The following is a 57,671-nucleotide window of genomic DNA, read 5'->3' on the forward strand; positions in this document are numbered from 1 at the left end:
TTGGGATGGAATTCGAGCAAGTATGACGGAGAAGACGAAGGTTATAGGCATTCAGAGGTCCAGAGGATATGATTGGCGCCCGTCATTCACAATCGCACAGATCGCTGAGATGACTGTCTTCGTCAAGGCAATCAACCCTGAAGTAATTGTTTTCGTGGATAATTGTTATGGGGAGTTTACAGAAGAGCAAGAACCGAATGAGGTTGGTGTTGATCTAATTGCCGGCTCCTTGATTAAGAATCCTGGCGGAGGGTTAGCTCCAACGGGCGGATATATTGCAGGGAAAAAAGAATTGGTAGAGCTAGCGGCTTATCGGCTTACTGCACCTGGTATTGGCGGTGAGGTCGGAGCGATGCTCGGGACTCTGAGAAGTATATATCAAGGATTATTCCTTGCTCCTCATCTGGTTGGACAAGCGCTGAAGGGAGCAGTGTTCGCTGCTGCTTTGTTCGAATTGCTTGGTTTCGAAAGTCATCCCAAGTGGAATGATCCACGAACGGATCTTATCCAAGCGATCAGGTTCCCCGATGAACGGCATCTCATCTCCTTCGTGCAGGGCATTCAGAAAGCCTCAGCGATTGATGCTCATGTTGTGCCTGAGCCTTGGGATATGCCAGGTTATGAACATCCTGTCATAATGGCAGCCGGCACATTTATTCAAGGGGGAAGCCTGGAGCTCTCTGCAGATGCGCCGATTCGCGAACCTTACATTGCCTATATGCAGGGAGGTCTCACCTATTCCCATGTCAAATTAGGGGTTTTAACGGCTATCAGGAATATGATGGAGGCCAGGTTACTGTAACGAAACCTTACATGCCTTGACATGTATTAGGTTCGAATGTACAATTCTAGTAACCCCTAAATTGTGGAGTGATACGTAATGAGTGATAATATTCGTAGAAATATGGCTTTGTTCCCGATTGGAATTGTAATGAAGCTTACAGACCTCACCGCACGTCAAATCCGATACTACGAACAACATGAATTAATCATACCGGCCAGAACGGCAGGTAATCAGAGACTGTTCTCATTCAACGATGTAGAAAGATTGCTGCAAATTAAAGCCCTGATCGAGAAAGGCGTTAATATTGCGGGGATTAAGCAGGTGTTATACCCTGTAAGTAAAGAGTCCGATGAAGCAACCGTGTTGAATGATCAGACTGAAGTGAAACGCCGTGAGATGAGTGACTCCCAATTGCACAAGATGTTAAAGCAACAATTAATATCCGGGAAGCGTCCAGGGCAAGTTTCTTTAATTCAAGGAGAGCTCACTCGTTTCAATCCCAAATAATCGATTTTTAGGAGGAATGGCTTTATGAAAACCCCGCACTACTCGAAGCAAGACATAACACGTATCGCGAAGGAACAAAATGTAAGGTTTATTCGTCTGCAATTCACAGATTTGTTAGGCACGATTAAGAATGTTGAGATTCCGGTGAGTCAACTGGAGAAAGCACTCGACAACAAAATGATGTTCGATGGATCTTCAATTGAAGGTTATGTTCGTATTGAAGAATCTGACATGTACTTATACCCTGATCTAGACACGTGGGTTGTATTCCCTTGGGTAACTGAGAATCGTGTAGCTAGATTAATTTGTGATATATATTTGCCTGATGGCAGACCGTTCCCCGGTGACCCACGAGGTATTCTTAAGAGGGCATTGAAGGAAGCCGAAGAGATGGGTTACACTGCGATGAACGTTGGTCCGGAACCGGAGTTCTTCTTGTTCAAGACGGACGAGAAGGGCAATCCTTCGATGGAACTCAATGATCAAGGCGGCTACTTTGATCTAGCTCCAATGGATCTGGGGGAGAATTGCCGACGTGAGATTGTGTTGACATTGGAAGAGATGGGTTTCGAGATCGAAGCGTCTCATCATGAGGTTGCACCTGGACAACATGAGATCGACTTCAAATATACCCATGCCATTCATGCGGCAGATCAGATTCAGACGTTCAAACTTGTAGTGAAGACAGTAGCCCGTCAACATGGACTTCATGCTACTTTCATGCCCAAACCTTTATTCGGAGTGAACGGCTCCGGGATGCACTGTCACCAGTCATTGTTCAAAGGCTCGGAGAACGCGTTCTATGATGAGAAGGACCGCTTAGGCTTAAGCGAAACCGCTCGTTATTATATGGCTGGAATTTTGAAGCACGCTCGCGCATTCGCCGCTATTACGAATCCGACCGTTAACTCTTACAAGAGACTAGTTCCTGGCTACGAAGCACCATGTTATGTAGCTTGGTCAGCGAGTAACCGCAGTCCTATGATCCGCATACCTGCTTCACGCGGTCTTAGCACTCGGATTGAAGTGCGTAACCCTGACCCTGCGGCTAATCCCTATCTGGCGCTTGCTGTTATGTTGAAAGCAGGTCTGAACGGGATTGCGCACAAGATGGAGCTTCCACCACCAGTGGATCGGAACATCTATATCATGTCTGAAGAAGAGCGGGAAGAGCAAGGAATCCCTAGCTTACCAGCAGACTTGAAAGAAGCATTGCTTGAGATGCTGAACGACGAAGTGATCTTCGAAGCACTCGGTGAGCATGCATTGACCCACTTCTTTGAGCTCAAAGAGATCGAGTGGGATATGTACCGGACTCAAGTCCATGCATGGGAACGCGATCAGTATATGACCTTGTATTAATTTGGAGAATCCCTTGGCGCAGTGAGCGTCGGGGGATTTTCTTTTTGTGGGAAGTTGAGTGGTTTTGGTCTCAGAAAAGCAGTGAGAGGCGGTATTTCCACATCTCGTAATCTTTTTGAACATACATCGCACTCTTGGCATAAGTTATTTTAGCCTATAATTCAGAAGGAGTGATACGAATGGGTTTTATTCCGTTCGAACCATCAACACCACAGCAAGGAACTCAAGCTTTTCAACCGCCTTCTTCGCCACCTCCTCAATTTATCCCGCAGCAAGCTACCACATTTGCCGTTGATCCTGGTGCGATGCAAGGCTGTCTATTCAGATTCACCTATATATGGCAAAGAAATGGGGAGCAATATTGGTTCGTTCCAGTTTTCGTGGGGAGTAGATCAGTGTCCGGCTTCCGGTGGACCGGCCGGCAGTGGATTTTCTTCGGTTTGGATACAAGGCAAATCATATCTTTCAGCTGTTTTTAAGGAGAGCGTCGTGGGATTTTCTGTTTCGAATACTAAAAAAATCAAAAAGCAGCCCTGCAACTGTTAAGTCTGCAGGGCTGAAAGTTAATACTGGGTCTCTTCTAGAATAATCGTTTAATATTAAGTTAACCTTAAAAATCAATTAGAATATAATTAATAATTAGAGAAACTATCTACTGATCAGATTCGGATTTAAGCACTAGGCCCAGTTTGCGCGCCACTAATGCTGTCGTACTTGCTTGGAAAACGATCGTAAGCAAAACGGCCATAAATGTAACCGAAGCAATAATCTCAACATGCTCAATACCGGCAGCAGCCACCATCCCGGCCAGAGCAGCTGGGATGACGCCAGTTTCCCGCACCCAAAACATGAACAGAATCTCATTGGGTTCCCATTTGGCACGTCGATCTGGAAGTGTGCATGCAAGTACGGTCAAGGGGCGAGCGATAAACATGAAGATAGCAATAACCGCCAGACTTGGCCAGAGATACTGAAGGATGGCTCCAATATCAACTTGGCTGCCGAGTAAAATGAATATGAGCATTCTCATCATCAATGTAATGTTTTCTGAGAAATGATTCATTTCCAGTTCTTTTTCCCTCATACTTAATTTGTACATTGGAGCATTTCCCCATATAAGACCAGCTACGAATGTGGCCATAAAACCGCTCACGTGTAGCATTTCCCCAAGCAAAAACGCCCCAATTGCCGCCACAACCATTGTAATCGTCGTAAAATCGCGCACCAAACCTATTGTTCTATGCGCTGCCAAATAAGCAGCAAGGAAGCCAACGATAATTCCGACCACGATTCCACCTAATGCAACGACTAAGAAATCCGTGATTCCGGATGAGATCGTGATTTCACTTGTTCCCATGATAATTGCTAAGATCGAAAACGTCAGTATGGAACCAGTCGCATCGTTGAAAGCAGATTCGCTTTCCACGGTTTCTCTGACCTTAGGTCGAATTTTCACTTGTTTGAACACAGGAATGAGCGTGGCAGGATCAGTGGATGATATTATAGCACCCAACAGAAAAGAATAGATCCAATCAAGTCCAAGCAAATAATGCACAGCTGCAGCCACCACGCCGCATGTAATCAGTACACCAGGTACACTCAAGAGGGATACCGTTATCCAGACTTTAGCAAGCCCCCGCAAACGAATATTTCTTCCGCCGTCAAACAGGATGAGGGTAGAGCCGGTTATAAGGATAAACTGATTCGTAAAAGAGATGCTTGGTTCGTGGATCAAATGCAATCCCTGACCTAGCACCATACCCGAAATCAAAAACACGGCTACGTCCGGAAACTTCAGCATCTTGGCGATTATTCCGGATAACATGCCTACTGCGTATATTAAAATAATTAGAAACAAAACATGATGAATCATAACAGATGTCTCATTAACCATGGAACCCGGCCTCCTCTCAGGTGTTTATCACACTTGCTCTTTACCCAATTATAACTTTGCCTTCCGGATATTTGTACAGTTCCTTTTCTGTTTTCGGCGTTAGTGCATAAGCAAGGGTAAGAGGTCCTAACCTTCCGATAAACATCATAAAAGAAATTAGAATTTTCCCTATGACGGATAGTTCAGGGCTTACACCCAAACTGAGACCGACAGTGCCAAAAGCTGATGTTACCTCAAACAATATTTTAAGAAACGGAGCATCTTCTGTGGTAGTAAGAACCATCGTAACAAAAATGACCACGAATAAAGCAAAAATTGTTAGTGTAATGGCTTTATAAACGCGGTCTTGTGCTAACCGATACCGGTAAAGTGTAATATTATCTTTCCCACGAACCATTGCTATCATTGCACCGATTAGGATTGTAAAAGTCGTTGTTTTGATCCCACCGCCAGTTGAACCTGGTGATGCACCAATAAACATCAGGATGATGATAAAAAACTGTGTGGCTTGGCGAAGAACCGTGAGATCCAAAGAATTTGGACCAGCGGTACGCGGGACCACAGACTGAAAATAGGAGGCTAGTATTTTAGTACCCCAGTCAAGCGGCTTCAAGGTGTTTGGGTTGTTAAATTCAAAAATAAAGATTACGATCGTACCAATTATGATTAATGAAGCTGACATAATAAGTACGACTTTGGAATGCAATGTAAGCTTTCTACGCTCTCGGTAATCAAGAATATCCGCAAGAACAATAAAGCCGATTCCACCAAGAATAATTAAACTCGTTACTACCAGATTTACAAGAGGGTCAGAGACGTAACTAGTGAAGCTGCTAAAGCGACCGGTGATGGGTCCAAACAGGTCAAATCCGGCATTGTTAAACATCGATATGGCATGCCATATGCCATAATAGATCGCTTGACCTAATGGCATATCGAATGCAAATCGGATCGCTAGCAGTAAGGCACCGATGCTTTCGATTACCAAAGCATAGAGCAACACCTTGCGGATAAGACGAATAATGCCTTCCATGCTTGTCAGATTTAGTGCTTCTTGAAGGATCAATCGTTCTTTAAGTGAGATTCTTCTTCGGAAAACTAGTGCAATAAGAGTTCCCATCGTCATAAACCCAAGACCGCCTATCTGGATTAGAGAAATGATGACGATCTCTCCGAACTTGGACCAATGAGTACCTGTATCGACTGTGACGAGCCCGGTTACGCAGGTTGCAGAGGTCGCAGTGAATAGCGCATCAATAAATGGTGTGGGTACACCGCCTTCAGAGGACACTGGAAATGTCAATAAAAATGCACCAAAAAAAATAATACATGCAAACCCAAATGCCAATATTTGCGGCGGGGTAAAACGACGTAGTAGAGAATTCTCAAACTTGGTCATGACTGTTTGCTCCTTTGACAATGTGTAACACTTTGAAAGTTAGCTTGCATGATTTTAAATAGGGTTCCCTTCAGTCTTTACTTAATACCCTAACTATAGACAAGCAACCCCCTATCTTATTAGATTAACAATGAAAATAGATAAATATCGGAAGATTAAAGGGCCATCTTGATTGGCCTCTTTTTGTTTAGTTCACCAATAAGATGGTTTTGCGAACAGTATAGGGGCGCTAATAACAGGCGTCGTGGCATGGGCAGCAGCACTGACCTGGAAAGTACTTGCCTCATAAACTATTAAAAATGGAGCGTGAATGAAATGGAATGGTCTGCTATTTTTCAACTAATTGATCCTAAGCTGCTAATCGTGGTCGCCGCTTGCTGGGTGCTCGGGTTTATCCTTAAAAATACACCACGAGTACCTGACTGGAGCATTGTATACCTGGTTACACTGTTTGCTGTGGTGGTTACGATTTGGCTGCTTGGTTTCCAACCAGAGTCGATCCTGCAAGGGATATTGTGCGGTGCATTTGCGGTATATGGGCATCAGCTCTATAAACAGGCCAAACAAGCAGTAGAAAAAGGAGAGGGATGACAATGCAAAGTAGAAGCGATAACAATTTATGGGGGATCGATGTATCACATTACCAGGGGGATATTGATTGGACTCAAGTCGCTCAAGCCGGTGTTCAATTCGCATTTGTCAAAGCGACAGAAGGCGTGGGTATAACAGATGGGAAGTTCCTTCAGAACGTAGAAGGGGCCAACACTGCCGGTGTTGCAGTCGGATGTTACCATTATGCGCACCCGGAAATAAACTCTGTCGAAGCTGAGATAGAATCTTTCCTTGGGATCATTCAGGGACAGCCGTTACAAATGCCGCATGTATTAGACTTGGAGGGTAAGGCAAGTACCCTTGATCGTGATGAGTTAACTCAGTGGGCCTTGATGTGGTTGCGTGAAGTCAATAGTAGAACGGGGCATTCAGTCATGCTTTACACGGGAGCTTATTTTGCCCGGGATGAGGTTGGTCCGGAGCTGGGAGCGTTTCCTTTGTGGATCGCTCATTACGGCACAGATACACCACTTGCGAATAGCACGTGGGACCGTTGGGCGGTTTTCCAAGTTTCGGATTCTGGATCCTGCCCAGGTATCGACGGCCTTGTCGATATGAACTTAATGGAGCCTGATTTCTATTATTCCGTCATGAATCCTCCGCCCCCTGTAGAACCTCCTGCTGATCCGCCCTCTACGGTCGCCATGAGTGCAGAATATGCGAATTACATTATCGACCGATGGATCTCGCACGATTATGAATTTGCGTCTCAGGAAGATAAGGATCGTAGGCATTTCCTTGCCAATCAACTTCGTAGAGTGTCCGGACAAAAGGAGGAGTAATCGCGATACTCTCTAGTAAGAGCCTATTGCTGACATGCGTTGCAAATTGAATTTCTATTAACATAAAAAGAGCCGTATTCCTACGGCTCTTTCTCTCATGGATTAACGAATATCGCGGAACAGTCCGATAACCTTACCGAGAATGGTGACATTCTTCAAACGAATCGGTTCCATGGAAGAATTCTCGGGTTGAAGGCGAATATGATCGCGCTCCTTGTAGAATGTCTTCACAGTCGCTTCATCATCCTCTGTCATAGCCACAACAACATCTCCATTGTTCGCGGATTGCTGCTGCTTCACGATAACACAGTCGTTGTTGTGAATGCCTACTTCGATCATGCTCTCACCCACAATACGAAGCATGAACACATTATCATCCTTCACATAATGAGCAGGAAGCGGGAAGTACTCTTCGATATTCTCAGTTGCTGTAATAGGTGTACCTGCCGTAACTCGTCCGATTAAAGGGATGCGAGAGACACTTAATGAGAAAGGAGAGGACAATTCGCCATCTAGAATCTCAATTGCTCTAGGCTTCGTGGGATCCCGACGAATCAGACCTTTCTTCTCAAGGCGGTCCAAGTGTCCATGCACGGTAGAGCTAGAAGCAAGATGAACCGCTTCGCCGATTTCACGGACAGAAGGCGGGTACCCTTTCTCGCGTACTTCACTCTTAATGAAATCTAATATAGCTTGTTGCCGGTTCGATACTTTGCTCACATCGCTCACTCCAATGGGATATCAATTGTGTAAATTATACCATAGAACCCGAGTTCGCACAAACATAAGTTCTCCTATTCAAATAAGATTTATTCAGAGACTTTCTGGGGTTTCATTCTGCAGCCTTAATTCCCGCCTCGACCTAAGTCTAGGTCAAAACCATCCTCGGGGCGCTTCAACACCTCTCTTCTAGAAGGTAATCTAAGACATGAGAAATCTTATGGCTGGAGAGGGGAAAGTTGAAGATGAAAGGTTTAACGGAATGGGCATTTCGGAATAAAGCAGCTATGAAAATCGGGGTAGTGATGGCTATGCTGGTAGGGGTTTTAAGCTATTTGACCTTACCCATGGAATTCCTGCCTTCAGCAGACAATCCGGCAGTTACAATTACAGCTGTTGGTGAAGGCTATGATGCCAAGACTATGGAATCGAGCGTAACAGTACCGCTTGAGAAAGCCGTATCCCTGGTCAAAGGGAAAAGCAGTATGATCTCGAATACAGGTAACGGATTCACAAAAATTGATCTAACATTTGATTCCAAAACAAAGATGAAGGATGCGAAAGCCGAGGTTCAAGAAGCGGTGAATTCCGTTAGATTGCCTGCGAATGTCTCTCCTCCGTATGTTGTGCAGTATAATACTTCCATGATTCCGGTATCGTGGTTGTCGATTACTTTTAATGATGGATTAACTTCTGATAATATCAAGCTCGCTGAAGAGAGGATCGTACCGGAGTTTCAGAAGATTAAAGGTGTCGGTACCGTGTCCTTTTATGGAAAGTCTACACCAAGTGTAGCCATCACAGCAGATCCAGCGAAATTAGCGCAACGCAATGTACCTTATCAAGCGCTATTGGGCGTGTTACAGGGTAGAGATTACTCCACCTCCATAGGGGAAAGAACGATTGGCGGATCACCGGGTAATCTGAAGGTTACCGGTCAAGTTCGGGATCTGGACACTTTGAGAAAGATGCAGGTTGCGCCAGGTGTCACACTGGGTGATGTAGCAGAAGTGAAGAACAATACGAATCAAGAAAGTGTCAGCCGTGTAGGCGGCAAAGATACATTAATGATTACGGTGACCAAAGCATCGGGTGCGAATACGGTTGATGTAGGTAACGGTGTACAAGAAGTATCAGAAAAAATGCGCACTGAATTTCCAAATGCTGAGGTGTCTGTCTTATCCAGTACTTCTGAGATGGTCGTGGATTCAGTTAACAGCATGCTGCAAGAAGTGTTACTGGGGGCTTTATTCGCAACAATAGTAATCCTTCTGTTCCTGCGGAATATCAGAACGACACTTATCACAATTGTGTCCATTCCATTGTCACTTGCCATTACCTTGTATTTGTTAAAGCTTTCTGGTGTTACGCTTAATGTAATCACGCTTGGAGGAGTTGCAGTAGCGGTTGGTCGTCTGGTAGATGATAGTATCGTTGTCATTGAGAATATTTACCGTCGTCTACAGAAGGAATCTTTCTCTGTTCAGCTAATTACAGATGCGACTCGTGAAGTGGCTTCTGCGATCACAGCATCTACTATAACAACGGTTGCCGTATTTTTGCCAATGGGTTTATTGAGAGGGTCTCTACAAGCATTCCTGCTTCCATTCGCATTGACAGTTGCTTACTCCTTGCTAACTTCACTTATAGTTGCATTGACAGTTGTGCCTCTGTTAAGCGCAGTATTATTGAAAAATTCCAAGCCGAAAGAGCATGAACCTTCACGTCGTTTTACGAACTTCTTACGTTGGAACTTAAGTCACAAATGGTTGCCGCTTCTGATATCTGGCTTGCTGTTCGCAGGTTCAATCGGATTGTACGTATCCATGCCTAAGGGAGCAATTGATTCGTCAGATGCAGCTTCACTTACCGTGACATTGGATTACCCAAGTCAGACATTGCCTGAAAAAGTACTTGAAGAAGGAAAGAAGCTGGAAAAGTTCCTGAATGAGCAAACGGGTCCAAAATGGGTAATGATGCAGTTCGGAAATAGCTCAGAAGCAGTGAAGGAAGGAAGTGTCGTTTCTCCGACTCAGGTTTCATTCATGATTGAGATGACGAAAGGCGCAGACTCCGAGAAGCTTATCGAGAGTGTAAAAGGACAACGCAGCAATTTCCCTGGCGCTGAGCTGAATGCTGGAGCATTAGACTATGCCACCAATGCAAGCTCTACCCAAATCTTCGTCGATATTACTGGAGATGATCCGGTCAAGCTAAGTGATGCAGCCGCACTTGTGATGGAGCAAATCCGAACAGTTGACGGGGTTCTGAAAGTTAGCAGCAATCAGGAACAGAAAAAGGCCGTTTATGCATTCGAAGTAAATGCAGCATTAGCCAATACGCAAGAAATTGCTCAGCAATTGCAAGGGATGTTAAGCCCGATTCCTATTGGAACGATGCAGCTTAATAATGAGCAAGCATCTGTGTTCCTGAATCCTATTGTGAACCCGACTACAATGCAAGATCTTTCTGGTCTTACCGTACAGACTGCTGGAGGAGCTGTGCCCGTATCCTCCATTGCCAAGCTGACAAAGACGGATGAAGCAACCACGATTTATCACAAAGAGGGTAAAAGCTTCGTTCGCGTTACGGCAACCGTAGAGCCGAGTCAGCTCTCCCTGGCTGGTGATGCTATTACTGAACGCACGAAGACAATAACACTGCCGGCTCAGACCGAGCTCCATGTTGGAGGTGCATCGGCAGATCAATCCGATGACTTCGCCGACTTGGGTATTACGGCACTGATCTCCATTGGAATTGTATACATGATCATGGTTATTGCATTCAAGACATTACGTGCGCCGCTCGCGATCATGTTCTCCTTGCCGCTTGCTGCCATTGGTGCCGTATTAGGCTTGTTGGTAACAGGTGTCACCCCGGACTTCACAGTTATGTTCGGTGCGTTGATGCTGATCGGAATCGTGGTGACGAATGCAATCGTGCTTATTGATCGAGTGAAGCAGAACGAAGAGCAGATGTCCATTCGTGAAGCTCTGCTAGAAGCAGCGGCATCACGTATGCGTCCTATCCTGATGACTGCCATTGCAACGATCTGTGCCATGCTCCCGCTAGTATTCGGCTCACACGAATCAGGCAGCATAGTCTCCCAGAGCTTGGCGATTGTAGTTATCGGTGGTCTTGCTGTTGCGACATTGCTAACATTAGTGGTGGTCCCATGTGTGTATGAATTGTTGTTCTTCCGCAAGTCCAAACGCCAACGCAAGGCAGCATTTGCTGCAACTATTTAACGGTATTAATGAAATACGCAAAAATCCGTTACCTTTTTATAAGGTGAACGGATTTTTTGTATACAAAACACTTCTCATGGTCAGGAATCCATTATATAGTAAGGGTTGTACACAGGAAGTTGAGGGGAGCAACCAGACTTGTTCGTTGGTATCGCATTAGGTTTATTCGTAGTAACAATGACGGTTGTAATATGGCAGCCCAAAGGTCTAAGTATAGGTTGGCCAGCAGCTATTGGAGCGATACTTGCGCTGATGTTAGGGGTGGTTGGGTGGTCTGATGTATGGACGGTGACTGGGATTGTATGGAATGCCACATTAACCTTCGTTGCGCTGATAGTGATCTCTGTCATTCTGGATGAGATCGGATTCTTCGAGTGGGCAGCTTTACATATGACTCATTTGGCTCGCGGCAATGGCAGATTAATGTTCCTCTTTATGATTCTATTGGGGTCCGCCGTATCAGCATACTTCGCTAACGATGGTGCAGCGCTCATCTTGACGCCTATAGTGCTTGCTCAAGTTAGAACTTTGCAATTGGATGAGAAGCGTGTATTTGCCTTCGTTATGGCTGGGGGTTTTATTGCAGACACGACTTCGCTGCCGCTAGTAATAAGTAACCTGACAAACATTATTTCCGCTGATTTTTTTGGGATCGGGTTTGTGGAATATGCAAGCCGGATGATGATTGTGAATATGTTTTCCCTTGCAGCAAGTATAGGGATGTTATATGTTGTTTTCCACAAATGGATCCCGAATAAATATGATTACAAGGATTTACAAGCACCTGCTACCGCTATTCGCGATATGAGGTTGTTCCTATGGTCGTGGGTTATTATTGCGATCCTGTTCTTATCCTATTTGAGCAGCGAGTGGTTGCCTATTCCGGTATCCGCCATAGCCGGTGCAGTTGCAATCCTTTTCTTATTGGCCGCTAGGAATAGCAAGGCTGTACAGACACGAAAGGTAATGAAGGAAGCACCCTGGACCATTGTGGTGTTCTCCATCGGGATGTATATCGTCGTGTACGGATTACATAATGCCGGATTGACAGAGCATCTAGGTGGGATCCTGGAACAGCTTGCACACAATGGATTGTTCGCCGCAACAATAGGAATGGGATTCTTGTCAGCCGGGTTATCGAGCATAATGAATAACTTGCCGACCGTATTGATAGGTGCTCTTGCGATTGATGAGACGATGACAGACGGTACGATCCGCGAGGCTCTTATATATGCGAATATTGTTGGCACTAATTTAGGACCGAAAATAACACCGATTGGCTCGCTCGCGACTTTAATCTGGTTACATGTTCTGGCGCGTAAAGGTGTACGGATCACATGGGGGTATTATTTCAAAATCGGGTTCCTGCTTACCGTCCCCACACTATTTATTACTTTGGTTGGACTGTATTTGTGGTTGTTATGGATCTAACATGAATCAATCTCACAACTTATTCCGGAGGGATGAACTTGATTACGCAGACAAGCACCACTTTGTATCCTGTACTAGTCGCCTATGCAGAAGCCAGTAAGTCAGTTCCGCATACCCAATTCACCATAGGTCATACATTAGCAGCTGCTTCTCTATTCACAGCCATCCGTGCGTACACGGTTGGGAATCGAATCGTGCTTGAGGCGGAATGTAAAGGAATCCATAAAGGGGGCACGGAACAGGTCGTTTTCTTGTTCGATCCTAAGCATCACGGAAGACGCCCTCATAACTTTCTCAAGATTCGTTGGACCGAGACTGACGGATTTATGTTCGAACGATTTCTGTATGAGTATTTGAGCGAACCTCTGCCTGATGGAGTTCATGGAACGGCCAACATGGCGGAAGGGACACTCAAGCTGCGTCTGGAGCTGCCGCTTGAGCTGATTGGTCTGCCGACAGAGGCTTCACCGCAAGGAAGACGTTGGATTGGTTTTAATATGTATAGGGAAGCAATGGGCGGGGGGGATGCCGGAATAGTAAAGTGGTCTGGCTTACCTTGTGATTCCATTATTCATGGTCAAGGACTTGGGGATTTGCTGATTGCAAGGGGGCTGGATGCAGACGAGGTTGAAGCTGCTGTTCAAGCGGCGGACGTAGACAGCAGAGGGCTTCCTACCCGTTGGGTTAAACGAGAGATCCCTGCTGAATTATTCGATTATATAACTCGCAAACGCCATGGAATGACGATTCGTATAAAAGCTGCTGACGCGGAACGAGCCCGTTTGAAAGCGGATACGACAAAATGGGGACAGACGTTGAAGGCGAATATTGTGGAAGTCGCTGACTATTGGGCAGCCAAAAGCGATGACGAGCTGTTCGATGTAGTCCCAGTTGGCAATCCGAGAGCGTTGACCGTTGCTCAATATTATGGAGACCCAGCGAGTCCTGGCAATTATCGAACCTTGCAGACCTGCCTGGAAAGGCCTTATGAATTCTATAATCCGGCGGCTGGGATGTGGTGGCGACCAGGGATGCAATTGCACAATCCAGGGACAGGAGAGGAAGTGACCCTGCATGATCATGGGGACGGGTTCCTCGCTCCTCCAGGATTTCCATTTCCTCAAGTTCGATATATGTTTCTGGGAGCTTACAGACTATTCATCCTCGGAGTATTAATGGGCATCCCGTACCATCAGGTTATTGAGGATACAGCTGTTTGTCCAGAAACAAGCGGTAAGAAATATTTTGGCGCCATCAATAATCTGGCCAGCGCTTTTATACTTACCGGTGATCGCCGTTATGCACGCAAAGCTCTAATTCTAATTGGCAGAATTGCCGAATTAGTCCCTTATATGAACGGGAACTTCGCGGACGGTACGATCAGTGACAGTGTACATATTGCAGAGCCTACTACAACGGAAACATATTGGTATGATAATTTCTTTGAGGCGCTTGATCTGTTGTACGATGAGATTGATGCTTGTGCTCCCGAGCTCGCTGAATTATTCGGACGAAAGCTTGACGCAGAGGGGCGAGCGAGGACGAAGTCTTTCTGTGTTAAAGATACGGTGCATGAATTAATTCCTTATTTGATCTATAGCTGCGAGGTCGAGATTCGGAGAACCGCAGATTGGTCGCTCCGCTACATCTACAAATATTTGACGCTCGCAAGCTTTATGCAGAGCGGGAAGCTCATGCATCGTATTTTGTCGGAAGGGCCGCATAGTTTGCAGGGAAAGCTGCGTAATTTATTTTATAGGGATGGCCGATATGCCTATGATTCTTATGGATATTTGGGGATTATTGGCGACCAGCTGATTCTGATGGCGAATACGAACTACTTGTTCACGGATGAACAGTATTATCCTGAGCCGATTGATATGTTCACAGACAAGCAATATGGGATACAAGCTATAATCGATCTTACCTTCCGAACCAAAACAGGAGGAATAATCCCAGCCTTCGGTGACTGGCAGCTGGATAATAAGGAACCTATCAACGAGTACAGACGTCGAGGGCTGCCGAAATATGCAGCAGGTTATGAAATTGCATTCTCTCGAATGGACGAGGATCGCGGCTTGCTTGGCTCCTTGTTGGCACTGTATACCGAAGAGGAATTGTCAGCGTTTCGTCTGGAAAGCGTGAATGCAGCCTCCATTGATAGTTCCTTGCTGCTGCTAGGTACGGCTGCAGACTTTGCTGATTATCAGAGTTATGCCAGTGTGAATCCCGAGATAAAAGAAGAGAAGTCCCGTTCATCATTTGCTCCTTTCCTGCTTCAGAACTCGGAGACGAGCCTGCTCAGACATGGGCGGACGGCGGCCGATTGCAAGCATGTTGTGTTATACGGACAACCCACAGCCGGTCACGCGCACGGAGATAAGCTTGGATTGTGGATTGGAGCGTTTGGCTATCATCTGTTGGCGGGTGTTGGAGCATACCCGTTCACATGGATAAGTCCCAAATTAAGAGGCTGGGAAACTCACTCAGCCGCCTGTATGGTCACTCTTATCGATGGACGCAATCAGAATGCTTCGTATTCGAAACAGCTTGCTCATTATGAAGGACACCACATCCAACTTGCAGGATTAGAGAACGATGTGATTTACCCAGGCTCGCATGCGGAGCGTTGGAGCTGGCTGATTCCGGCCCCAACCCAAGCGAACGGAGACGATTCGGCTGCATATGTTTTGGACATCAACTATGTCCGGAGAGGACGAACCTTCGACTATAATACGGCAGGGATGCTTTCGCCGGATCGGCTTTCTTTTCAGGGAATTGAGGCAGAGGATTGGGTTCCGCTAGAGGGTACATTACAGCGCACTTTAGATGGCACAGACTCTCCACTTTATGAAAAGCCTGGTTATGGCTGGATGAAGGCGCAACGTAAGGCTAAGACTGGCGCGACATCCGTTTCCTGGACGTATCGATATGATCATGCTGCGCTCAAGGTTCATACCGTTCCTGATGTTAGCCATGCGGCGCGTGAGGTTGTGTTTAGCCTAGGCGAGATGGGCTTTCAGCATATGGGAGAATCGGATTGGCTGCCATTCGTAATGTGGCGGGATCAGGAGGATCCAATACGTGAATCCGAGGGGATAAGGACGTTCGAGAATCGTGCTGCTACGTTCTGCACCGTATTGGAGCCCTATGATCAGAAGCCGTTCCTTGAGGCCATTGGAGGGTTGACATTGATTACAGCTAATCAATCGACACACTTTCAACCAGTTGGAGTGGAAGTCTTCCATGGTGACAATTATCGTGATATTCTGATCAGCAATTATGCTGTTGGAGACTCGGTATCTTTTCAGGATCGTACAGGTCAAATAATCACAACAGATGCGAAAGCTCTTATGCTGCGTTATTGCGGGGGTGAGCTTGTGTCAGCGGAGGCAATTGCTTATACACACATTGAAGCGGCAGGATTGGCGGAGCAGCGCGTGTCTGCGTATTTGAAAGGTAAAGTAGAATTAGCAGAAGAAGAATCAGGGACGGGGGCGATTTCGGTAAAGTTAGATTCAGGACTGGAGGAAGCATTCGGACCTGTGGCTGACATCAAAGAGCTTGAAGGACGTGTCGCTTTGATCCATTCATCTGACTATCCTAAGCCTTCCGCCTATTATATCCGCAATCCGAAGCTTGTGGGGGATTTACTGTCCTTCGATACTAGCATTTCGCTGATTAGTCTGAATGCAGATTCCCCATTCGAAACCAAGAAACGAGAACTAGGGAAAAAGGCACAGATCCTGGTTGATGGAGTCGAGATACTGATTGATGTGAAACCAGGCGATTCCTTTACACTTAGTAATCATTTTATTTCACAATAATGGATGGAAATGTCGGAAGGAGGAGTGCAAGTTTGAATATACGAACGGAAACCATGCAGGATTACGAGAAAGTTTTCCAACTGAATGTTCAAGCATTCGGTAATAGGGATGAGGAATCGCGGTTAATTGAAAGAATCCGTGTGTCGCCTCAGTTTGTCCCGGCATTATCGCTTGTAGCGGAAGAGGATGGGGAGATAGTTGGTCATTTGCTGCTAAGTAAAGCAGAAGTGGTCGGTGATGAAAGAACGCATGAAGTTATCGTGTTAGCTCCAATAGCGGTTCATCCCCAATTTCAGAAGAGCGGAATCGGAAGCAAGCTTATTCTGGAAGGATTCAAACGATGCGTGGAGCTTGGATTTCATCTGGTGTTCTTGATCGGGCATCCATCCTATTACCCACGTTTTGGGTTTAAGCCTGCGGGCGAAGCTGGATTTGAGTTGAAGCAATTTCAGGTTTCGGCAGATGTGTTCATGGTGTGTGAATTGGTAAAAGGCGCAACCGAAGGAGTTAGTGGGGAACTGAGATATCCTGGGTCATTTTTCTAAGTCAAGAAAGGATCGAATGAATGGAGCTGCGCGACTTGTTAGATAAGAAAACCGTTTGGATGAAGCTTCTTATAGGTTCTTTCTTGTTTACTTGTTCTTTCTATATTTCAATGAGTGGTGTCTTTAGACTGCTGATTGCCATCCTTATTAGTTATTTGATAACCATTTCAATAGCTGATCCTGGAAAGGGATTTATAAGACAGCTTTTTGGAGTTTCGCTGCTTATTGTATTGTTGGGATTTGGTATGTTTATCTTGTTTGTACTTCTAAGAATGCTAGTTAATTGGTTGTAAATACTTTATGCCATTAATAAATCGAAGATGATTCGGACCGAGTGTTACGACACTTGGTTTTTCTTATTTCAGAAGGACTTAACAATTACATAAAAAGGAAAGCTGCATCCTATCTCGAATTCTTTTAATATGTCCGTCCAGAGGTGAGGAAATGAAAGAATGGCGAGTTTTATTTGTTCTCATGTCTTTGTTGTTAGTTGGTTGCAAAGAACAGGATGTTACTACAACTCAACCATCTCCAACCCATTCACCACCGTACGTCAAGGAAGTAAAGTTAAGTTTCCAACCGTTGCAGCTTGAAGCAATTCAGCAAGGAATCGTTGCGCCAGAGTCGAAGCTTATTCGAACTATTAACTTTGGTCTATTGGATAACAATCCGATGGTATTAAGTGTTTATGTAGAGTCGTTTTCAACTAGTTCATTTGCCAGAACTGTGCTTCATGGGATTCTGAATGTGAATGAGCAGACCTATCTAATCCGGGATTTATCCTTTTCTTTAAAAGAAACAGACCAGATCAGTTGTGCTCAAGTATGTGTGTTCCAACGTGGTATTTCCCCGCAAGATCTGTATGAAATGATCGGGAGTATAGAACTTTTCGCAAATGGACCCGGACTCCAATTGTTCCTAGTATATGATAAGAAGAAAAAGAGTCTAAATGCTTTTCAACATTGGGGGGAGGCTAGTTTTGTAGATCTGGATCTCGATGGCAAGGAGGAATTCATTATTGAGTTCCCTGGGTTGCATCTAGCACTACCTGACCTTACAGTAATCCGTTCCAAGAGTGGGGAATTAGAGGTAAGCGCAAGCGTGCTTGAAACCATAAGGGATGGGCAAGGTGACTATGTTACTCTGAATAAAAACGGAACCGCTCCGATCATACAACTAAAGAACGATAGGACAGGGACAGAGCAAACAAGAAATTATAGCTATAATCAAGGGATACTGAAAGCTGTTAAATAAACGATTAATTGGAATTGTTCATTTTATCTAATAAGGGGCAAAGCAATGACGAGCCATATGCAAGTAAGTTGGTTCGAGCTTGATGAGATCAACGAGGCAGAGATCAAATACGTGGTTGTGCTTGCGCATTATAACAAGGAAATCATTCTGATCAGGAACAAAGATAACATAGCATGGGAGATGCCAGGAGGTAAGATTGAAGAAGGAGAGTCCATAGTCAAAGCGGCAAGCAGAGAGCTATATGAGGAGACAGGCGCTGTTCGATTTGATCTGATGCCTTTTGGAAATTACTCTTTAAACGGTAGTTATGGAACAGTTTTTTTTGCAGATGTACATGAGTTGGGGGATTTGCCTGACTACGAGATTGAAGAAATACGGTTTGTAGACCATTTACCTGAGGGTTTGCTCTATGGTGACGTATATTACATCTTGTACGACAAATGGAAGGAGAAAAGGGAGGGTTCCAGGAATACATATTCGATTAACTATAACAGGGAGCTGTAAGTCGAGGGAGAGATATAATCGCAATTAACCAAATGAGGATTAACTTAATGAGTGAAACCTAACCAGGAGGCCAGCAAATCCATGATATTTTTTGATCTGGACGGTACGTTGCTTGATCATGATTATGCAGCACAACAAGGAGTGACTACTCTTTATCGCATCTACGGGTCAGATATACAATCCAACGAAGAGGAGTTTCTTGCAAGCTGGGAATCGTTGTTGGAAACGTACTTCAATCAATATTTGGAAGGAAAGCTATCATTCGTAGAGCAGAGAAGAATTCGGATGAAGCAACAGTTTCTCGCCTTTGGTATTACGCTAGAAGACGAACAGGCTGACCAACGTTTTAATCAGTATTTGCAAGGGTATGAGCTGCACTGGCGCTGTTATGAGGATGTTCAGAGCTGTTTAGACCGATTGGGAGCAAATCATCATAGACTTGGAATTATTACAAATGGAGATCACAAGCAGCAAGTGAAGAAATTGAATCATTTAGACATTCAAAGTTACTTTTCCACAGTTATAACCTCGGGTGACGTAGGCTACTCGAAGCCCAGCACAGAGATATTCATAGAAGCTTGTAAACGTGCGGGGGTCGAGGTTAGTGATAGCTATTATGTAGGGGATCGTTTAGACGTGGATGCTAGGGGCAGCAAGGAGGCCGGAATGAAAGGGATCTGGCTCAACCGCGACTACAAAATGGATGAGAATGCAAATGTACTGACCATTCATAGTTTGGATGAACTCCCAGACCTTGTAGGTTTAGCAAGTAGGACTTCGCATGAGTAATCCCTATGTACTCTATCATTACTATGAACAAGAGCTGGGACCTTTTCGGAATTTATCGAGCCTTGAACCCCTAGAGGCCGATCGAATTCTGGGCAAGCTGCGACTTGAACAGCAGGTTTTTGCAGGCCGCAGATCAGAAGAGTATTTGGTCATACGAAAAGAGCTGGAGCGGCAGGCAAGAGATATTTTTATACAAAAAGGCGGTAATCCTAAGAAAAGCTACCCTCATTATATGACAGTAGGAACATGTAATTGGCTTCTAAGCTGGTACAAGCAAGGAAGCATGATAGAGATCGAGTGGGATGAGCTTGACGAAGCCTCAATCAGTTTTACATATGGAGATTTGTTCCCAACGATGAGATATGATGATAATAAGCCTTACAGAAAGCAAGTGTACACGAAAGCCGAGATTCAGGATGTAATTAGTCAATATGGCTTGCCCCAGGAGTGGAATGCGGATGGAAGCAAGGGGCCGGAAAGATATATTGAAGCACAAATATGGGACGATGCTGCTTTGAAGAAGTTCATGTATTAGAGGAGTGTGAGGAAGATGAGTACGGAAAAACTTTCATCGGATGCCTTATATGAAACGGCATTATTGGAACGAATCAGGCAACTATGTCTTTCGTTACCAGGAACATCGGAGCGGATTAGTCACGGTGCGCCTACTTTTTTCATTAATGAGAAGAAATCATTCCTACAGTACCATAACAATCATCACGGGGATGAAAAAGTTGCCTTATGGTGCGCAGCAGAGTCAGGTATACAATCCATATTAGTGGAGTCAAATCCCGAAATCTATTATGTTCCAGCTTATGTAGGATATCTTGGATGGGTCGGATTGCGACTGGATCGTCATGCAGAATGGGAAGAAATTGCTGGTGTCATTGAGGATGCTTATTTGGCAAAAGCCCCTAAGAAGTATAAGGATCTCGTGGCTAGTAATAGAAAGGATTCAGATTAATTTGATTTGGTTAGGAGGACAAGCGTATGTCAAATGAATATTCAATAAGCAGGAGCAGCAAAGAAGAAAGGGATTTGGTTAGAAACGGGTTAATTCAGTTCAATAATGAGCATGTACCCGCTGAGTTGAGGAGAAATTATCAAGAGATTAATCTTTCTATAAAAAATGAAGACGGTGAAGTCATAGGCGGTCTGAACAGTGTTCATTGTTGGAATTGGATAGAAGTTGATATTCTATGGATTAACCCGGATTACAGGGGGAAGGATTATGGATCGAAATTACTAAATGAAATTGAAGAAATAGCCAGACAAAAGAATTGCACGTTCATAAAGCTGAATACTTTTAGTTTTCAAGCGCCTAAGTTCTACTTGAAACATGGCTACGAGGTAATAGCTGTTATAGAAAATGCTCCTACAGGATTCCAACATTATTATTTACAAAAGGTTTTGGAAGGAAATGAAATCGTACATTAAATAGAGTCACAAGGTGTATAATTAGAGTCTATAGATAGAAAGGAGGGGAATTTTGCCAATTATTAGAACCTCCATCTTTGTTGAAGCACCTTTGCAAGACTGTTTTGATTGTTCGCGAAACATTGATATCCACATGGAGTCGACCTCTCAGACTAATGAAAGAGCAATAGCAGGACGGACAAGCGGGCTAATTGAATTAGGAGAAACTGTGACGTGGGAGGCGACACATTTCGGTATTCGGCAAAGGTTGACCTCGGTTATTACGGAATTCGAAGCTCCTTATCGTTTTGTGGATGAAATGGTGAGCGGTGCTTTCAAAAGATTCAGACATGAGCATACGTTTATAGAAAGAGGAAGCGGGACTTGGATGACGGATACGTTCGATTACACTTCACCCTTGGGTCCGCTTGGCAAGTTAGCCGATGTAATGATCCTGAGATCCTACATGGAGCGACTGCTAGTTAAACGAAATGAATATATTAAACATTGTGCTGAGGCAACTACCAATCCTAAATGAATAGAGGAGATGCAGCAATGACGGCCATAATTAGACCTTCGACGGATGAATACGCACATTATTATGATGACTATGTGAGATTGGTACAGGAAGACAATATTGTGGAACTTCTGGAATCACAGCTTGAGATTGTTGTGAATTTACTTCGCGACCTGCCGGAAGAAAAAGGCTTATACCGATATGCGGATGGAAAGTGGAGTCTGAAGGAGGTAATCGGCCACATTACGGATACGGAGCGGATTATGAGTTACAGATTGCTTCGTGTGGCAAGAGGAGATGCGACACCGCTCGCTGGTTTTGACGAGAATGATTATGTTCAAGGCGCATCTTTTGACTCATCGAGGCTTGAAGACTTATTGGAGGATTTCTCAAATGTGCGTCGTTCTACGATTTCATTACTGAGAGGTTTATCGGAAGAAGCCTTGTCAAGAAAAGGCATTGCTAATAACAGTGTGATTTCCGCAAGGGCATTGGCTTATATTCTTGTTGGTCACCAGTTGCACCATTTATCTGTTATTCAGGAGAGATATTTATCCGATTCGTCGAAATAACCAAATGTAAATTTAATGACACCGTGTTACGTTATGAGCGCCTTTTACTTTCACTACAACATTCTATACTATAGAGAGTAACCAACTTGTGAAGGATGATCCGATGTTTGCCATAACAGCGTATACCGTAGAACTGATTAAAGACCAATTCGGGATTTTGACTGGAAGGCGTTATGAATTTATGCTCGAGCTTGAGGTGCCGGAAGAGGACGAGCTTTACTCCGAGAACGGGATTTCATTGCGAGTCATTTATAAGGAAGATGATGGCCAGACAGCGATTGTGAAGTATGAATTTATTGAAAGCAGTTTGAATAAGTATCTGGATTTCGAGTTGGAGGATGAAGAGGCGCTGCTAATTGATGCTTTTTGTAAGGAGCATTATACGGAGGCTGAATAGGATTATGAAAACTGCCGAAAGAATCGGGGTTTGCGAAGTCATCAGTGACTTTGCAAGCCTTTTTTTGATTTCCAGTATTTACAATCGCTGATATAATTGGGAGGTGGACTTTAATGGGATACGTTTATATATTCGAGATGAAACTACACCAGAAACAAAAACTGAATGATGAATTACTGCTTTGGGGCTATAGTTTTGAAAACGATTAAGGCTTACTGTGGTCATGTCGAACGCTTCTCTCAATATTGTGATGAGAAGTCCATTAATAGAGATCATCAAACTAATTCTAAATATTCCCTATTTTTATTAAAAAGAGGTTGCCTTCATGCCCATGTGAATAAAGCTATCAGCGCAGTAAAGTTTTATTCTCAGAAAGTTCTAAATCTAATGGAAACTGTTCCTTACATTAGACCTAAGAAAGAGAATAAGCTACTGAATGTCTTATCCAAAAATGAAGTCATGCTTAACTTGAAAGCGTTAGTTAATTTGAATCATAAAGCAATTTTGTACTTAACTTATTCATCAGGTCTTCGAGTTAGCGAAGTAGTCCGTCTGAAGATTCAGGATTTTGATCACGTTCGCAAAACACTTCGTATTCGTCAAGGAAAAGGCAGAAAAGATCGAATAACACTTCTATCCGATGCTGCATTAGAAATTGTTATATGCTACGTTGAACATGATAAACCTGTGTTATGGTTGTTTCCTGGACAAACCGAGGGAAAGCATCTCACGGAACGTTCGGTGCAGAAAATATTTGATCATGCTTTATCTTTGTCTGGAGTAATGAAAACTTTTAGAGAATCTTAATGAGATTAGAAATAACAAATCATTTTCACATCCTAATGAAGAACTTATTGGAGAGGAAGAAGCTAAACTTGTAATAAATCTTTTTAGAAGTATCCTTCAATATATAGATTCAAAGGTTTAAGAGAAATTTGTAAGCAGATCTACGAAGTGCCGAACTTCAGCTAACACCATATTCACGCTTTGGGGCATTCGCCCCTCGGTCCGCACGAGGCATATCGGAGAAGTTAATTCAGCGGACACATCCCTCCACCTAACCGCATCGCGGCCGCCGCTTCGGGGCTTAAGGTGGAGAGACGTCGTGAATACAAGCACGTTAGGTGAAATGGCCGAAAAGACAATAAAAAGAGGAATAATTAATGACAATCGATTACTTTAAAGATGGAATAACAGGATTCAGTAATTATAATGCTGTTGAAATTATTCAACAGAACACAAAGGATTATCTAAAGCATGTATACAACTTTCTTATTAAGAATAATGGTAAGCTAATTCAGCAAGAATTTGGAATTATTGAAAAGAACTTTTATTTTGTGAAGGTTAATGTTGTGGGGAAGAACTATTATATTTTGTTGAATGCGTTTAAACCAGTGCTCGCATTTGCGAATAAGGTGGAACCATTTAACATTGACTTTATTGATATTGATAATACATGTGATTTAAGAAACTACTATAATATTTTGTCCAAGAAGGAGTTGGAAAGCGCTATTCATTCAGATTTTATTAAAGAACTAAATGACATTGAAAGAATTATGATTACTAAATGGAAACCTGAGAGATTAGGAGATCTTATATATAATTTCTGGGATTGAATGCTGATTCGAAGAAGTCGGCCACATCACCTAACAATACATTCCCACTGCGGTCGGCTGCGCCGACCTTGGTCCACCCGAGGCATTTCGTGGAAGTGATTCAGGTGGACACACCTGTACCGACTAAGCGCGGTCGCGCCCGCCACTTCGTGGCTTAAGTCGGTAAGGCGTCGGGAATGCGGAAACGTTATGGGAAATTGCTGTAAACATTTATTTGGAGGTCCACTATGGGACAAAAAAAATCTGATTACTTTGAATATCGTTATGAATGTATCATAAAACTTGCTGACTTTGGATGGACTTTGCCAATTCAAGTATCTCTAGCAGAAATTAATAACTTAATTTCTTTTTCAGCAAATCAGTTTGATGTAGATAATTTCTTTATTAAACATTACGCAGATGAGAGGAATTTTTTTGGGCTGACTAAATATGTTTGTTCAGCAGATATTTACAGAAAATGGTATGAATTAATTGAACAATGTATAAAGTCGTACAAAAATCAGTTGTATTTAGTTACTGTGCCTGCATTAATTACAATTATCGAGGGTGTAATTGTAAGTATTAATGAAAATAGTAAAATGAACGTCATTAATTTATGCAGACAAGTAGAAGAATATGCAAAAGACGATCTTGATAAACAAGCTTTTTGGAAATCTATTGGTTTGATTATTGATAAATTATTTGCAAATATACCATTTGATAAAGATAGACCAGAAATTATAAATAGACATTGGATTCTTCATGGTAGAGATAATAATGAATGGAACCAAGCCGATTGTTTAAGGTTATTTCAAGCTTTAGAAACGATTGCGTTTGCGCAAAGAAGAAAAAATTAAAGAACATTTTTTTGGAAGAATCTCGAAGGAGACAGCAACATCCCATAACACCATATTCACGCTTCGGGCCATTCGGCCCTCGGTCCGGTAGAAGCATTTCAATGAAGCGTAGGCAGCCGGACACATCCATTCCACTAAGATAAGAGCTATCTAAGTGGAATGGACGTCGTGAATACAACAACGTTATGTGAAACCTCCGAAACCTTTAATAAACCTTAAAAAGAGAGGACTAATGACATGAAAAACGCTAATATATACAATGCAATTTTATTAACTATATTATGTTTCTTAATATATCAAATCATTGACTTGAAACAGGAAATAAGAACAATAACGAATGCACAGCCGCAACCTCAAATCAGTATCCCCAATGGGTTTACTTTATATGGACAAGCGACAAGCGGAACAAGTAATGATGGTTTCTGGTTATACAAAGATGATCAAAAAATATTGTATCTATTCAAATATAATTCAAGTACTAATGAAATCACTAAAATACAGAAGAACATATTTGAAAAATAACGATTAAACACCTCTAGAGACTTATAGGAATAATAAATAATATTTAATGAATATAGAGATTTTGTATGTTAATCAAGAAGTCGGAGGCATCACATAACACCATGTTCCCACTGCGGCCGGCTGTGCCGACCTTGGTCTGCAGATGCATTTCGAGGAAGTGGATTCAGCAGACACACCTGCACCGACTAACCGCGTCGCGGCCGCCCTTCGGGCTTAAGTCGGTGAGGCGTCGGGAACACAAGAACGTTAAGTGAAATCGGGGCAAAACAATCAAGTTCAAGGAGTAAATTATTATGACCAATGTAGCAAATGATGAAAGATATATACAAATGAGAAACGAACATTTTAAATATCTTCAAGAGAAATATAAATTAAATAAACTAGATACTCATATTTCTCCCTCCAATAAGTACAAACTGGAAATAATATATTTTAATTACACAGAAGGATACTACAGTTATAGTTGTACACTTGGATCACTAACCAATCTCAAAACTAATGAATCGATAGAGATTAGAAGGAATATGGGTCATTTTTTATTTGAATGGATTACAAAAGACAATAAGGAATATTTGATCTGTGGCCAAGACTATCAAGGGTATTCAATAGTGGATTTAGAGAACTTAGAATTGTTTGATTTCGTGCCGGAAGAAGTTTATAAAGGGCTTGGTTTCTGTTGGGCGAGTGTAGAACATGAAGGGGAGAAACTTATTGTCGAAGGCTGCGTCTGGGCACATCAATATGAGAGAATTATTTATGATTTCTCTAATCCCTTAAAATTGCCTTATCCAGAATTACATAGAACTTCTATTGATGAAGAATAAATTAAGAAAGTATGAAAGATAGTCAAGAAGGCCCCGACATCACTTAACACCGTATTCACGCTGCGGGGCATCCGCCCCTTGGTCCGCCCGAGGCAATTCGGGGAGCTGAATCAGGCGGACAACCCTGCGAACCTAACCGCGCAGCGGCCGGCGCTAAAGCGCCTTAAGGTTCTCGGGTTCGTGAATACAAGAGACGTTATCCGAAAACCTCGATGTAAAAACATAACAATAATAAATATTACACTTACTTTAATAGAATTAGACGCAGAAGGGAGTGTTAGAATGCAGAGGTGCTTACATTGTGGAGATAATTTTAAATACAAAAAATTGTTACGATCGAATGCGGTTACATATAAACCAATTAGGTGTGACAACTGTGGTCAAGTACATAAAATTACTTCAGGATCAAGGATAATAGCATCACTAGCAGTTGTTGCTTTTCCAATAGGAACAAGAATAGTGTTTTTTGATAACGCAACTTTTCTAAACTCAATTCTCATTTACCTTATGATAGCTATTCCGATGGTGTTCTTATTTCCTTATATTCTGAGATATAAAACAATTTAATAAAAACTGTATTAAAACCTAAAAGTATCAAGAATTTGTTTAGAATATTCGAAGAGGTCGAGGTCATCGGATAACAACGTGTTCCCACTGTGGTCGGCTACGCCGACCTTGGTCTGCAGATGATTTTCGAGGAAGCGGATTTACAGACAACCCTGCACTGGCTAACCGCGTCGCGGCCGGCCTTCGGCCTTAAGCCAGTGAGGGTTCGGGAACACAACAACGTTATCCGAAACCTCCGAGTCCAAGAAGAGCAGAGGGAAGAGCATTGAATATTGAGTAAGTGAAAAGGATCGTTTAACAGAAACGGCTGCCAATATTATAGTTGGCAGCCGTTAAGTATTGGCAGAAAATGATGTGAGATGATCTTAGCATCTTGTCCATCATCCCCTCACGTATAGCATATTTGAGATAAATTCTAAATGCTTGGACTAGTATAGTGCTTTTGTTATTGATTTGGGATACAATCCCAATTAAGGGCTTGATTTAAGGGATCTGATAATGGACTTTCTATAGATAATGATTTTAGAGATCTGATTTTAAGGGCAGCTTTAAGGGCGATTTGAAAGTAACTCGGGAAGTCGGAGGCATCGGATAACACCATATTCACGCTTCGGGCCATTTGGCCCTCGGTCCGCCCGAAGCATCTCGGAGAGGTGGAATCAGGCGGACACACCCGCACCACCTAACCGCATCGCGGCCGTCCCTTCGGGACTTAAGGTGGTGGGGCGTCGTGAATACAACAACGTTATGTGAAATCCATGAAAGATGATTATGACCGATTAAAACCAAACCGAAAGGATTTATTACATGACAAATGAAGATTTTCAAGAACTGAAAGAAAGAGTTAGTTGGGGAGAAGAGTTCTTGATTTATCATAATAATATTGGATAATGGATTAGCAGAAATAGAAATGGATTTTATTTTACAAGAAATACCGATAGTTATACTCAAGAATTTAGAAACTCAGAAGAATTATTTGATACTGCGACAATAGAGAATAGATATATTAAAGATTTATATAAAGAAATTGAATGGTAAGAACTTACTAATAATTACGAATTTTGATAGTAACTCAGGATGTCATGGACTTCACATAACAATACATTCCCGCTGCGGCCGGCTACGCCGACCTTGGTCCACCCGAAGCTTTTCGTGGAAGGTATTCAGGTGGACACACCAGTACCGACTAAGCGCGATTGCGCTCGCCACTTCGTGGCTTAAGTCGGTAAGGCGTCGGGAATGCGGTAACGTTATATGCAATTGGGGCAAAAATCTATCTAGGGGTTGAACACATGAAGAAGGAAGAATATAAAACAAAATTATATGACCCAAATCTGTGGATGATGTACTGTGAACATCAATCGTTGATTGCTGAATCAATTAAAACTCATACCATTAAGAACATCAGAGAATTACTTGAAGATGGAGATACGTATATACAATTTTGGACTAACGCTTTATATCACTGGGGGATTGCAATCGAGAATGGATTGAAGGCAATACTAGTAAAAGAAAACCCAGAATTAATTGAAGTCGAAGAACATGGCGAGGATATTATTCTCAAAAAAATAGGAAGAAGTGTTGGAAAGACCCATGGTTTATTTGAGATGGCACAGACAGTGGAGATTTTTTCGGGTACAGAATTAGCAAAACACAAAATGGATCCAATGTTACTTGAAGAAGTATTAAAATTCTTGACAGATATCATAATGTGGGGAGCTAGATATCCTGTGCCTAGACATACAGCAAAGATTTATACAATGAAAAGGAATATTCCGATGCATGTAATTACAGGTTTTCATATACTCGACACAATCGAGCCATTAAAAAAATACATAAGTGAAAGAGTAAAGAGAATCTAAATAGTATTTCGAAGAGGGCCCCAACTGCACATAACACCGTATCTACGCTGCGGGGCTAACGCCCCTTGGTCTGCCCGAAGAATTTCGAGGAAGCGAAGTCAGGCAGACAACCCTGCACCACCTAACCGCACCGCGGCCAGTCGCTAACGCTCCTTTAAGGTGGTGAGTGTTCGTAGATACAACAACGTTAGATGAAATCGGCGAGGGGTAGTATCTTAACTTCATTTTTCTGACAGGGGTTGTAGAACATAAAAGCAATAAAGATGATTTCGAGAACTTTATTATTCTTATTTTTTTTCTTAATTTATTGGTTAAGTACATACATATTCTCGCCATTCATCTAAGCCCTAAGTTGAAAGATGTTGATATTGTAGCTAACCATTTATTAAGATATATTGCTTTAATTATTGGACTAGGATTTTTTATATCAATAGGAGTTTGTTGGATAATAAAAATTATTGAAAGGAAAAGCAAACTCACATATTATCTTTTATTTATTTTACATATAAGCTTATTTATTTATTTGATGGGCTTATTTTCAAATCTGGGTGGGCCAGTAAGACTTATTGAATAATTACTATTGGAAGCATAAAGAATATAGTGAATTTATTGATAGCTTACTCAAGAAGTCGCCGACATCATCTAACACCGTATTCACGCTGCGGTCGGCTGCGCCGACCTTGGTCTGCCCGAGGCATTTCGGGGAAGTGGATCAGTCAGACAGCCCTGCACCGACTAACCGCATCGCGGGCCCTGGCGGGCCTTAAGTCGGTGAGGGCTCGTGAATACAACAACGTTAGGAGAAATCAACTAAAAATCATAAATTAAAGAGGTAAGTACGTTGTTCAATCCAAGAGAACAAGCTTTAATTATTTGGCTTATCATATTTATTATTTTTGCCCTATCTATTAAGGGAGTAAGATCGTCAATTCCCAACATTATTAAGTCACTTTTTGGCTTAATTAAGCATCCTATATTTATTATTACGAATTCATATATTGTACTTGTGTTTTTCGTAATGTACTTCTTTAAAATACTTGAAGTTGGAGTAATTAAGGACTATATTTTGTGGATATTTATGGCTTTGTATCCATTGATATCTCGAGTCTCTTCAAGATATGTTGATGTGAGCATTAAAAAACTTATAGTAGAATCTTTTAAATTAAGTATTATTCCTCTATTTATAATAAATGAATATACCTTATCTATCTGGTCTGAATTAGTAATTATACCTACACTTGCTCTTATTGGTGGGCTTATGGCTGTTGCAGAAAGAGACGAGAAATATATGCAAGTTAAGAAGTTACTTAATTTTATGCTAATGATTTTTGGATTCATCTTTATTTTAGCAGCTTTTAAAGGATTCATTTTTAGTCTTCATGATGCAACTAAAATAGATTTTTGGGAAAAAATGTTTATTGACATTATTGGAATATTATTGCATACTCCTCTTTTATTTTTGCTTCAGTATATGTGTTTATATGAGCATATTATTTTGAGAACAAATATTAATAAGCGATCAATGAAGCTATTAGCAATATTAATAATTTTTCTTAAATGTAGATTTAATAAAAAGACTTTGCAGAGCAACGTAAAGAACTACAAGCTTAGGAATGTGGTAACAATGAAAGAATTAAGAAACATATTGAAAGCTGAATCAGAGAAGAGTTGACTTCGCCTAACACCGTATTCACGCGGCGGGCCTGACGGCCCTTGGTCTGCAAGAGGATTTTCGGGGAAGCGGAATCAGCAGACAACCCTGCACTGGCTAAATCCGTTGGACCCGGGGCTTGTACCCCTTAAGCCAGTGAGGGTTCGTGAATACAACAACGTTAGCTGAAATTCTTGCAATACCTATTATGAATAAGGTTGGTGTACCATGACTTGGGACAACATAATGGATCAAGTAAAAGAATTCAAAAAAAATAATAGAAATACTTGGTTTAGAGGACAAGGGGATGCAAGTTGGGAGTTAAAATCATCTCTATTTAGACAAAAACATACTAAACTTGAAGACTTCAAAGGTAATGAAAGAACTAGGTATAATCTATTCAAAAACTTAGGTCATATTTATCATAATGAGGACGACTGGAATTTAGTTTATATTATGCAACATCATGGTGTAAAGACTAGATTACTAGATTGGACAGAATCATTTGCTACTGCACTATTTTTCGCAGCAAACAACTGGGATAAAAATACCCCAATAACTATTTGGATGTTAAACCCTATTAGCTTAAATCAAAAGACTTTAGGTACCCCAACCTTTTATACAACACATAATGATTTATTTAGAGACAAATTAAAAAAAGATGGTAATAAAGACTTCCCCAATAACTCAATTGCGCTTCATCCATTAAGAAATAACCAAAGAATTGTTGCACAACAAGGGGTATTTACAATACAGGGAAATACTTTAGAACCTCTTGATAAAGAATTTGATGGAGCTTTAGTAAGCGAAGGTATTTTAAAGAGAATCGATATTGAAGTCAAATATAGGGAGGATGTAATCACTTTTTTAGAGCTCTCGGGAATACATCCATTTTCTATTTTTCCTGACTTAGAAGGGCTTGCAAGATATATAAACAAAAAGACTGACATTTTTTAGCTAATCAAGGTGGCAAGAACTCCAGCTAACATCGTGTTCCCACTGCGGACGGCTGCGCCGACCTTGGTCTGCAGATGGATTTCGAGGAAGCGGAATCAGCAGACAACCCTGCACTGGCTAACCGCGTCGCGGACGGGGCTACGCCCCTTAAGCCAGTGAGGGTACGGGAACACAGACACGTTATATGAAACCAACGGAAAGCGGCAAAAACATGATTTTACTCAATCAGAACAGAGCGGAGGATGAACTTATGGAAGTGAAGTTTGAGGATTATTTGATTAGTACAGATAAGTCTCTTTTAAATCATGAAACGATTTATAAGTTCTTAGCGTCTTCGTATTGGGCTAATAATAGACCTACAGAAATCATTAATAAATCAATTGAAACTTCATTTTGTTTTGGCGTTTATCATAGAAACCGACAAATTGGATTTGCTCGGATTATTACAGATTGGGCAACTACATACTGGATAGGCGACGTCATGATCGACGAGGAATACCGTGGAAAAGGAATAGGCAAAAAACTAATAGAAACAATTACATCTTGCGAGGAATTGAAAAACCTAAATGGAATTTTAGGGACAGCGGATGCACATGGACTGTATGAGCAATATGGATTTGTAAAAAATGCTGACAGATTCATGATAAGAAGAAGACTGAAATATGATTGAATTGAAAGTAACTCAGAGAAGCCGCTGGCATCATATAACAATATGTTCACGCATCGGGGGACTTCGCCCCCTCGGTCCGCCAGAAGTTAGAAGTTGATTCGAAGCGGAATTTCAGTAGCAAGGAAGCAGATTCTGCGGACACATCCGCACCGACTAACCGCATCGCGGCCGCTCACATTCGTTCGCTTAAGTCGGTGGGACGTCGTGAACACGGAAACGTTATATGAAATGCTGTTATCTACTTAATTCAAATGAAATACTAGGTGAAAGTATGAGTCCATTAGAAGCAATCTGTCTGTTTATTCTTTTATTCAGTCTACTATCTGGAATAGCATTATCTATTAATTTTAGAAACAATAAAATAATAGTTGTTAGAATTTGTACTATCACAATAGCTATATGCTTCCTAACATCAATACTTATAATTTTCAATAAAGAAGAAACTCGAAAACAAACCATTCAAGATATGATTCATTCAAGAAATGGAGTAATACTATCTGCCAATAAAATTGAAGGCAACTATCAAACACCATTTGGAATTGAAATAGAAGCATATAATTCCGTTTATGAAATTCAATATCGAATTGGAAATAAATTTTATACAGCATGGTATCGTTCCGTTGATTTAGTAACCAATATGGAAGATAGCTTAACAGGGAAAGGAAAATTTTACAAAGAAAAATGGATTTTTGTAGAGTAGTTCAAGTAGTAACGCACTTCAGATAACACCTTATTCACGCTTCGGCCGGCTGCGCCGACCTTGGTCTGCCTGAGGCATTTCGAGGAAGTGGATTCAGCAGACAACCCTGCACTGACTAACCGCGTTGCGGCCGGCCCTTTGGGCCTTAAGCCAGTGAGGGTTCGAGAATACAACAACGTTATCAGAAATATTTGCAGAAAGTTGAGAGGGATTCAAATGAAGATTAAAGACAATAACAAGTATAATAAGGAATTCGCATTTAAACGTTCGCTAGAATCAATGCTTGGTTCAATAATACTAATAGTAATATTATTATATTCAGGGAATTTATTACTACCAATAAATTTCACTGATTATATTTGGGATTACTATTGGATAATACTAATTTTCTTAATTGTTTCAAGTATGAAAACATATGTAAGTTATAAGAGGTTTCTTGATATCACTGGTCACATTCAGAATATTAAAGAGTACTACAGATTTCCAATTGCAGGATTTAAACAAAGCATTGCAAGAGGAGAATCCTTTAAATTGATAATTGATAAGAGAATTGATATTTATAAATTTTTGTCTCCTATTCCACTACTAATATACGGAATTGGTATATATGTAGATGATAAGTTGTTTTTGCAAAAAAATACAACTATGTTTTCGTATACTGTCAATTATAAGGATGGCCTTATTTACGGTGGTTTTACTTTGTTTATCCTTTATGTTCTTTGGTTAGTTCACTTACTGAGTAAACATAAGCGAATATGCCTAGAGACAACAAGATATCAAGAAGCACTAATTTTCTATGAGGAATTGTTGAATTCAACCGAAAAAACGAGAAGACTTGATTACCGAGAAACAATTAACAGCTTAACTAATGATTTCGAGCGGATCTCGATGAAGGCAAATACTTCTGATAACACCGCATTCACATATCGGGGCTAACGCCCCTCGGTCCGCGAAGAAGCAATTTCGGGAGCGTATTCAGTGGACAACCCCGCACTGGCTAAGTCTGACGACCCGCCGCTACGCGGCTTAAGCCAGTGAGGGTTCGTGAATGCAAGAACGTTATGTGAAACCTCCGAGTCCATGAAGAGCAGAGGGAAGAGCATTGAATATTGAGCAAGTGAAAAGGATCGTTTAACAGAAACGGCTGCCAATATTATAGTTGGCAGCCGTTAAGTATTGGCAGAAAATGATGTGAGATGATCTTAGCATCTTGTCCATCATCCCCTCACGTATAGCATATTTGAGATAAATTCTAAATGCTTGGACTAGTATAGTGCTTTTGTTATTGATTTGGGATACAATCCCAATTAAGGGCTTGATTTAAGGGATCTGATAATGGACTTTCTATAGATAATGATTTTAGAGATCTGATTTTAAGGGCAGCTTTAAGGGCGATTTGAAAGTAACTCGGGAAGTCGGAGGCATCGGATAACACCATATTCACGCTTCGGGCCATTTGGCCCTCGGTCCGCCCGAAGCATCTCGGAGAGGTGGAATCAGGCGGACACACCCGCACCACCTAACCGCATCGCGGTCGTCCCTTCGGGACTTAAGGTGGTGGGGCGTCGTGAATACACACCAATGTTATCCGAAACATCCGCAATGAAAGGAAAAAAATATATGATTCTATTACACCAATTAATTGATTGGATCAATAAAGAAATAATTTAAAATAATCGAAGAGAATTTCTCGTGATCTCGATATCGGGAATATCATTGAGTATTTCGATCGTTGAATCAACGTATTTTAGAATTGAAGGATATGCTGATAGCTTTAAAAATTGGATAATGTTATGGATTATGATGTTAATTATGGGGATTTTTGTTGGTACCATTGGATATTACATTAAAGGAGCTTTTTTATATTTGGGAGTAAGACTTGCAGCTCGTACGACCATTGTTTACTCTGGATTGCCAATATACATTGTAGTTATTCTAATTGAAATCGCAAATATTATGTTCATATATTTTAATGATTATTTTACTGCTAATTCTTCAATTGTTTTGGATGTTATTTGGATGATCTTAAGAATTATTTCAACAATTGTGTTTTTCATTGTTCTTGTAAAAATCTCAAGAAATCTCTTTATCACAAGAATTCTTAGAAGTATTTTGATACTTTGTATAGTTCCAGTTGTATATAATCTTTTTATCCTATTAACAGATGATAAATACACTAACGAATGGACAAAACTATACAAGATAATTCCACTTCATTTCTAGCAGATAACTCAACGAGGGCAAATGCATCAGATAACACCGTATTCACAGTGTGGCCGACTACGCCGACCTTGGTCTGCCCGAGGCATTTCGGGATGTGATTCAGGCAGACAATCCTGCACTAGCTAACCGCGTCGCGGCCGGCCCTCGGCCTTAAGTCAGTGAGGGTGAATACAACTTCGTTAGGTGAAATTAATGCAAATAATATGAGATGAGGGCAAAGTTAATGCAGCAGAGATTGCTTGCAATATTGATTGATCATATCGTGGGATCTTTGATATTTGGAATAATTTTTTTCAGCATCAACTTGGATTCATTTATTAATCCTACAGAGTCTAATTTAATGAAACCATTTGAAACCTTTAACACAATACTAGGATTTGGAATGATTTATTATTTACTGAAGGATATTTTCAGAGGAAGAAGCATAGGTAAGAAATTATTTGGACTAAGAGTAACAGACAAAGATAACAAAAATATTGTACCAGGAACATTACGCTTAATAATAAGGAATATTACAATATTATTTTGGCCTATTGAACTATTAGTACTTGTTCTAATGCGTAGAAGACTAGGAGATATTATTGCAAAGACTAATGTAAATAAACTATCTTAGCTGATTCGAAGAGGGCATTAACTTCTCCTAACACCGTATTCTCGCGGTGGTACCTGACGGTCCCTTGGTCTGCAGCGGCTTTTCGAGGAAGCGGAATAGACAACCCTGCACCACCTAACCGCCATCGCGGCCTGCCCTCGGCCTTAATCCAGTGAGGGTTCATGAATACAACAACGTTAGGTGAAATTACTGCAAAACTTAATAAATCCGAAAGGACATAGAAGATGTCTACATATTACTATTTCTTTTGTAATAATTGTCAAAGAAGAGGTGGATTCCTGACCAGACAGGCTTGGGGTTGGGGGAATTTTAATATTATTGATACGTTTAAGTTTATCTCATACCACTCAGAAAAGTGTGGACATAAGAATATTCGCATAATTTCTGAACACGATTCAGAATATGAACTTGATAATATTGGTATAGAAGAGATTGAATACTACCGAGAAGCAGAAGGTATATTCCCACATTCCGATGATTGGGAGTACATGGAGAAAAACGAACTTACAACGATTGAACTAGATAAGAAATGGACAGAACAAAAAATCAAAGAACATGTTAATGATAATAGAAGGAAACTTCGAGGAGAGATTGTTCATTTGGAAATTCAAAATAAGAAGAGAGGGTCTCATTACTTAGCAGTATTTAGAACGTCAAATAATGAAATAATAAGAATAATTGGTGGAGACAGTTTTGGAATTCCTGTAGTAAATAAGCAATATGAGATTATTGTTGAAGGGACTAAGATTAGTGTTGATGATTCTGATGATATTTTTTTAGTAGAGAGTATGAGGCAACTATAGGTTGATTCGAAGAAGGCAGAAACATCATAAATTGCGTCCCGATACACCAAACACATCTGAAATGACGGTGCCGAGCTTTACGTTACATGATTCTAAGTATTTTTGGATACGATTTTTCTCTACCACCACCATGTTACTAGCAGTATTGGATGTTAAGAGTACGGTTAAACTTGCTGATGAATTTCATGCTGGGTTTGTTAGCAGTAGATCATGAATGTTTATTTAGAAGAAAAGCAATGGAAGATATTTGGAAAGTTGGACTATAATCATTTACTCTCTTGAGTGATTCGTATCCTCCCTTTAAAGTGAACCTATACATTGAAATTTTAGAAAGCTAAGACGGGCGGGTACAAATGGTGAATCATGAATCAATCCAGATGCACAATTATAGTGAATCTACAATCGAGGTTCTACAACAGTATGGTGTTGCGCCCTTGGAGTTGGAGTATTTAGGTCAGCGGGATACCGTTACTTTTCAAGTCATTACAACGAATGATAAATATCTTCTGAAAATCCATCCGGAGCGTCAGCAAATCTGCATGATAGAATCTGAGCTTTTATGGCTTGAGTCCTTATGTAGAGATACAGATCTGATAGTGCCTGAACCTGTTAGAAACAAGGGGGGAGACCTGATAACTACGGTCAGTATTAACGGAATAGGGAGCTTGATCGCAACCTTGTTTCGTTGGGTTGATGGTGAGATCCTGAATAGACAGCCGAATTCTCTGGAAGTGACACAATTAGCAGAAGCTATGGCGACACTACACATTCATTCCAGGCAATGGAAACGACCTGAAGGATTCGAAAGACCATTATATGATTCGGAATCTTTATTGGCGACCCTTGATAAACTAGCGCTGCTGCTTACAGAGAACATTATTACTCAGAGTCATTACGAAATCATCGAGACTACCATCCATCGTATAATTTGTGAGACGAGCAAACTTGATATTTCAAGCGAAACATGGGGCTTAATTCATTCCGACCTGCATGAGAGTAATTATGTTGTGAACGCAGGCAAGGTTCATCCCATTGATTTTTCTTGCTGCGGGTTTGGCTACTTTTTGTTCGATGTCGCAGAATCCCTCCTTCATTTATCTCCTAATAACTGTCATCTTTTTGTTGAAGCCTATAAACAAAGACGTTCACTACCCTCTGTAAATATTAGAACATTGGAGGCTTTCTTTTTATGGCAGATCATTAGGGGGTTCGCCTTTCATTCCGTCAATCCCAATGAGTACAAGTGGCTGTCAAATGAAATACCTAAGGTAACATCCTACTACTGTCAGAAATTCATCTCTGAAGAACCTTTTCTCTTTACTTGATAAAACAGGTTATACCAAAGGAGCGATACATGCTATTTTATTCAATTAGACCGGTTACTGATCAGTATCTGCCATTTCTATGGGAGATGTTGTATGAATCCTTATATGTTTCGGAAGGTCAGCAGCCATTGAGCAGAGATGTAATTAAACAGCCGTCCCTATCTAAATACTTGGAAGAGTGGGGCCGTCCAGGAGATGTTGGTTACATAGCAATTAGTAATGATGACCAGTCCATAGGCTCGATCACGATCCGATTATTCAGTGAAGCAAACAAGGGATACGGTTTTGTTAATGAGGAAACGCCGGAGTTAGGAATGGCTGTGCTAGCAGATTACAGGGGGAAAGGGATAGGTACAGCGCTGATGAGGACGCTTTTGGAGCAGATGAAGGTGAAAGAGTTAAAGACCATTTCTCTTAGTGTAGACCCCAACAATCCAGCTATCAACTTATATCGACGGTTTGGATTTAAAGAGGTGGGCATGGCAGGGACATCACTAACCATGATTGTGCAAATATGATCAGCACTCTTTGATTAAACGGGAGGTGAGTCAGTTGCAGACAGAAAATAGGGGAGATTTGAATCGAATACTTCGGGAATTAGGCTCTGACCAAATAGTGGACTTATTAAGTGAACGTCTTTCAGGAGCAGATCTGAATACTCTATTGCTCGAAGTATTTCGGAAAAAAGCTCAACATTCTTCGCCCAGCGACTTGTTGAGAAGATATAGAGATAATCGTTTCGCGCAACCAGCCATTGTTGATGTTATAGCATTAAAGCAATTGGAGCTCGATCTGCTCCGCATTGCACAAGGACATCAATATTCACCTGTACAGCTATCACCGGTTGCACCAATGGGGTCCTGCTCTATAGTGGCCACTTCAGATCAGAATAAAATCATCTCAGCCTTGAGAGGTACGGAAGTAGTGGCTGACGCTACGAATCTACTAGCCCTGCAAATCTGTGATTCTATCAAAACGGGTAAATTGAATCATGATAGAGACTTGATACGGTTCAGCACCACACATAGGCATGTCAGAGCTCAGAAATTCAAAAGCGGCCCTGGAATGCTTTCGCATTTTAGCGTATTCTGTCTAGTTGCTTCTGGCAAAGATAAAGGCTCCTATACTTTTGAGCAACAAGCAATAATTGAGCATATTTCGCTGTACAAACATATTTTCTCAGCCTTGTTTCAATCCGATCTTGAAGTTGTCTTCAGCATTCGTCAGGGATACAAAGATGCTGAGGGATTAGTTAGCAGGCTGGTTAACAACCTCAATGAGCGGCTGCCTGATGTAGTTACTTCCGTTAACTCGACGCGAGTAGATAACCAGTATTATAAAGGGCTCCAATTCACGGTAGTTACATCTATTAATGGTAAAATTCATCATATTGGTGATGGAGGTTTTGTGGATTGGTCTCAACAAATGTTAGGGAATACCAAAGAACGAATGCTGATTAGTGCAATAGGATTAGATCGATTATTTCTTTAATGAAAAAAAGAGACGTTATGACAATCGCTGATATAATGAAGAGGCGGATCTGTAGGTTCGGTATTACAAGGTCCTTAGACGAGATAAATTAAAAGAAGGTAAAATAACTATGATCACAATATCATGCACTAAGAAGCTATTTGAACTAAGCTCTTTTACTGAAGAACAAGATAATGAAACAAATTCTGAGTTTTATAAGTGGCATGCTAACGTGTTTCGGATGGGCAAAAAAAATAACTTAATTATTATGAATAATCAGACCAGATATTGTTTCATATTATTTGGAATAAAAAAGGAACATTTTAAAAATTTTAACCAATTATTTATTAAATCACTTATCGAGAACCTGAGTGCAGAGGGAATTCCGGATTCTTTAATAACCAATTATATAAATGAAATCGATAAGATAAAGTTTACCAAGACATATGATCGCAGTGTGATGGGATCAATGATAGATATGGTAAAAATGTCTGAATACCTAATTGAAAACTATATGCCATTACAAGAAGAAATGAATATCATCGAACTGAATAAATTAAATAATCATTCTCCCTTAGTGAAGTTGAAAAACTTTCCGGACCGTTTAATGAAAAAGGCTCTTGGTCTCTGAACCCATTGTTTGCTTTTTTTCTCGTTCGATGTAAGAAAATTAATTAAGTTTCAAAAGGAGGATGTATGAAATTTATTATCATATTTGGACCGCAAGCAGTTGGTAAGATGACGGTAGGACACGAACTAGAAAAAATAACGGAATTGAAACTTTTTCATAATCACATGACTATTGAATTGGTTTCTCCTTTTTTTAGCTATGGCTCAGAACCAGGGAAAAGATTAGTTAATTTATTCCGCCAGGAAATTTTCGAAGAAGTATCCAAGAGCAATCTAGAAGGATTGATCTTTACTTATGTATGGGCGCTAGACCTGCAAGCTGACTGGGATTATGTCAATAGAATTAGTGGAGTTTTTGAATCCAGGGGTGGAGTGGTTTATTTTGTAGAACTTGAAGCAGATATAGAAGAAAGACTTGAGCGTAACAAAAGCCCGCACAGATTAAATCATAAACCCACAAAAAGAAATATTGAGCGTTCTGAACGCGATTTAAGAAGCACAATGGAGAAGTACAGATTAAACTCTTATGCTGGAGAAATTAAGAAGGAAAACTATATTAGAATCAATAATACGGAGGTTAGTCCGGAAGAGGTCGCAACAATCATTAAGGAAAAGTTTCAATTATAGGGATCGCGAGGGAGAGAAGTGATCAATAACAAATTAACGATTAGACAAGCTACCATTCACGATCTACCCAATATTGTTCCAATCTTTGACACATATCGTGAATATTTTAAACAAGAGAAAAACCCAGCAGAAGTTGAAAGATTCTTATTTGAAAGATTTGAATATAGAGAATCTGTTCTATTCATTGTGCAGGAATGTGATCATCTTGTAGGGTTTGCCCATCTTTATCCGATATTTTCTTCATTGAGCTTACAACGAGTATGGGTTCTTAACGATTTTTTTATTTTAGAAAATTATCGGAATAAGGGCTTGGGAAAGCAGCTAATACAAGAAGTGAGAGTGTTTTCTGTAATGACCAAAGCAAAAGGCATTGAACTCTCAGTAGAGCATAGCAACACAAATGCATGGAGATTCTGGGAGAAGCAAGATTTTGAAATGGACAGTGAGTTTCGATATTACTTTTATAAATCATAATTTGTAAGTAGGGTAAAGGAGCACGCCATTGTTTAATTGGTTCAGGAAGAAACTCACAATTGAAGAACAATACAATAGTCTTAAAAACATTGGGATCAAATTAATAGAAGGGGTTAATCTTAACCAAGTCATTACAGATTTTGAAAGAAAAGAATATGAAGAAAAGCCATATTTATTACTTTGTATTTCTATGGGATCAGAGCTTGTGTTGAGTGATGGTTCTTTTTCGTATCCAAGTAATGATATATGGCATTTTGATAGAGAGTGTATTGAAGATCATGGGGATTACGCTTTGATAATCAACAGAATAGCCGAATTATTGAATGGTGAAATAATAATTAATGAAATTTCTGATTATGTGGACATAGAAAACAATGAAGTTTGGATATCTTTTCAGGTCAACGGTGAGGCTTACAATTATGATTTGTTAGCGAATGATGATTGGTTGGATCTGGATTTATTTAAGATATTCTCTGAATTGTTGGAGCGATATGGGGACAAGCGTAGATTTTATTACTCAGATCTTGGACAAGGGATTTTAGTAGGAGCTTATAATAAAGAGCAATGGAAATCTTTAAATAAAATATTAAATATATTTTTACCAGCATAGTCGTAGTTATTGTATAGGCAAGGTCACTAGGAATGCAGAAACATTATTATGAAACCAGCGATATGAATTTTCTATAAAAGGGTGTGCAGGATGTCTGAGCCAATAATTGTAGTGCCCTATAATGTAGATTGGAAAAAAGAATTTATTAGTATTGGGAGCTTGATTAGAGAAGCGTTGGATATTACAGCCATTAGAATAGATCATATCGGTTCGACATCAGTACAGGAATTAGCTGCTAAGCCAATAATTGATATTCAAGTATCTGTAAAGTCACTTGAATCTATAAATATGTATAAACCACTGTTTGAACAAATTGGTTTCATCCATAGAGCTGGAAATCCAGATCGAACTAAGAGTTATTTTAGGGAAACACCGGGCAATAGAAGAACGCATATTCATGTTAGGGAGTATGGGAGCTGGTCTGAACAGTTTGCTTTATTATTTAGAGATTATTTAAGAAATCACTCTGAGGATTGTGTGAGATACTCCGAATCGAAGTATGAATTAGCGAATTTATATAGAAATGAACGAGATAAATATGTTGAGGCAAAAGAACCAATTATTTGGGAGATCATGAAGAAAGCTAGTAAATGGAGTCAAGAAGTTGGGTGGAAACCTGAGAGTAGTGACATATAAAATTGGGTGAGGTGTTGAATGTATCATATTCGAGTTAGGCCAACTGCGCTTATACTTCGTGATGAACATGTGTTATTGGTTGAATATAGTGACGAAGCAGGTCTACATTACAATTTACCGGGTGGCGGTGCAGAACCAGGTGAAACGTTGGAAGAAGGCGTAAAACGTGAAGTGTTTGAGGAGACGCAGGCACAGATTAATGTGGGGTCAATTGCTTTTGTATATGAATGCGCCCCTCACAAACAATCCGGAGAATATGATACTACCAAACACTCTTTAAATATTATTTTTGAATGTACCCTAAAAGAAGAATCACACCCAAGATTACCCGATCGCCCTGATGAGACACAATCTGGAGTAAGATGGATACATTTAAATGAACTAGATACCATCATTTTATACCCAAGAATTCAAAGTTATATTAAAAACTATCTAGGGAATAGAACGACAGTAGAACTGATTAATGACTACATGTTAGAAAGTTATTCAAGGAAATAGTTTTAGAGCAGAACATTTTGTAAATCAAATTAGTGAATTAAAGCCAACAGAATTCATGTACGGTACTAGAAGAATAATTATCCGTTCATATTTACTAAATTCAATGGAACCTTGGGAAGAAGAGATGAAATGGGAATATGACATCAAGGGTAACTTATGTAGAACACTTTTGAGCAATGTGGGATGGACATACGTCTCCAATTGGACGGATAACGAGTCAAAGTTTTCATTAGGTGATATTGTGACAGTGAAAAGTAATTTAATAAATCCATATTCGAATGAAAATGAAGGGATTATTGGTGTAATTGCCGGAATTCCAAAATCATTGATTGAGTGGGTTTCTTTGGGGTATTCAAAAGACGAATGGTGCAACATTTATTTGATCGATTATGTGAGTTCTTCTGGGTATTTTACACATTGTCATGTAGATGAGAAAGGGATCTATTGGTATGAACATCCTATTCCCGAGGAGTTATCAATCCTTCAAGAATTTTCAAGGCACTACAAAGGAGAACAACAAATAGATCATTCTAAACTTATGAATATAATAAACAAAAGAATTTTAATGAAAAATATATTTTGAAAGTTGAATTTTATTTTTTAGAACAAAGAGGGTTAATATATGGGAACTTGGGGCTTCGGGATATTCGAGGATGATTTTACACTTGATATTAAAGATTACTACAAACAATTCAAGGATGAGGGCGTTTCTGTTAATCAATCAGTTTCAAGATTAAAGAGATTGTATAGTAATATTATTAATGACGAGGATTTCGGACCTGATTTAGAACCCTTATTCTATATAGGTTTAGCCGCTTCTTTAATCGAATCTAAGGAATTACTGGAAGAAATAAAATATAAAGCAATTGAGCATATATCGTCAGGGAATGGATTAGATCTATGGAAAGAGGCTGGTATCTTTTCTCTTTTAAGAAGGAAATTAGAATTAAGTAAATTAAAAAAACGATTAATGAAAGCTGAATGTATAATAGATCAAAGATTTATAGACGAAAAAGATTTAAACTCTGAAAGATTTGATCCTAGCAAACAAAATTATCAAGTATATGAGATTACATTTGTTTCAGGGAAGAAACTGATTGGAAATACAGTTCATCCAGAACTAAGAGAAATGTATTTTAGAAAAAATCCCTTGAAGTAACTTTTGCTTCGAATAATGTATTTAGTGGTCTGGCAGTTATAATTTATGGAGTCTAAACGAACTAGGCTTTCACTATCTTGCTTTTATATTCGATTATCCGTACATATGAAGCTAGGTGAGGTATATTTAATACAAGTGGTTAACCAATGAATTACCAAAGTAGAGAATAAAGCGGAAAATCCGCCCTACAGCTCGAGAGACGTTGTTTAGATATGCTCTAAAGCGGAATTTCCGCTCTACAGCTCGAAAAACGGTGCTTGGCGTTGCTCTAAAGCGGAAAATCCGCTCTATTTCTCTAGCGTTCAAATTTTCAAGAGATTGATTATTACTGTATACAAGGGGCGCGTCGCTTGGGGAACGTTAAAACAAAGTATTTTGACTACGGACAAGATGAAATAGATTACCTTAGTAGCGTGGATTCCATACTTGGGACAGCGATGGCCCGAATCGGTAAAGTTGAGCGTGCCATCATTCCTGACCTGTTCGCCGCACTTGTCTATGCCATTGTAGGCCAGCTTATCTCGGTTAAGGCTACCCATACCATTTGGGCAAGAATGCAGAATCAATTTGGAGAAATTTCTCCGCAGAATATGGCGATGCAGACTGCCGAAGATATTCAAAAATGCGGATTGACGATGAAAAAGGCTGGAAGCATTCAAAATATTGCCCAATCCATTACGCAAGGTGCTTTTGATATGAATGAGCTCCATGACTTGTCAGATGCAGAGGTTATCAAGAAGCTGATGACGTTAGATGGAGTTGGCAAATGGACGGCCGAAATGTTGCTAATCAATTCTATGGAGCGTCGTGACGTAGTCAGTTGGGGCGATATCGCCATTCGTCGCGGAATGATGAAACTGTATGGTCTTAGTACCCTTACGAAAGAGCAGTTCGAACAATACCGCCTTAGGTATTCGCCTCTAGGTTCAGTTGCCTCAATCTATTTGTGGGAAATTTCATTTGACTAAGGTTGGGCTTGAAACGTTAGGACAGATTGATTGAACGGTGCCTGCGATTAATTGTAATTCAATCTTAATGAAGGGAATTTAACAATCGATATGAAACCAGAACAAATCTCGACATTAACTTCATTATTAACAACTTTAGTTGGAACAAGCGCAACGATGATTGGTTTAGTTTTTTTAGTCTATACATTTATTATGCAATCAAGAAAAAAGACAAGGGTTGATAAGAAGGAGCAAAGAAACGAAGGATTTATCATGTTTGTGACATTATTTAATTTGGCAATTCCAATGTTTCTTTCTCTACTGTTTTTGAATTTTCTAACATTTAATTTATTGAATGTAACGGACGATGGGTTGTTGCATATTGGATATATGTCATTGAGTTATTTAATCTTTGTAGTTTTATGCATTATTACAATAAATGGAATGCTTATGTTTATAGGAAATAAATATAAGTTTGTAACCGGAATAGGAATATTAATAATCCTAGTTTCAATATTGTTAACAGTAGTTAATTATATATTTATAGGGATCCAGACGATCAGTATTTCTTTTGCTGTTATATTTATGATTTTTATTATTTTGATTACTTTACTACAGATATGGACATTTCTTCGAACAAAGCATGCTTACAATATGAAGTTGAATTGAACTAAATGGGATCAGCGAGACCGACAAAAGATCGGAAAAATCCAAGTTCATCTCGTTATCGTATAAATCTATTTCGTGATAAATGTGATAGATTAATTAGGATAAGACGTAATCAAGTGGAGGTGTAACAAGGATGGAGAACGGAAATGTACAAGAAATTCCTGAAATCACAGGGGAGTACCAAGTAGAGGCGGTGCAGGTAAAGAGTTTCCAGAGGGACGGCCATATTCTATTGCGTCATGTTGCTTCACCAAGTGAAGTGGAAGATTATCGGACACCTATCACACAAGCAGTGAAGCAATTGAATACCCAGAACAAACCACTGAATGAAAGGGATACGTATGGAAAAGCGTTCATACAAATCTCGAACATTTGGGAGTCACATGAAAATGTTCGCCGTTTTGTGCTAGCTCGCCGTTTCGCTAAGCTTGCGGCAGAACTAATGGGCGTGAGCGGTGTGCGCATCTATCATGATCAGGCTTTGTTCAAAGAGCCTGGGGGTGGACATACGCCTTGGCATCAGGATCAGATTTATTGGCCGCTGGATACAACGAATACGATTACGATGTGGATGCCTTTAGTCAACATCCCGCAAGACGTTGGATCCATGACCTTCGCCTCAGGCTCTCACAAGAAAGGTTATATTAACAAACTCGAGATCTCCGATGAATCGCATCGGACACTTCAGCAATATATCGATCATCAGCAATTTCCTCAAGTGAATTATGGGGGGATGAACGCCGGCGACGCGACATTCCATTACGGGTGGACCTTACACAGCGCACCTGGGAATCCAACAGAGCTTATGAGAGAAGTTATGACCGTCATTTATTATGCAGATGGTAGCTCACTGTTGGAGCCGGACAGCAACGCAAGAAGAGCGGACTTGAAGAGATGGTTTCCCGGCTTGCAAGCAGGGGACCGAGCAATCAGTCCATTGAATCCGCTTGTTTATTCGAGTGATTGAGTACAATCGATATGGACATGACCTAGGGGCTTAGCATAAAAGCGAGCTCCTTTTTACATTCCTCTGCATTAATGCATAATACTGAGCTTACGATATGCTCGGGGGGAAATACCTTGCCATTTTTTAAATACCTTGCTGAAATTATGAAGATCCTCATAACCCAGCTTACGGCCGATCAGTTCGATTTTCATTGCGGTTTCACGAAGCAGTTTTTTGGCTTCACGGTGTCTTATAAATTGAAGATATTTGTGCGGACTCATCCCGATAATATCTTTGAACAAGCGGATGAAATGATCCTCGCTCACATTGCAGCGGCTTGCCATTGCAGCATTAGGCCAGGGATCACCCGGGCTTCCTTCAATTTCCAATGCTAAATTGTGCATCATCTCGCGGTATTCGGAATGAAGATTGGGGCGATTGGACTTCGAATGAAACCTCCATAAGAACGTAAGGATTAACAGCATAAGTCCCCTGCACGCCATATCAGAGCCAGGATTACCCCTCGAATGCTCCATCACGATCCGTTCCATCCATTCTACCATTTCATAAGGAATGCCTTGATAATGGAGACTAAAAGCCGGATTTCCCGCCTCGGTTACTGGCATGGAGCAGAACCGCTCTGGATACACTTTGTTGTCTTGAACGGTGATATCTTGTTCAGCCAAGGTAGAGAGCTCGTTGAAGAAATCAAAATGAATCCCCATTAAAAGGGTGTTAGGTTCCGTTATGATTTCAATTCGATGCCGGATCGCTGAAGGAAGAAGCAACAAGTCACCAGCCCCGGCATGAATTCGATCGGCTTCGTGGGTGAAATGGATATGCAGTTCGCCCTGAAACAAGTAAATCAATTCAAAATCATAAATAGCCCGAAATTGTCCGGGATTGCGGTAAGCATGCTGAATTTGAGCCCAATGCACATTTGGTAAGATTTCAACAAACTCAAAGTTTCTCGGCTTGGGGTGATTATACATTTCGAGGCCTACCTCCATGTCGGAAAGGGATAACTTATCATCGATCTCCACCAAATATCTTGTTGTTAATTTGTGATAACATCTGAAGTAATTGCAGTAGGTTTCATTTTCCTTCTTTTCGGAATTGTATAACATGGACAGAAATTCAGCAATAGTCAAGCTTGTCTGCTGCTGGATGCAAGGGTATATCAAATGAGAGATAAAGGTGGAATTAACTATGAGCAACGAACTGGAAAAGGAATTCTCAGAAAAAGGTTACGTCATATTGGAAAACCTGTTTACATTAGATGAAGTCCAAGAGCTGAAGGAAGAAGTGGCACGAGTGCTGGAACAGGTGAAACAAGAGAAGGGTGAAGCAGCCGTGAAACACGGTGTTTACGTAGGCATGGCAGCCGCTAGCTCCATGTTCAAACAAGCGGCAGCGAAGCCTGAATTAACGGTTGCCCTAAAAAAAATTGTTGGAGATCAGGTTATTTTTCTGAGTGATAAAGTAGTCTTTAAGGATTCAAAGGTCGATTTCGGTTCGCCGTGGCATCAGGATTATCCATATTGGAAGGGCAGCCATAAATATTCGGTATGGATTGCTCTGGATGACGCCACACCGGATAATGGCTGTTTGAAGATTTTGCCGGGATCCCATTTAAAGGGAGCGCTTCATCACGGTGAAGGAGATAGCGATGGAAATGGCTTCTCAAGCCGATTGAAAGAGGATACTATCGATCAGTCTCAAATTATAGATTTACCCGCCTCGCGCGGAACGGCAATTATTTTCCATGATCTGCTCTTTCATTCTTCATATCCGAATCGTTCTGGCAAGGACCGCGTGGCATTAATATCTACCTATAAAGACGGAACACAGGAAGACCCCGCTTATGCTTGGGCTAGCGCAGCTTTTGCTATCTAAGCCTGTCCCCATAAAGGATAATAGTGATATAGGAGGGAAGCTGCTAGTGGACAATCAGGCATTAATCAAACCAATGAGTGTTATTAAGGCTACTGAAAAATGCCAGCCCCCAGAGTGGGCGATCCTCGAGCGCCGGTTGTTGGATACGATGAATCGAGCAGCGATGGAATTCGTTGCCCGCTACACCCGCAATGACCGAACTCTGATCTGGCGGGATCGCTGGCCAGGGATGGACGGATCAGATGATCCTTATGAGGGCTTCATGAACTTCCCGCTGCTCTATGCGCTCGGGGGAAGTGAAGAGGTATACCGCGTTTCACGTGAAATCTGGGAAGCGATTACATGGCAGTGGACCGAGTATGGGCAAATTCACAACGAATTCGACGCTTATTACGATTGGATGCATCACGGAGAAGGGTATCTGTTTTTCTATTTCTTCGGCTTGGCCGATCCCCATGTGCTCAAAGACAGGCAGCGGGCAATCAAGTTCGCCGGGTTCTATGGCGGGGATAACCCGGATGTGCCGAATTACGACAAGGAAAAGAAGCTCATTCGTTCTCCGATTACTGGCAGTAAGGGACCGCGTTTTAATCAGACCGCGGAGGATTGGGAGACACATCGCGAAATTTTGGACGAATATTTGCCGCCATTCGAAGATATTCCTGGCGTAGACGGGAATGGTAATGTTTGCCCCTGGTCGGACGATGAGGTGTATAAGGAAATCTTAAGTAGAGTCAACGAAAGACAAGCACGAGGTGATGTTCCGCTTAATTTGTGCGCAACCAGCTTGATCACACATGCTTACTTATATACATCGGATGATTCCTATCAGAGCTGGGTCCTGGATTATTTGGCAGCTTGGAAGGAGCGAATGGAGCGCAATGGCGGCATCGTACCGGATAATATCGGATTATCCGGTGAGATCGGCGAATACAACGACGGCAAATGGTGGGGCGGTTATTATGGCTGGCGTTGGCCTCACGGGGCACTAACAATATTGGAGCCGACGATCATTGCAGGCAGCAATGCTGTGCTAATGACCGGTGATTACTCACACTTGGAGCTGGCCCGATCCCAAATCGACCTGTTGTGGTCGCTCGGCAAACAGGAAGGTGACCAGTACCTCGTGCCGAACCGTCACTACGATGATGGGTGGCGTGACTACCGAATTCCACATCCGATGTATGGCATATATTTGTGGAATATCACGATGGACGAGGCGGATGCCGCGCGGGCAGAGCGAGGTTGGTCGTCGGTCCACTTCGACCAGATAGATCCGAGGCATCGCAGTTACGGACAGAAGACCAATGGCGGACATATGGGCTACAACGGCAATACCGCTCAATGGTTCCGTTATATACGCGGTAAGGATCCAAACTATCCGGTCGACATACTGCGGACGAACTATGAATTGGTACAGGCGCAGCTTGAGAAGATTCGCTCCGAGGAATTCGCCCCGGAGAAGACCGCTTTATCTCAGGCATCGATGACTATCCATCAGTGGCAAGAGCTGACGCCGGTGATGATCGAAGGGCTGGCGCAACTGACAATGGGTGCTCCGATGCACGTTTATCACGGCGGTTTGCAGCATGCACGAGTACGTTATTTTGATGCGTTGACGAAGCGGCCAGGACTGCCGGAATCAGTTGCTGCGCTTGTGGAAACCTTGGCGGCGGATTCCGTCACCCTGCAATTGGTTAACACTAGTCTTTTTGATGGAAGAGAACTGATCATTCAAGCAGGAACGTTCGGGGAACACGAATTCCTATATGCGGAGAAACTGACGGAAGATGGGGAATTGATGGAATCCATGCACATACAGGGCAAGTGGTTGCTTGTCCAAATGGACGTTGGGGCGGCGGTTCGGTTGCGCTTGGGCATGAAGCGGTATGTGAATCGGCCAACCTACGAAACACCATGGAGCGAAGCGAGCAGCTCACCTAGTGTGTTGCAAGGAAGAGAGCTAGAATAACTCGACAGTGGGAATGTGTGCACCTCTTGATTAGCTCTAGATAACCAATAAATAAAACGTGTTACAAGGGAGAAAATCAATCATGTTCACAAGGGAACGGGAAGCCATACATCAACAAATGCAAACGGTTCTGATCGACTACATGAAGACGATCTCTGCTTGGATAGATGGAGAAACGGGAGCGATTGAAGATCGGTGGGATACTATATACAGTGAGAATTATACGTCAGGCACAGCTGCCGTTATATTCGCAGGCGGCTACAGCTTTAGCGGAAACGAGGAAATGCGCGAAACTGCGCTGCAGTTGATCCGGCGTTCGACAGTACGTTTGAAAGACCAGAATGCTGCTCCTTTCACCCGAATGTTTATTTACCATTTCGGTATGATGGCGCTGCTGATGCTGCCGAAGGACGTTCGCAATCAGCACAAGGCTGAATTTGCAAATGATTTCTTACATGGAGAACCGCAGGATTGCGGCACTATCAATCTGAACTGTGCTGCTCTACAGCTAGGTAACGAGTTATTCCTTGATCAGCTTGGGTACCGTCCTGCCAATCAAGCGTTCATGGCGCAATTAATGGAATTGATAGAAGAACGGGAAAGCGATGGGTTTTTAAACGATTCATTTGATTTCAATGATCAAGTTACGTTCAGCGAACACGACGGCATGCCTATTTCCTACTCTGCTTTCATTATGTTTATATTGACCAGTGTAATGTCCGCTATCGAGGATTGGTCACCTGAACAGTCGGCGATCCGAACAAGGCTGGAAACGCTGATCGAGAAAGGGCAGCAATGGCTCAATCACGCAACATCATTTGATGGCACTTTTGCAATGATGGAGCGTAGTCGGCATCAAATGTTCACATGGGGTTCATTCGTAACGTATCAGGCTTATGCGGGTATGGGAGACGAAGGGTTATTCGCCAAAGCGTTCCAGTCATGGCTCCCTTATAAAAAAGAAGATGGCACTTACAGCATGACACCCAACTTTTTGCCTCACGAGCTGCGTGTCGGATACGAATGGTATACATTAGTAAGTTGTTATGGCATCCTTGGTATGACAGGGATTTCGGTTGCGGAGCGGATTATCCGCCTCAATCTGCAGATGGAACGTACGAATGACCGGAGCAAGCTGCCTGTGCGCAATCAATACGTGGATAAACGCAGTGGATACGCCTTCATTCGCAACCAGGATGACTTTTTTGCTTGCAGTCTGCGTATGCATCTTGGTAAATACAGTCCGGCCCTTTGCGGTTTTCATTATCGCATCAATGGGAGTAAGACACCGCTCGCCGAACCGAAGTTAAATGTGAAATGTTTAGCGACGGGGCTTTTTCAGCAGGGTTATGATCTAGGGGCATGGGAAGGCTTCTTGCTGCGTGATTCGGAAGGAACTGCCTATTTTCCCGATATGACAACGAATCCGGAAGTACAGTGGCTCGACAACGGAATCGAGATGACTGCACAGAACGAGCACCTCATTTGCAGCAAAACGATTCAACTGATTGGTTCTGGTATCGAATGGTCGTACAAATTGACAGTTAAAAAGGATTTTGCCTCTTGTGAGCATATTTTACCTCTTTTGCTTACGGATGGTCTTAATAGTACGAGAATTGAACGCCGGACAGAGCAGGGTTGGAAGCTTTCCTTTGCGGGAAAGAGGTATGAAATTGCATGCGACGCATGCGACAATAGGATAAGTACGCCCGAAGCGGTTTATGCGAATGAGAATAATTTGTCACTGGCACGTTCCTTACAATCCGTATCTGGTGTGTCGACTAATTTATCGCTTGTCGTATCCGGTTCAATACAGGCTGGAGACGAATTAACCTGGAAAACGCGGTTGGAGGAATATTAATGTAGACTTGAGGATAATGGGGGGATCTCAAGATGGAGTATACACAGCTTGGCAGAACAGGCTGGCGGGTATCCAAGCTCGGACTCGGCGGTGCACCGCTTGGCGGTGATTTTGGAGAAACGAATGACAGAGAGGTTGTGGAGGTGGTCCATGCAGCTATCGATCTCGGTGTGAACTTCTTTGATACGGCACCTTTGTATGGGCGCGGGGAGAGTGAACGCAGGTTAGGTCTGGCGCTGCGCGGTCGTCGCGATCAGGTTGTGTTGGCAACAAAAGCTGTAATGCGCGGGGAATCTTACTCTTACGAGAACACCATACAATCGGTGGAGGAAAGTCTTAGGCGATTGCAGACCGACTGGATTGACCTGATTCAACTGCACGAGTTGGAAACATGCGGTGCGGAAATGGCCATAAACGAGACGATCCCCGCTTTTCGTAAGCTTCAAGAACAGGGTAAGGTTCGCGCGATCGGAGTTAATGCAGGCCGGGTCGGGATGCTGCTGCCGTTTGTACAGGAAGGACTCGTAGATACGGTTCAGACATTCGGCAAATATACTTTGATCGATCATACAGCGGCTGATATCCTGTTCCCTCATACACAGCAGCACGGGGTTGGCGTCATTCACGGGAGTCCGCTGGCAATGGGGGTGTTAGCCGATCATCCAGCACCTTTCATGTTGAAATATGAAGCTAACCTAAGGGAAGCAGAGCGCCGTAAAGCGGAGCTCGCTTTCTTGCGTCAGCCTGGGGTCGGCGGTCTAATCGAACCTGCCATGCGTTTCTGTCTGGGCTGCCCCGATATCGCGGTGACTCTGACAGGGACAACAAGCGTACAGGAACTAACGAGAAACGTATCGTATTGCGATGGAAAGGGGCTCGAACCAGAAGCATTGAGACAAGTGTTGTCATTGTTCCGCGGGGAAGTTATGCCATAACGGGAATCTGGTTATATTTCATAATTGCAAGTGAACACTTCTATACAGAATATAGTAGGGAAGAACCCAAGAAGTGTGCAATTCAACGAAGGGTGGGTGAGGTCTTCGGTGATGATGAAATGGAGAAGCAGTTATTATTTTCGGTTGGTGCTTTCCTATACTGTACTGGCGCTCGTGCTAATCAGCATTACAGGGGGGTACTTGTTGACCAATGCGAATCGGATGATGACCAGTGAGGTTTCGAAGGAATCCAGATACGGGTTGTTAAATGTAAAAGATCTTGTGGAGAACAATTTTCTTCGTTTTTATGAAGACGCTTTCTTCAATAAGGTGCTTATGACCGTCAATAAAGATAGTAACGAGGAAATCAAATATTTGCTCGAGCATCCAGCACAAGGCAACGTTTCGCGGATCGTTCGTTTCATTACAGATCTCGGATTAATCAAGGATATGACCCCAGGGCTTGACGGCATTACCGTATATATGCACAAGGGCGGTTATGCCATGGATCATAATCGCTACTATGAATCTCCGAATAATTCCATGGATGCCGATTTTATCCGAAACCTTCCTAACACCCGTCCCAATCATTGGTTTATGCGCGAGAAGCCGGATTCTCAAGGTCATCAGGTCATGACTTATGTATTCCCGCTCCCATACTATTCATCGCCTGCCAATGCGACCGGTTTTTTGTATCTCGACATCAGCTTGAGTCATTTGAATTCAATGGTGCGAAACGTGCTGAATTATCCGCAATCTCATCTGTATATGTTTGATGAGTATGGTCGGATGATGGTTGGGGGGGATAACGTCAAGGAGGAGGAAGTGGCTGCGGTTCAAAGTGCGATGACACGTTCTGTGAATGAAAAAGAAACGGAAGCATTGTCACGGTATGAGAACAGTGTGATCTCCGTCCTGCCTAAAAGCGACTCATTGAACCGATGGAACTATGCCATTGTCAGGCCACTGGATTCTTTTCTGCTATCTGCAGATAAAATGAAACGTCAAGTGTGGACGGCTTGTTTGATGGCTCTGCTCGGCGGTATTATAGTTTCCTTCGTGATGTCTCGACATTTCTATATGCCGCTCAAAAAACTGCTATATTCGATCCGCAATCTCTATACAGGCCCTCCGCCGATCACTGGAGGGCATGAGTACGCGACCATCAATCAAATGCTCAAGTTCATTGATTTGAGCATGCTCCAGATGAAGGATGAGGTTCGATTGAAACAGATTACGGGGTTGATCACAGGCCAGCAGACAGCTGCGGGCTCTGGTAATCTGCCAGCCATCCCGTTGGAGTGCCGGTATGCAGTCGCGTACATCGTGACGACACCAGAAGGGAATGAAAGTCTTTCGCGGATAATCGGGGATCATCCTGAGCTTACCGCTGAACTTATCAGCCTGAGTGCAACAGAGCTAGCCTTACTCGTATTCATATATGATCATTCCGTTGAGACTTCTGCTGACATAATGAGAACACTTGAGGCAATGCGACTATCGTTGGGTACCGTTACTTTTGGAGCAGGCATCGGGAGTGTTGTTGATTCAGTTGAAGCGATTCATCATTCCTATCAGGAGGCCATGCAAGCCTACAGATATTCGTATGTCCGCGGCAGGGAAGCGATCATTCTGTACGAGGATATCTCGGTTTGTCGAGAAACGTTGCTTCTGCCCCATGTCGGTTACGAACTATTGCAGCATAAGGTGCAGGCAGGAAACGTATGCGAAGCAGAGTTATGGATCGATGAATTAAGCGATACCTTGAAGTCTGAGCTGCTCAGTGTCGAGACGATTGAACTCATCAGCTTGCGATTAGCTACCGTGTTGTCACAAGTCGTGATTGAACAAAAGTTGCATGATATGTTCCCGGTATTCGGCTTCCACGAAAGAATCAAACAGCCCACACTGGACGAAACACTGAACGTACTCAAAGAACAAGCTATAGGAATCGCGAAGTACATTAATGAGAGTCGGAATGATGCTCATCTTGAGAAAATCAGCCACTTAAAGTCCTTTATTGTAGAGCATATGGCGGAAGATCTCTCGCTTGAAGAGTTGGCTGGAAAAGTGAATCTTTCCCCGAATTATGTTTCGACTTTGTTCGGTTCGATTTCTGGCGAATCGTTTACCGAATATTTGAATCGGATTCGTCTGGAGCAGGCAGCCTTTATCCTTGTTACAGAAAGGAAGCTTGCAGTAGCCGAAATCGCCACAGCTGTAGGTTACCGCAATTCACAATATTTCTGTACCAAGTTTAAGGCTAAGTTCGGCATTACCCCGTTGCAGTACCGCGGTTCCGGGAAGATGCAGGAAAGTATGGCCAAGTGATCCATCCAACCAAGCTCATGTTCATCCTTACAACCCGATTCACATTTTGTTGTGACCCGGGTTGTTGTTTTTTATAAAATTTTCGATTCGATAATATTGAAAGCGGTAACAAGAAATAAACGAAACGATTTCGAGAGAAATGAAATAGACGGTTCTGCAGTCTTGAACTACATTTAGTGTTAAGAACAAACAAACATCATTGTGGAAAGGATGAAGATTAGATGCAGCCAGTCTCGACAACCGGGTCATCAGACTCAGCAGCCTCAACAGAACGATCCATGCTCCTGAACAACGGCAACATGCTAACCAAAGAACCATCATATTGGCGCAGAACTTGGAAATCATATAAGCGTTTCAAATATATGTTTATTCTTCTGCTCCCGGCATTAATCTGGTATGTAATCTTTGCCTATGGTCCGCTTTATGGCATTCAACTCGCATTCAAAGATTTTGTCATAAGCAAAGGGATTAATGGCAGCCCCTGGGTCGGGCTCAAGCATTTCTCCTCGATGATCAATGGAGCACAGGATTTTCATCTGATTATTCGCAACACACTGGTACTTAGCTTTTACCATTTGATATTCGGATTCCCGGCACCCATTGTACTTGCGTTGTTACTAAACGAGGTGCGGATGGAAATTTTTAAGCGAATTGCGCAAACGCTTTCATATTTACCGCACTTTTTATCTTGGGTTGTTGTGGCGGGATTTATGTTCACCGTCCTTTCCCCTTCAAGCGGTATTGTCAACATGATCATTGGGTGGTTCGGTGTCGAACCGATTTACTTTGTCGGGAAGGCGCAATATTTTCGGTTCACGTTGGTCATGTCGGCTATTTGGAAGGAAATTGGATGGGGTGCGATTATTTACTTAGCAGCACTAGCCGGTATTAACCCGCAAATGTATGAGGCTGCTGTTGTAGATGGAGCCAGTCGGTTCAAGCAACTGCTATATATAACATTACCATCCCTAATTCCGGTGATATCGATCATGTTCATCTTACGTATCGGTCATATCCTGGATGCCGGCTTCGATCAGGTACTTAATATGTATACACCAGCCACCTATAGAGTCGCAGATATTCTTGACACCTATGTATATCGGATTGGTCTCGAGCAGATGCAGTTCAGCTTCGCAACAGCAGTGGGTCTGTTCAAAAACGTCATTGCTTTTGCACTCGTCCTGTTCACGAACTATATTGTGAAGCGTTCCGGACAAGAGGGGCTAGTATGATTCATGACAGCGGAGAGGGGGAACCAAGGGTATGAAAATGACTCAGCCCGAAAAAGCATTTCAAGTTTTCTTGGTGCTTGGGCTCTCGTTAATGTGTATCACAATGCTATATCCGTTTTTGCACCAGGTTACATTATCACTTAGCGCTGATGCGCCCCGATTAGGGGTCAGCTTAATTCCGAAAAATTTCTCGACCTCATCCTACGAAGAACTGTTCAAAACAAAAGAAATCTGGACCGCTCTTGGTAACTCTGTTTTCCGGACGGTAGTCGGCACGATTATGATGGTGTCCATTATGTCGGCTGCGGCCTATGCTCTATCGAAGAAAGGGCTGCCGCATCGAAAGTTTTATACGATGTTCATTATTGTTACGATGTTTTTCAGCGGCGGACTGCTTCCCACGTATTTACTTATTCAGAATTTAGGTCTTCTTGATTCGCGGTGGGCATTAATATTCCCTTGCTTAATAAATACGTTCTGGTTAATCATTATCCGTAATTTTTTTATGGAGTTATCGGAGGAAATTGAGGAATCAGCAAGAATTGACGGTGCCAATGACATCCGCATATTTGTCGGGATTGTATTACCGGTATCACTTCCCATTATTGCTACGATGACGCTGTTTTGTGCGGTATATCATTGGAACGCCTGGTTCGATGCTCTGCTTTATACGCAAGGTCAAAAACAGATCGTTTTACAGATTTACTTGAGGCGTCTGATCGTCACACAGGATGATAGTATGATTACCTCCGCTTTAATGAGTACGGCTGCACCTCCAAAGGAATCGCTCAAGGCGGCTGTGCTGGTATTTACTACAATGCCTATATTGATGGTATATCCTTTCCTGCAGAAGTATTTCACCAAAGGAATTTTGGTTGGGTCGGTCAAAGGCTAAGACGGTTGTAAATTGTGTTATTAAGCGGGCGCACCAGTGCTCCTTGATATAAGAAAGAGCAACTCTAAAGGGAGGATTTTATATGAAGAGTAAAGCTTTAAAAGCAAGTGTCTCTGCACTATCGCTTATGATCGTACTGGCCGGCTGCAGCAGC

General features: G+C 41.9%; 59 protein-coding genes and 1 pseudogene (2 of these 60 cut by a window edge). 56 read left to right on the forward strand and 4 right to left on the reverse strand.

Features of this window, described 5'->3' with window-relative positions:
* The 4 genes and pseudogenes from AC58QD_RS04915 to AC58QD_RS04930 all read left to right on the forward strand — a co-directional run.
* Positions 1–802, forward strand: partial view of a methionine gamma-lyase family protein gene (locus tag AC58QD_RS04915; protein WP_497330623.1) — the 3' portion only. Its footprint begins 449 nt before the window's first position; only the last 802 of its 1,251 coding nucleotides appear in the window; its start codon lies off the left edge, out of view; it ends in the stop codon at positions 800–802.
* Positions 803–880: 78 nt separating this feature from the next.
* Positions 881–1,291: a MerR family transcriptional regulator gene (locus AC58QD_RS04920; RefSeq protein ID WP_497330625.1), complete on the forward strand. Its 411-nt coding sequence runs from the start codon at positions 881–883 to the stop codon at positions 1,289–1,291.
* 24 nt (positions 1,292–1,315) lie between these two features.
* Entirely contained in the window at positions 1,316–2,653 is a 1,338-nt protein-coding gene (glnA, locus tag AC58QD_RS04925) for a type I glutamate--ammonia ligase (RefSeq protein WP_497330627.1), read from the forward strand.
* Positions 2,654–2,844: 191 nt separating this feature from the next.
* Positions 2,845–3,132, forward strand: a pseudogene (locus AC58QD_RS04930) (collagen-like protein); the annotation flags it as partial.
* 173 nt (positions 3,133–3,305) lie between these two features.
* Here the strand turns inward: AC58QD_RS04930 and AC58QD_RS04935 are convergent.
* On the reverse strand, positions 3,306–4,547 hold the full coding sequence (locus tag AC58QD_RS04935) for a cation:proton antiporter (RefSeq protein WP_497330629.1): 1,242 nt from the start codon (positions 4,545–4,547) through the stop codon (positions 3,306–3,308).
* A gap of 40 nt (positions 4,548–4,587) precedes the next feature.
* On the reverse strand, positions 4,588–5,946 hold the full coding sequence (locus AC58QD_RS04940) for a TrkH family potassium uptake protein (RefSeq protein ID WP_497330631.1): 1,359 nt from the start codon (positions 5,944–5,946) through the stop codon (positions 4,588–4,590).
* Positions 5,947–6,261: 315 nt separating this feature from the next.
* On the opposite strand from AC58QD_RS04940, the gene AC58QD_RS04945 reads away from it, so the two are divergent.
* Together AC58QD_RS04945 and AC58QD_RS04950 are read left to right on the forward strand one after the other, a co-directional pair.
* Positions 6,262–6,537 carry a phage holin family protein gene (locus AC58QD_RS04945; protein ID WP_497330633.1) on the forward strand — a complete coding sequence of 92 codons (276 nt, stop codon included), beginning with the start codon at positions 6,262–6,264 and terminating at the stop codon, positions 6,535–6,537.
* Positions 6,538–6,539: 2 nt separating this feature from the next.
* The gene (locus AC58QD_RS04950) at positions 6,540–7,340 is read left to right on the forward strand and encodes a glycoside hydrolase family 25 protein (protein ID WP_497330635.1); all 801 of its coding nucleotides are present in this window, start codon (positions 6,540–6,542) and stop codon (positions 7,338–7,340) included.
* A 102-nt stretch (positions 7,341–7,442) separates the two neighbouring features.
* Here the strand turns inward: AC58QD_RS04950 and lexA are convergent, their stop codons facing one another.
* The gene (gene lexA, locus AC58QD_RS04955) at positions 7,443–8,060 is read right to left on the reverse strand and encodes a transcriptional repressor LexA (RefSeq protein ID WP_497330637.1); all 618 of its coding nucleotides are present in this window, start codon (positions 8,058–8,060) and stop codon (positions 7,443–7,445) included.
* A gap of 245 nt (positions 8,061–8,305) precedes the next feature.
* Here lexA and AC58QD_RS04960 point away from each other — a divergent pair, with 245 nt between their 5' ends.
* The 42 genes from AC58QD_RS04960 to AC58QD_RS05165 all read left to right on the forward strand — a co-directional run bounded on the left by AC58QD_RS04960 (position 8,306) and on the right by AC58QD_RS05165 (position 46,416).
* On the forward strand, positions 8,306–11,308 hold the full coding sequence (locus AC58QD_RS04960; RefSeq protein ID WP_497330639.1) for an efflux RND transporter permease subunit: 3,003 nt from the start codon (positions 8,306–8,308) through the stop codon (positions 11,306–11,308).
* A 138-nt stretch (positions 11,309–11,446) separates the two neighbouring features.
* Positions 11,447–12,739, forward strand: coding sequence for an arsenic transporter (locus tag AC58QD_RS04965; RefSeq protein WP_497330641.1), 1,293 nt, complete (start codon positions 11,447–11,449; stop codon positions 12,737–12,739).
* A gap of 38 nt (positions 12,740–12,777) precedes the next feature.
* Positions 12,778–16,566 carry a hypothetical protein gene (locus AC58QD_RS04970; protein WP_497330642.1) on the forward strand — a complete coding sequence of 1,263 codons (3,789 nt, stop codon included), beginning with the start codon at positions 12,778–12,780 and terminating at the stop codon, positions 16,564–16,566.
* A gap of 32 nt (positions 16,567–16,598) precedes the next feature.
* Complete coding sequence (locus tag AC58QD_RS04975) at positions 16,599–17,111, forward strand: GNAT family N-acetyltransferase (protein WP_497330644.1); 513 nt, start codon at positions 16,599–16,601, stop codon at positions 17,109–17,111.
* A gap of 444 nt (positions 17,112–17,555) precedes the next feature.
* Positions 17,556–18,365: a hypothetical protein gene (locus AC58QD_RS04980; RefSeq protein ID WP_497330646.1), complete on the forward strand. Its 810-nt coding sequence runs from the start codon at positions 17,556–17,558 to the stop codon at positions 18,363–18,365.
* Between the two features lie 45 nt (positions 18,366–18,410).
* Positions 18,411–18,869: an NUDIX hydrolase gene (locus AC58QD_RS04985; protein WP_497330648.1), complete on the forward strand. Its 459-nt coding sequence runs from the start codon at positions 18,411–18,413 to the stop codon at positions 18,867–18,869.
* An 81-nt stretch (positions 18,870–18,950) separates the two neighbouring features.
* The gene (locus AC58QD_RS04990; RefSeq protein WP_497330650.1) at positions 18,951–19,658 is read left to right on the forward strand and encodes an HAD family hydrolase; all 708 of its coding nucleotides are present in this window, start codon (positions 18,951–18,953) and stop codon (positions 19,656–19,658) included.
* A complete protein-coding gene (locus AC58QD_RS04995) occupies positions 19,651–20,193 on the forward strand; it encodes a hypothetical protein (RefSeq protein WP_497330652.1) in 543 nt (180 codons plus the stop codon). The genes AC58QD_RS04990 and AC58QD_RS04995 overlap by 8 nt, the downstream gene beginning before the upstream one ends.
* Positions 20,194–20,208: 15 nt before the next feature.
* Positions 20,209–20,622, forward strand: coding sequence for an MmcQ/YjbR family DNA-binding protein (locus tag AC58QD_RS05000; protein WP_497330654.1), 414 nt, complete (start codon positions 20,209–20,211; stop codon positions 20,620–20,622).
* 26 nt (positions 20,623–20,648) lie between these two features.
* Positions 20,649–21,095, forward strand: coding sequence for a GNAT family N-acetyltransferase (locus tag AC58QD_RS05005; RefSeq protein ID WP_497330656.1), 447 nt, complete (start codon positions 20,649–20,651; stop codon positions 21,093–21,095).
* A 52-nt stretch (positions 21,096–21,147) separates the two neighbouring features.
* The gene (locus AC58QD_RS05010; RefSeq protein WP_497330658.1) at positions 21,148–21,612 is read left to right on the forward strand and encodes an SRPBCC family protein; all 465 of its coding nucleotides are present in this window, start codon (positions 21,148–21,150) and stop codon (positions 21,610–21,612) included.
* Positions 21,613–21,629: 17 nt separating this feature from the next.
* Positions 21,630–22,163, forward strand: a complete 534-nt coding sequence (locus AC58QD_RS05015; RefSeq protein ID WP_497330660.1) for a DinB family protein — start codon at positions 21,630–21,632, stop codon at positions 22,161–22,163.
* Between the two features lie 103 nt (positions 22,164–22,266).
* Positions 22,267–22,560 carry a DUF6509 family protein gene (locus tag AC58QD_RS05020; RefSeq protein ID WP_497330662.1) on the forward strand — a complete coding sequence of 98 codons (294 nt, stop codon included), beginning with the start codon at positions 22,267–22,269 and terminating at the stop codon, positions 22,558–22,560.
* 195 nt (positions 22,561–22,755) lie between these two features.
* Positions 22,756–23,367, forward strand: a complete 612-nt coding sequence (locus AC58QD_RS05025) for a tyrosine-type recombinase/integrase (protein ID WP_497330664.1) — start codon at positions 22,756–22,758, stop codon at positions 23,365–23,367.
* A 356-nt stretch (positions 23,368–23,723) separates the two neighbouring features.
* Positions 23,724–24,176: a hypothetical protein gene (locus AC58QD_RS05030; RefSeq protein ID WP_497330666.1), complete on the forward strand. Its 453-nt coding sequence runs from the start codon at positions 23,724–23,726 to the stop codon at positions 24,174–24,176.
* A gap of 227 nt (positions 24,177–24,403) precedes the next feature.
* Positions 24,404–25,012, forward strand: a complete 609-nt coding sequence (locus tag AC58QD_RS05035) for a hypothetical protein (RefSeq protein WP_497330668.1) — start codon at positions 24,404–24,406, stop codon at positions 25,010–25,012.
* A 237-nt stretch (positions 25,013–25,249) separates the two neighbouring features.
* Positions 25,250–25,534 carry a hypothetical protein gene (locus AC58QD_RS05040; RefSeq protein ID WP_497330670.1) on the forward strand — a complete coding sequence of 95 codons (285 nt, stop codon included), beginning with the start codon at positions 25,250–25,252 and terminating at the stop codon, positions 25,532–25,534.
* Between the two features lie 293 nt (positions 25,535–25,827).
* The gene (locus AC58QD_RS05045; RefSeq protein WP_497330672.1) at positions 25,828–26,358 is read left to right on the forward strand and encodes a hypothetical protein; all 531 of its coding nucleotides are present in this window, start codon (positions 25,828–25,830) and stop codon (positions 26,356–26,358) included.
* Between the two features lie 282 nt (positions 26,359–26,640).
* Complete coding sequence (locus AC58QD_RS05050) at positions 26,641–26,925, forward strand: TIGR04104 family putative zinc finger protein (RefSeq protein ID WP_497331397.1); 285 nt, start codon at positions 26,641–26,643, stop codon at positions 26,923–26,925.
* Between the two features lie 1,292 nt (positions 26,926–28,217).
* The gene (locus tag AC58QD_RS05055; protein ID WP_497330674.1) at positions 28,218–28,787 is read left to right on the forward strand and encodes a hypothetical protein; all 570 of its coding nucleotides are present in this window, start codon (positions 28,218–28,220) and stop codon (positions 28,785–28,787) included.
* Between the two features lie 566 nt (positions 28,788–29,353).
* A complete protein-coding gene (locus tag AC58QD_RS05060; RefSeq protein WP_497330676.1) occupies positions 29,354–29,554 on the forward strand; it encodes a hypothetical protein in 201 nt (66 codons plus the stop codon).
* A 74-nt stretch (positions 29,555–29,628) separates the two neighbouring features.
* Positions 29,629–30,459 (forward strand): hypothetical protein, encoded by an 831-nt coding sequence (locus AC58QD_RS05065; protein WP_497330678.1) that lies wholly within the window; start codon positions 29,629–29,631, stop codon positions 30,457–30,459.
* A gap of 225 nt (positions 30,460–30,684) precedes the next feature.
* Positions 30,685–31,395 (forward strand): FRG domain-containing protein, encoded by a 711-nt coding sequence (locus tag AC58QD_RS05070; RefSeq protein ID WP_497330680.1) that lies wholly within the window; start codon positions 30,685–30,687, stop codon positions 31,393–31,395.
* A gap of 184 nt (positions 31,396–31,579) precedes the next feature.
* Positions 31,580–32,065 (forward strand): GNAT family N-acetyltransferase, encoded by a 486-nt coding sequence (locus AC58QD_RS05075; protein ID WP_497330682.1) that lies wholly within the window; start codon positions 31,580–31,582, stop codon positions 32,063–32,065.
* Positions 32,066–32,336: 271 nt separating this feature from the next.
* Positions 32,337–32,765 carry a hypothetical protein gene (locus AC58QD_RS05080; RefSeq protein WP_497330684.1) on the forward strand — a complete coding sequence of 143 codons (429 nt, stop codon included), beginning with the start codon at positions 32,337–32,339 and terminating at the stop codon, positions 32,763–32,765.
* A 216-nt stretch (positions 32,766–32,981) separates the two neighbouring features.
* Positions 32,982–33,701 (forward strand): hypothetical protein, encoded by a 720-nt coding sequence (locus AC58QD_RS05085; protein WP_497330686.1) that lies wholly within the window; start codon positions 32,982–32,984, stop codon positions 33,699–33,701.
* Between the two features lie 756 nt (positions 33,702–34,457).
* Positions 34,458–34,988 carry a hypothetical protein gene (locus AC58QD_RS05090; RefSeq protein ID WP_497330688.1) on the forward strand — a complete coding sequence of 177 codons (531 nt, stop codon included), beginning with the start codon at positions 34,458–34,460 and terminating at the stop codon, positions 34,986–34,988.
* A gap of 223 nt (positions 34,989–35,211) precedes the next feature.
* Positions 35,212–35,601 (forward strand): RDD family protein, encoded by a 390-nt coding sequence (locus AC58QD_RS05095; protein WP_497330690.1) that lies wholly within the window; start codon positions 35,212–35,214, stop codon positions 35,599–35,601.
* A 224-nt stretch (positions 35,602–35,825) separates the two neighbouring features.
* Positions 35,826–36,404, forward strand: coding sequence for a hypothetical protein (locus AC58QD_RS05100; protein WP_497330692.1), 579 nt, complete (start codon positions 35,826–35,828; stop codon positions 36,402–36,404).
* Positions 36,405–36,757: 353 nt separating this feature from the next.
* The gene (locus AC58QD_RS05105; protein WP_497330694.1) at positions 36,758–37,729 is read left to right on the forward strand and encodes a phosphotransferase enzyme family protein; all 972 of its coding nucleotides are present in this window, start codon (positions 36,758–36,760) and stop codon (positions 37,727–37,729) included.
* 29 nt (positions 37,730–37,758) lie between these two features.
* Positions 37,759–38,247, forward strand: coding sequence for a GNAT family N-acetyltransferase (locus tag AC58QD_RS05110; protein ID WP_497330696.1), 489 nt, complete (start codon positions 37,759–37,761; stop codon positions 38,245–38,247).
* Positions 38,248–38,281: 34 nt separating this feature from the next.
* Positions 38,282–39,220 carry a hypothetical protein gene (locus AC58QD_RS05115; RefSeq protein WP_497330698.1) on the forward strand — a complete coding sequence of 313 codons (939 nt, stop codon included), beginning with the start codon at positions 38,282–38,284 and terminating at the stop codon, positions 39,218–39,220.
* Between the two features lie 109 nt (positions 39,221–39,329).
* Positions 39,330–39,830 (forward strand): DUF6933 domain-containing protein, encoded by a 501-nt coding sequence (locus tag AC58QD_RS05120; protein ID WP_497330700.1) that lies wholly within the window; start codon positions 39,330–39,332, stop codon positions 39,828–39,830.
* A gap of 65 nt (positions 39,831–39,895) precedes the next feature.
* Complete coding sequence (locus AC58QD_RS05125) at positions 39,896–40,456, forward strand: AAA family ATPase (RefSeq protein ID WP_497330702.1); 561 nt, start codon at positions 39,896–39,898, stop codon at positions 40,454–40,456.
* Positions 40,457–40,474: 18 nt separating this feature from the next.
* Positions 40,475–40,930, forward strand: coding sequence for a GNAT family N-acetyltransferase (locus tag AC58QD_RS05130; protein ID WP_497330704.1), 456 nt, complete (start codon positions 40,475–40,477; stop codon positions 40,928–40,930).
* Between the two features lie 28 nt (positions 40,931–40,958).
* Positions 40,959–41,540: a hypothetical protein gene (locus AC58QD_RS05135; protein WP_497330706.1), complete on the forward strand. Its 582-nt coding sequence runs from the start codon at positions 40,959–40,961 to the stop codon at positions 41,538–41,540.
* A 90-nt stretch (positions 41,541–41,630) separates the two neighbouring features.
* Positions 41,631–42,176 carry a GrpB family protein gene (locus tag AC58QD_RS05140; protein ID WP_497330708.1) on the forward strand — a complete coding sequence of 182 codons (546 nt, stop codon included), beginning with the start codon at positions 41,631–41,633 and terminating at the stop codon, positions 42,174–42,176.
* A gap of 18 nt (positions 42,177–42,194) precedes the next feature.
* Positions 42,195–42,674: an NUDIX domain-containing protein gene (locus AC58QD_RS05145; protein ID WP_497330710.1), complete on the forward strand. Its 480-nt coding sequence runs from the start codon at positions 42,195–42,197 to the stop codon at positions 42,672–42,674.
* Between the two features lie 124 nt (positions 42,675–42,798).
* Positions 42,799–43,257: a hypothetical protein gene (locus AC58QD_RS05150; protein ID WP_497330712.1), complete on the forward strand. Its 459-nt coding sequence runs from the start codon at positions 42,799–42,801 to the stop codon at positions 43,255–43,257.
* Positions 43,258–43,296: 39 nt separating this feature from the next.
* The gene (locus AC58QD_RS05155) at positions 43,297–43,833 is read left to right on the forward strand and encodes a hypothetical protein (protein WP_497330714.1); all 537 of its coding nucleotides are present in this window, start codon (positions 43,297–43,299) and stop codon (positions 43,831–43,833) included.
* Positions 43,834–44,183: 350 nt separating this feature from the next.
* Positions 44,184–44,801, forward strand: coding sequence for a DNA-3-methyladenine glycosylase family protein (locus tag AC58QD_RS05160; protein WP_497330716.1), 618 nt, complete (start codon positions 44,184–44,186; stop codon positions 44,799–44,801).
* A 781-nt stretch (positions 44,802–45,582) separates the two neighbouring features.
* On the forward strand, positions 45,583–46,416 hold the full coding sequence (locus AC58QD_RS05165; protein ID WP_497330718.1) for a phytanoyl-CoA dioxygenase family protein: 834 nt from the start codon (positions 45,583–45,585) through the stop codon (positions 46,414–46,416).
* Positions 46,417–46,484: 68 nt separating this feature from the next.
* Here AC58QD_RS05165 and AC58QD_RS05170 read toward each other — a convergent pair whose 3' ends face one another.
* Entirely contained in the window at positions 46,485–47,387 is a 903-nt protein-coding gene (locus AC58QD_RS05170) for a helix-turn-helix transcriptional regulator (protein ID WP_497330720.1), read from the reverse strand.
* A 217-nt stretch (positions 47,388–47,604) separates the two neighbouring features.
* Here AC58QD_RS05170 and AC58QD_RS05175 point away from each other — a divergent pair, with 217 nt between their 5' ends.
* The 8 genes from AC58QD_RS05175 to AC58QD_RS05210 all read left to right on the forward strand — a co-directional run.
* Entirely contained in the window at positions 47,605–48,291 is a 687-nt protein-coding gene (locus AC58QD_RS05175) for a phytanoyl-CoA dioxygenase family protein (RefSeq protein ID WP_497330722.1), read from the forward strand.
* Positions 48,292–48,337: 46 nt separating this feature from the next.
* Entirely contained in the window at positions 48,338–50,263 is a 1,926-nt protein-coding gene (locus AC58QD_RS05180; RefSeq protein WP_497330724.1) for a DUF8034 domain-containing protein, read from the forward strand.
* An 82-nt stretch (positions 50,264–50,345) separates the two neighbouring features.
* Positions 50,346–52,124 carry a hypothetical protein gene (locus AC58QD_RS05185; RefSeq protein ID WP_497330726.1) on the forward strand — a complete coding sequence of 593 codons (1,779 nt, stop codon included), beginning with the start codon at positions 50,346–50,348 and terminating at the stop codon, positions 52,122–52,124.
* Positions 52,125–52,156: 32 nt separating this feature from the next.
* Entirely contained in the window at positions 52,157–53,059 is a 903-nt protein-coding gene (locus AC58QD_RS05190) for an aldo/keto reductase (protein ID WP_497330728.1), read from the forward strand.
* A 111-nt stretch (positions 53,060–53,170) separates the two neighbouring features.
* The gene (locus AC58QD_RS05195) at positions 53,171–55,390 is read left to right on the forward strand and encodes an AraC family transcriptional regulator (RefSeq protein WP_497330730.1); all 2,220 of its coding nucleotides are present in this window, start codon (positions 53,171–53,173) and stop codon (positions 55,388–55,390) included.
* 221 nt (positions 55,391–55,611) lie between these two features.
* Positions 55,612–56,622 carry an ABC transporter permease gene (locus AC58QD_RS05200; RefSeq protein ID WP_497330732.1) on the forward strand — a complete coding sequence of 337 codons (1,011 nt, stop codon included), beginning with the start codon at positions 55,612–55,614 and terminating at the stop codon, positions 56,620–56,622.
* Between the two features lie 31 nt (positions 56,623–56,653).
* Positions 56,654–57,517: a carbohydrate ABC transporter permease gene (locus AC58QD_RS05205; RefSeq protein ID WP_497330734.1), complete on the forward strand. Its 864-nt coding sequence runs from the start codon at positions 56,654–56,656 to the stop codon at positions 57,515–57,517.
* An 82-nt stretch (positions 57,518–57,599) separates the two neighbouring features.
* Positions 57,600–57,671 carry the start of a type 2 periplasmic-binding domain-containing protein gene (locus AC58QD_RS05210; RefSeq protein ID WP_497330736.1) on the forward strand. The gene runs 1,521 nt beyond the window's last position, so the window shows 72 of its 1,593 coding nt (coding positions 1–72); the start codon lies at positions 57,600–57,602; its stop codon lies off the right edge, out of view.

The sequence above is a fragment of the Paenibacillus sp. J2R1T-4 genome (assembly GCF_059692235.1).

Coding starts and splice junctions, on each gene's coding strand:
- AC58QD_RS04920 (WP_497330625.1), top strand. CDS start 881: ATGAGTGATAATATTCGTAGAAATATGGCTTTGTTCCCGATTGGAATT.
- glnA (WP_497330627.1), top strand. CDS start 1,316: ATGAAAACCCCGCACTACTCGAAGCAAGACATAACACGTATCGCGAAG.
- AC58QD_RS04935 (WP_497330629.1), bottom strand. CDS start 4,547: ATGGTTAATGAGACATCTGTTATGATTCATCATGTTTTGTTTCTAATT.
- AC58QD_RS04940 (WP_497330631.1), bottom strand. CDS start 5,946: ATGACCAAGTTTGAGAATTCTCTACTACGTCGTTTTACCCCGCCGCAA.
- AC58QD_RS04945 (WP_497330633.1), top strand. CDS start 6,262: ATGGAATGGTCTGCTATTTTTCAACTAATTGATCCTAAGCTGCTAATC.
- AC58QD_RS04950 (WP_497330635.1), top strand. CDS start 6,540: ATGCAAAGTAGAAGCGATAACAATTTATGGGGGATCGATGTATCACAT.
- AC58QD_RS04960 (WP_497330639.1), top strand. CDS start 8,306: ATGAAAGGTTTAACGGAATGGGCATTTCGGAATAAAGCAGCTATGAAA.
- AC58QD_RS04980 (WP_497330646.1), top strand. CDS start 17,556: ATGAAAGAATGGCGAGTTTTATTTGTTCTCATGTCTTTGTTGTTAGTT.
- AC58QD_RS04985 (WP_497330648.1), top strand. CDS start 18,411: ATGACGAGCCATATGCAAGTAAGTTGGTTCGAGCTTGATGAGATCAAC.
- AC58QD_RS04990 (WP_497330650.1), top strand. CDS start 18,951: ATGATATTTTTTGATCTGGACGGTACGTTGCTTGATCATGATTATGCA.
- AC58QD_RS04995 (WP_497330652.1), top strand. CDS start 19,651: ATGAGTAATCCCTATGTACTCTATCATTACTATGAACAAGAGCTGGGA.
- AC58QD_RS05000 (WP_497330654.1), top strand. CDS start 20,209: ATGAGTACGGAAAAACTTTCATCGGATGCCTTATATGAAACGGCATTA.
- AC58QD_RS05005 (WP_497330656.1), top strand. CDS start 20,649: ATGTCAAATGAATATTCAATAAGCAGGAGCAGCAAAGAAGAAAGGGAT.
- AC58QD_RS05015 (WP_497330660.1), top strand. CDS start 21,630: ATGACGGCCATAATTAGACCTTCGACGGATGAATACGCACATTATTAT.
- AC58QD_RS05020 (WP_497330662.1), top strand. CDS start 22,267: ATGTTTGCCATAACAGCGTATACCGTAGAACTGATTAAAGACCAATTC.
- AC58QD_RS05030 (WP_497330666.1), top strand. CDS start 23,724: ATGACAATCGATTACTTTAAAGATGGAATAACAGGATTCAGTAATTAT.
- AC58QD_RS05035 (WP_497330668.1), top strand. CDS start 24,404: ATGGGACAAAAAAAATCTGATTACTTTGAATATCGTTATGAATGTATC.
- AC58QD_RS05040 (WP_497330670.1), top strand. CDS start 25,250: ATGAAAAACGCTAATATATACAATGCAATTTTATTAACTATATTATGT.
- AC58QD_RS05045 (WP_497330672.1), top strand. CDS start 25,828: ATGACCAATGTAGCAAATGATGAAAGATATATACAAATGAGAAACGAA.
- AC58QD_RS05050 (WP_497331397.1), top strand. CDS start 26,641: ATGCAGAGGTGCTTACATTGTGGAGATAATTTTAAATACAAAAAATTG.
- AC58QD_RS05055 (WP_497330674.1), top strand. CDS start 28,218: ATGAAGAAGGAAGAATATAAAACAAAATTATATGACCCAAATCTGTGG.
- AC58QD_RS05070 (WP_497330680.1), top strand. CDS start 30,685: ATGGATCAAGTAAAAGAATTCAAAAAAAATAATAGAAATACTTGGTTT.
- AC58QD_RS05075 (WP_497330682.1), top strand. CDS start 31,580: ATGAAACCAACGGAAAGCGGCAAAAACATGATTTTACTCAATCAGAAC.
- AC58QD_RS05080 (WP_497330684.1), top strand. CDS start 32,337: ATGAGTCCATTAGAAGCAATCTGTCTGTTTATTCTTTTATTCAGTCTA.
- AC58QD_RS05085 (WP_497330686.1), top strand. CDS start 32,982: ATGAAGATTAAAGACAATAACAAGTATAATAAGGAATTCGCATTTAAA.
- AC58QD_RS05095 (WP_497330690.1), top strand. CDS start 35,212: ATGCAGCAGAGATTGCTTGCAATATTGATTGATCATATCGTGGGATCT.
- AC58QD_RS05100 (WP_497330692.1), top strand. CDS start 35,826: ATGTCTACATATTACTATTTCTTTTGTAATAATTGTCAAAGAAGAGGT.
- AC58QD_RS05105 (WP_497330694.1), top strand. CDS start 36,758: ATGGTGAATCATGAATCAATCCAGATGCACAATTATAGTGAATCTACA.
- AC58QD_RS05110 (WP_497330696.1), top strand. CDS start 37,759: ATGCTATTTTATTCAATTAGACCGGTTACTGATCAGTATCTGCCATTT.
- AC58QD_RS05120 (WP_497330700.1), top strand. CDS start 39,330: ATGATCACAATATCATGCACTAAGAAGCTATTTGAACTAAGCTCTTTT.
- AC58QD_RS05125 (WP_497330702.1), top strand. CDS start 39,896: ATGAAATTTATTATCATATTTGGACCGCAAGCAGTTGGTAAGATGACG.
- AC58QD_RS05140 (WP_497330708.1), top strand. CDS start 41,631: ATGTCTGAGCCAATAATTGTAGTGCCCTATAATGTAGATTGGAAAAAA.
- AC58QD_RS05145 (WP_497330710.1), top strand. CDS start 42,195: ATGTATCATATTCGAGTTAGGCCAACTGCGCTTATACTTCGTGATGAA.
- AC58QD_RS05150 (WP_497330712.1), top strand. CDS start 42,799: ATGAAATGGGAATATGACATCAAGGGTAACTTATGTAGAACACTTTTG.
- AC58QD_RS05155 (WP_497330714.1), top strand. CDS start 43,297: ATGGGAACTTGGGGCTTCGGGATATTCGAGGATGATTTTACACTTGAT.
- AC58QD_RS05165 (WP_497330718.1), top strand. CDS start 45,583: ATGGAGAACGGAAATGTACAAGAAATTCCTGAAATCACAGGGGAGTAC.
- AC58QD_RS05170 (WP_497330720.1), bottom strand. CDS start 47,387: ATGTATAATCACCCCAAGCCGAGAAACTTTGAGTTTGTTGAAATCTTA.
- AC58QD_RS05175 (WP_497330722.1), top strand. CDS start 47,605: ATGAGCAACGAACTGGAAAAGGAATTCTCAGAAAAAGGTTACGTCATA.
- AC58QD_RS05185 (WP_497330726.1), top strand. CDS start 50,346: ATGTTCACAAGGGAACGGGAAGCCATACATCAACAAATGCAAACGGTT.
- AC58QD_RS05190 (WP_497330728.1), top strand. CDS start 52,157: ATGGAGTATACACAGCTTGGCAGAACAGGCTGGCGGGTATCCAAGCTC.
- AC58QD_RS05195 (WP_497330730.1), top strand. CDS start 53,171: ATGATGAAATGGAGAAGCAGTTATTATTTTCGGTTGGTGCTTTCCTAT.
- AC58QD_RS05200 (WP_497330732.1), top strand. CDS start 55,612: ATGCAGCCAGTCTCGACAACCGGGTCATCAGACTCAGCAGCCTCAACA.
- AC58QD_RS05205 (WP_497330734.1), top strand. CDS start 56,654: ATGAAAATGACTCAGCCCGAAAAAGCATTTCAAGTTTTCTTGGTGCTT.